General features: G+C 72.5%; 46 protein-coding genes and 3 tRNA genes (2 of these 49 cut by a window edge). 18 read left to right on the top strand and 31 right to left on the bottom strand.

The genetic code is table 11. The annotated features are described in order from the left end of the window. Positions 1-558: the final stretch of a glycosyltransferase family 4 protein gene (locus H6X67_RS02435; protein WP_249375262.1), read on the top strand. Its footprint begins 585 nt before the window's first position; only the last 558 of its 1,143 coding nucleotides appear in the window; its start codon lies off the left edge, out of view; its stop codon occupies positions 556-558. Next, on the top strand, positions 555-1,541 hold the full coding sequence (locus H6X67_RS02430) for a glycosyltransferase family 2 protein (protein WP_249367566.1): 987 nt from the start codon (positions 555-557) through the stop codon (positions 1,539-1,541). The genes H6X67_RS02435 and H6X67_RS02430 overlap by 4 nt, the downstream gene beginning before the upstream one ends. Positions 1,542-1,608: 67 nt before the next feature. On the opposite strand, the gene H6X67_RS02425 is transcribed toward H6X67_RS02430, so the two are convergent. Further along, a complete protein-coding gene (locus tag H6X67_RS02425) occupies positions 1,609-4,143 on the bottom strand; it encodes a glycosyltransferase (protein ID WP_249367567.1) in 2,535 nt (844 codons plus the stop codon). A 1-nt stretch (position 4,144) separates the two neighbouring features. Then, positions 4,145-5,440, bottom strand: coding sequence for a hypothetical protein (locus tag H6X67_RS02420; protein WP_249367568.1), 1,296 nt, complete (start codon positions 5,438-5,440; stop codon positions 4,145-4,147). 486 nt (positions 5,441-5,926) lie between these two features. Between H6X67_RS02420 and H6X67_RS02415 the strand changes: the two genes are divergently transcribed. Further along, positions 5,927-6,706: an ABC transporter permease gene (locus H6X67_RS02415; RefSeq protein WP_249367569.1), complete on the top strand. Its 780-nt coding sequence runs from the start codon at positions 5,927-5,929 to the stop codon at positions 6,704-6,706. Positions 6,707-6,708: 2 nt separating this feature from the next. Then, positions 6,709-7,917: an ABC transporter ATP-binding protein gene (locus tag H6X67_RS02410; RefSeq protein WP_249367570.1), complete on the top strand. Its 1,209-nt coding sequence runs from the start codon at positions 6,709-6,711 to the stop codon at positions 7,915-7,917. Positions 7,918-8,009: 92 nt separating this feature from the next. Here H6X67_RS02410 and H6X67_RS11750 read toward each other — a convergent pair whose 3' ends face one another. After that, on the bottom strand, positions 8,010-10,835 hold the full coding sequence (locus tag H6X67_RS11750) for an N-acetylmuramoyl-L-alanine amidase (protein ID WP_283251282.1): 2,826 nt from the start codon (positions 10,833-10,835) through the stop codon (positions 8,010-8,012). Between the two features lie 289 nt (positions 10,836-11,124). On the opposite strand from H6X67_RS11750, the gene rfbB reads away from it, so the two are divergent. Then, positions 11,125-12,120 (top strand): dTDP-glucose 4,6-dehydratase, encoded by a 996-nt coding sequence (gene rfbB / locus H6X67_RS02400; protein WP_249367571.1) that lies wholly within the window; start codon positions 11,125-11,127, stop codon positions 12,118-12,120. 111 nt (positions 12,121-12,231) lie between these two features. Here rfbB and glf read toward each other — a convergent pair whose 3' ends face one another. The 4 genes from glf to H6X67_RS02380 all read right to left on the bottom strand — a co-directional run bounded on the left by glf (position 12,232) and on the right by H6X67_RS02380 (position 18,879). After that, positions 12,232-13,413: a UDP-galactopyranose mutase gene (glf, locus tag H6X67_RS02395; protein ID WP_249367572.1), complete on the bottom strand. Its 1,182-nt coding sequence runs from the start codon at positions 13,411-13,413 to the stop codon at positions 12,232-12,234. Between the two features lie 103 nt (positions 13,414-13,516). Further along, positions 13,517-15,394, bottom strand: a complete 1,878-nt coding sequence (locus tag H6X67_RS02390; RefSeq protein ID WP_249367573.1) for a DUF6541 family protein — start codon at positions 15,392-15,394, stop codon at positions 13,517-13,519. An 83-nt stretch (positions 15,395-15,477) separates the two neighbouring features. After that, complete coding sequence (locus H6X67_RS02385; protein ID WP_249367574.1) at positions 15,478-17,514, bottom strand: DUF6541 family protein; 2,037 nt, start codon at positions 17,512-17,514, stop codon at positions 15,478-15,480. A 69-nt stretch (positions 17,515-17,583) separates the two neighbouring features. After that, positions 17,584-18,879 carry a nucleotide sugar dehydrogenase gene (locus H6X67_RS02380; RefSeq protein WP_249367575.1) on the bottom strand — a complete coding sequence of 432 codons (1,296 nt, stop codon included), beginning with the start codon at positions 18,877-18,879 and terminating at the stop codon, positions 17,584-17,586. Positions 18,880-19,009: 130 nt separating this feature from the next. Here H6X67_RS02380 and H6X67_RS02375 point away from each other — a divergent pair, with 130 nt between their 5' ends. Continuing rightward, positions 19,010-20,170 (top strand): glycosyltransferase family protein, encoded by a 1,161-nt coding sequence (locus H6X67_RS02375; RefSeq protein ID WP_249367576.1) that lies wholly within the window; start codon positions 19,010-19,012, stop codon positions 20,168-20,170. A gap of 34 nt (positions 20,171-20,204) precedes the next feature. After that, positions 20,205-21,284 carry a non-hydrolyzing UDP-N-acetylglucosamine 2-epimerase gene (gene wecB, locus H6X67_RS02370; RefSeq protein ID WP_249367577.1) on the top strand — a complete coding sequence of 360 codons (1,080 nt, stop codon included), beginning with the start codon at positions 20,205-20,207 and terminating at the stop codon, positions 21,282-21,284. A gap of 28 nt (positions 21,285-21,312) precedes the next feature. Here wecB and H6X67_RS02365 read toward each other — a convergent pair whose 3' ends face one another. The 4 genes from H6X67_RS02365 to H6X67_RS02350 all read right to left on the bottom strand — a co-directional run bounded on the left by H6X67_RS02365 (position 21,313) and on the right by H6X67_RS02350 (position 27,241). Then, the gene (locus H6X67_RS02365; protein WP_249367578.1) at positions 21,313-23,412 is read right to left on the bottom strand and encodes a DUF6541 family protein; all 2,100 of its coding nucleotides are present in this window, start codon (positions 23,410-23,412) and stop codon (positions 21,313-21,315) included. Continuing rightward, positions 23,409-24,515, bottom strand: a complete 1,107-nt coding sequence (locus tag H6X67_RS02360; RefSeq protein ID WP_249367579.1) for a glycosyltransferase — start codon at positions 24,513-24,515, stop codon at positions 23,409-23,411. The genes H6X67_RS02365 and H6X67_RS02360 overlap by 4 nt, the downstream gene beginning before the upstream one ends. After that, positions 24,512-25,843, bottom strand: a complete 1,332-nt coding sequence (locus tag H6X67_RS11970) for a glycosyltransferase (RefSeq protein WP_249375260.1) — start codon at positions 25,841-25,843, stop codon at positions 24,512-24,514. Before H6X67_RS11970 ends, H6X67_RS02360 begins: the two co-directional genes overlap by 4 nt. Positions 25,844-25,948: 105 nt before the next feature. Further along, entirely contained in the window at positions 25,949-27,241 is a 1,293-nt protein-coding gene (locus H6X67_RS02350) for a lipopolysaccharide biosynthesis protein (RefSeq protein WP_249367581.1), read from the bottom strand. Between the two features lie 85 nt (positions 27,242-27,326). Here H6X67_RS02350 and H6X67_RS02345 point away from each other — a divergent pair, with 85 nt between their 5' ends. Next, positions 27,327-28,907 (top strand): asparagine synthase-related protein, encoded by a 1,581-nt coding sequence (locus H6X67_RS02345; protein ID WP_249367582.1) that lies wholly within the window; start codon positions 27,327-27,329, stop codon positions 28,905-28,907. Positions 28,908-28,910: 3 nt separating this feature from the next. On the opposite strand, the gene H6X67_RS02340 is transcribed toward H6X67_RS02345, so the two are convergent. From H6X67_RS02340 to H6X67_RS02315, 6 genes are read right to left on the bottom strand one after another with little or no spacing between them, the layout of a single operon-like run. Continuing rightward, on the bottom strand, positions 28,911-29,906 hold the full coding sequence (locus tag H6X67_RS02340) for a glycosyltransferase family protein (RefSeq protein ID WP_249367583.1): 996 nt from the start codon (positions 29,904-29,906) through the stop codon (positions 28,911-28,913). A 38-nt stretch (positions 29,907-29,944) separates the two neighbouring features. Beyond that, positions 29,945-31,039 carry an acyltransferase family protein gene (locus tag H6X67_RS02335; RefSeq protein ID WP_249367584.1) on the bottom strand — a complete coding sequence of 365 codons (1,095 nt, stop codon included), beginning with the start codon at positions 31,037-31,039 and terminating at the stop codon, positions 29,945-29,947. Further along, a complete protein-coding gene (locus H6X67_RS02330) occupies positions 31,032-32,282 on the bottom strand; it encodes a glycosyltransferase family 4 protein (RefSeq protein ID WP_249367585.1) in 1,251 nt (416 codons plus the stop codon). The genes H6X67_RS02335 and H6X67_RS02330 overlap by 8 nt, the downstream gene beginning before the upstream one ends. Beyond that, a complete protein-coding gene (locus tag H6X67_RS02325) occupies positions 32,279-33,277 on the bottom strand; it encodes a Gfo/Idh/MocA family protein (protein ID WP_249367586.1) in 999 nt (332 codons plus the stop codon). Before H6X67_RS02325 ends, H6X67_RS02330 begins: the two co-directional genes overlap by 4 nt. Positions 33,278-33,279: 2 nt before the next feature. Continuing rightward, positions 33,280-34,419, bottom strand: a complete 1,140-nt coding sequence (locus tag H6X67_RS02320; protein WP_249367587.1) for a DegT/DnrJ/EryC1/StrS family aminotransferase — start codon at positions 34,417-34,419, stop codon at positions 33,280-33,282. Next, a complete protein-coding gene (locus tag H6X67_RS02315; protein WP_249367588.1) occupies positions 34,419-35,042 on the bottom strand; it encodes an acyltransferase in 624 nt (207 codons plus the stop codon). The genes H6X67_RS02320 and H6X67_RS02315 overlap by 1 nt, the downstream gene beginning before the upstream one ends. Before the next feature lie 92 nt (positions 35,043-35,134). Between H6X67_RS02315 and H6X67_RS02310 the strand changes: the two genes are divergently transcribed. Next, on the top strand, positions 35,135-35,830 hold the full coding sequence (locus H6X67_RS02310; protein WP_249367589.1) for a glycosyltransferase family 2 protein: 696 nt from the start codon (positions 35,135-35,137) through the stop codon (positions 35,828-35,830). Between the two features lie 22 nt (positions 35,831-35,852). After that, entirely contained in the window at positions 35,853-36,254 is a 402-nt protein-coding gene (locus tag H6X67_RS02305; RefSeq protein ID WP_249367590.1) for a DUF2304 domain-containing protein, read from the top strand. 50 nt (positions 36,255-36,304) lie between these two features. Here the strand turns inward: H6X67_RS02305 and H6X67_RS02300 are convergent, their stop codons facing one another. Continuing rightward, positions 36,305-37,177 carry a glycosyltransferase gene (locus tag H6X67_RS02300; protein WP_249367591.1) on the bottom strand — a complete coding sequence of 291 codons (873 nt, stop codon included), beginning with the start codon at positions 37,175-37,177 and terminating at the stop codon, positions 36,305-36,307. A 171-nt stretch (positions 37,178-37,348) separates the two neighbouring features. On the opposite strand from H6X67_RS02300, the gene H6X67_RS02295 reads away from it, so the two are divergent. Continuing rightward, on the top strand, positions 37,349-38,638 hold the full coding sequence (locus H6X67_RS02295) for an LCP family protein (protein ID WP_249367592.1): 1,290 nt from the start codon (positions 37,349-37,351) through the stop codon (positions 38,636-38,638). 49 nt (positions 38,639-38,687) lie between these two features. After that, positions 38,688-40,208, top strand: coding sequence for an LCP family protein (locus H6X67_RS02290; RefSeq protein ID WP_249377021.1), 1,521 nt, complete (start codon positions 38,688-38,690; stop codon positions 40,206-40,208). Between the two features lie 70 nt (positions 40,209-40,278). On the opposite strand, the gene galE is transcribed toward H6X67_RS02290, so the two are convergent. The 3 genes from galE to H6X67_RS02275 all read right to left on the bottom strand — a co-directional run bounded on the left by galE (position 40,279) and on the right by H6X67_RS02275 (position 43,274). After that, a complete protein-coding gene (gene galE, locus H6X67_RS02285) occupies positions 40,279-41,277 on the bottom strand; it encodes a UDP-glucose 4-epimerase GalE (RefSeq protein WP_249369139.1) in 999 nt (332 codons plus the stop codon). A 153-nt stretch (positions 41,278-41,430) separates the two neighbouring features. Continuing rightward, positions 41,431-41,958 carry a 5-(carboxyamino)imidazole ribonucleotide mutase gene (gene purE / locus H6X67_RS02280; RefSeq protein WP_249369140.1) on the bottom strand — a complete coding sequence of 176 codons (528 nt, stop codon included), beginning with the start codon at positions 41,956-41,958 and terminating at the stop codon, positions 41,431-41,433. Positions 41,959-41,990: 32 nt separating this feature from the next. Then, complete coding sequence (locus H6X67_RS02275; RefSeq protein WP_249369147.1) at positions 41,991-43,274, bottom strand: 5-(carboxyamino)imidazole ribonucleotide synthase; 1,284 nt, start codon at positions 43,272-43,274, stop codon at positions 41,991-41,993. Between the two features lie 113 nt (positions 43,275-43,387). Here H6X67_RS02275 and H6X67_RS02270 point away from each other — a divergent pair, with 113 nt between their 5' ends. The 3 genes from H6X67_RS02270 (at position 43,388) to H6X67_RS02260 (ending at position 46,082) form a co-directional block, all read left to right on the top strand. Beyond that, positions 43,388-44,641: a putative hexosyltransferase gene (locus tag H6X67_RS02270; protein WP_249369141.1), complete on the top strand. Its 1,254-nt coding sequence runs from the start codon at positions 43,388-43,390 to the stop codon at positions 44,639-44,641. A 77-nt stretch (positions 44,642-44,718) separates the two neighbouring features. Further along, the gene (locus H6X67_RS02265; RefSeq protein WP_249369148.1) at positions 44,719-45,282 is read left to right on the top strand and encodes a GtrA family protein; all 564 of its coding nucleotides are present in this window, start codon (positions 44,719-44,721) and stop codon (positions 45,280-45,282) included. Positions 45,283-45,434: 152 nt separating this feature from the next. After that, positions 45,435-46,082, top strand: coding sequence for a DedA family protein (locus H6X67_RS02260; protein WP_249375445.1), 648 nt, complete (start codon positions 45,435-45,437; stop codon positions 46,080-46,082). A gap of 7 nt (positions 46,083-46,089) precedes the next feature. Here H6X67_RS02260 and H6X67_RS02255 read toward each other — a convergent pair whose 3' ends face one another. From H6X67_RS02255 to H6X67_RS02240, 4 genes are all read right to left on the bottom strand, one after another. Continuing rightward, a complete protein-coding gene (locus tag H6X67_RS02255) occupies positions 46,090-47,169 on the bottom strand; it encodes a sensor histidine kinase (protein WP_249369142.1) in 1,080 nt (359 codons plus the stop codon). A gap of 99 nt (positions 47,170-47,268) precedes the next feature. Continuing rightward, positions 47,269-47,937: a response regulator transcription factor gene (locus H6X67_RS02250; RefSeq protein ID WP_249369143.1), complete on the bottom strand. Its 669-nt coding sequence runs from the start codon at positions 47,935-47,937 to the stop codon at positions 47,269-47,271. A gap of 107 nt (positions 47,938-48,044) precedes the next feature. Next, positions 48,045-49,133, bottom strand: a complete 1,089-nt coding sequence (locus H6X67_RS02245; RefSeq protein ID WP_249369144.1) for an adenylate/guanylate cyclase domain-containing protein — start codon at positions 49,131-49,133, stop codon at positions 48,045-48,047. Positions 49,134-49,179: 46 nt separating this feature from the next. Further along, entirely contained in the window at positions 49,180-50,097 is a 918-nt protein-coding gene (locus H6X67_RS02240) for a biotin--[acetyl-CoA-carboxylase] ligase (RefSeq protein ID WP_249369145.1), read from the bottom strand. 187 nt (positions 50,098-50,284) lie between these two features. On the opposite strand from H6X67_RS02240, the gene H6X67_RS02235 reads away from it, so the two are divergent. Both H6X67_RS02235 and H6X67_RS02230 read left to right on the top strand, forming a co-directional pair. Beyond that, on the top strand, positions 50,285-50,995 hold the full coding sequence (locus H6X67_RS02235) for a Maf family protein (RefSeq protein ID WP_249375441.1): 711 nt from the start codon (positions 50,285-50,287) through the stop codon (positions 50,993-50,995). Then, positions 50,992-54,723, top strand: a complete 3,732-nt coding sequence (locus H6X67_RS02230) for a carboxyl transferase domain-containing protein (protein ID WP_249369826.1) — start codon at positions 50,992-50,994, stop codon at positions 54,721-54,723. Before H6X67_RS02235 ends, H6X67_RS02230 begins: the two co-directional genes overlap by 4 nt. A 61-nt stretch (positions 54,724-54,784) precedes the next feature. Here the strand turns inward: H6X67_RS02230 and H6X67_RS02225 are convergent, their stop codons facing one another. The 6 genes from H6X67_RS02225 to H6X67_RS02200 all read right to left on the bottom strand — a co-directional run bounded on the left by H6X67_RS02225 (position 54,785) and on the right by H6X67_RS02200 (position 57,014). Next, complete coding sequence (locus H6X67_RS02225) at positions 54,785-55,354, bottom strand: MarR family winged helix-turn-helix transcriptional regulator (RefSeq protein ID WP_249369824.1); 570 nt, start codon at positions 55,352-55,354, stop codon at positions 54,785-54,787. A 93-nt stretch (positions 55,355-55,447) separates the two neighbouring features. After that, positions 55,448-56,374, bottom strand: a complete 927-nt coding sequence (locus H6X67_RS02220; RefSeq protein WP_249377019.1) for a MaoC/PaaZ C-terminal domain-containing protein — start codon at positions 56,372-56,374, stop codon at positions 55,448-55,450. A gap of 28 nt (positions 56,375-56,402) precedes the next feature. Beyond that, positions 56,403-56,573 carry a 50S ribosomal protein L33 gene (gene rpmG, locus H6X67_RS02215; RefSeq protein WP_249368247.1) on the bottom strand — a complete coding sequence of 57 codons (171 nt, stop codon included), beginning with the start codon at positions 56,571-56,573 and terminating at the stop codon, positions 56,403-56,405. 50 nt (positions 56,574-56,623) lie between these two features. Further along, positions 56,624-56,697: transfer RNA gene (locus H6X67_RS02210), tRNA-Met, on the bottom strand. A gap of 41 nt (positions 56,698-56,738) precedes the next feature. Then, a tRNA-Thr gene (locus tag H6X67_RS02205) sits at positions 56,739-56,810 on the bottom strand. A 119-nt stretch (positions 56,811-56,929) separates the two neighbouring features. Then, positions 56,930-57,014 (bottom strand) — tRNA-Tyr (locus H6X67_RS02200). A 201-nt stretch (positions 57,015-57,215) separates the two neighbouring features. Between H6X67_RS02200 and H6X67_RS02195 the strand changes: the two genes are divergently transcribed. Then, on the top strand, positions 57,216-57,671 hold the 5' portion of the coding sequence (locus tag H6X67_RS02195; RefSeq protein WP_249368249.1) for a YajQ family cyclic di-GMP-binding protein. The gene runs 42 nt beyond the window's last position; 456 of the gene's 498 nt are visible here — the first part of the coding sequence; its start codon is at positions 57,216-57,218; its stop codon lies beyond the right edge, outside the window.

Raw genomic sequence — 57,671 nt, 5'->3', positions numbered from 1 at the left:
CGCACCGAGCACGGTCTGAACGGCGAGTACGTGCTGTGGACGGGGACGCACGAGCCGCGCAAGAACCTCCTGGCGCTGCTGCGAGCCTTCTCCCTCCTCGCCACCGACTACCCGGGGCTGCACCTCGTGTTGGTCGGGCCGGAGGGCTGGGGGGACGACGCCGAGGAGCGCCGTCTCGTGGAGGGGCTGGGCGGGCGCGTGCACGTCACCGGCCGACTGTCCGACGCCGACCTGGCCGCCGCCTACACGGGAGCCCGGGCCTTCTGCTTCCCCTCGCACTGGGAGGGCTTCGGCCTGCCGGTGCTCGAGGCGATGGCCTACGGCGCCCCGGTGGTCACGAGCCGGGGCACGTGCATGGAGGAGGTCTGCGGCGACGCGGGCCTGCTGGCCCACTCGACCTCCCCCGAGGAGATCGCCCGCCAGCTGGCACGCGCCATCGGCCCCGCGCACGACGAGCTGCGCGCCGCGGGGCTGGAGCGGGCGGCCTCCTTCACGTGGCAGGCCTCGGCGGCGGCCCACGAGGCGGTCTACAGGGCCCTGGCCGAGGGCCTGCGGTGAGCCGGCCGACGGCGCGGGTCGTCCTGGTCAACTGGCGTCGGGCGGACCTGACCCTGAGGGCGGCCGAGTCCGTCCTGCCCCAGCTGCGGGACGGCGACCGGCTCGTCGTCGTCGACAACGCCTCCGGTGACGGCTCGGCCGGGGTCCTGAGGCAGGCGGGGCTCGAGGTCGTCGAGACGGCTGAGAACCTCGGGTTCGGGGCGGGCGCCAACGCCGGTGCCGCGGGTTTGAGCGAGGACGTCCTCGTCCTGCTCAACAACGACGCCGTCGCCGAGGACGGGTTCCTCGACGCCCTCACCGGCCCCTTGGACGGCTCCCGCCCGCGGCTCGGGGCGACGACGGCCCTCATGCTGCTCGCGGGCAGGTGGCGCCCGGCCTCCGCGCAGGAGAAGGCTCTGACCCGTGCCGACGGCACCCGCTGGGCACGGGTGGGGCAGGACGCCGCTGCGGCCGGCGAGGGGGTCGTGCTCGTCAACTCCACGGGTAACGTCGTCGACGGCTCCGGCAACGGGCAGGACCGGGACTGGCTCACGCCCCTGGACGAGCTCGACGCCCCGGAGGAGGTCTTCGGGGTGTGCGGGGGCGCCTGCGCGGTGCGCGCCGAGGTGTGGCGGCGTCTGGGCGGGCTGCGCGAGGACCTGTTCATGTACTACGAGGACACGGACCTGTCCTGGCGTCTGCGCGAGGCCGGCTACCAGGTGGTCTTCGTGCGCGGTGCCGTCGTCCGTCACGAGCACGCGGCCTCCTCGGGTGCCGGCTCAGACATGTTCGTGCGCGTCAACACGCGCAACCGGGTGCTTGTGGCCGTCGAGCACGCACCCGCGCACGTGGCCCTCATCGGGCTGTGCCGGACCGTGGCTCGCGCCGTCCGATCCGGTCTGCGGGGCGGCCCGGTCGCCTCAGGTGCCGCTGAGGCGCTACGAGGTGTCCCGGCGGCGCTGGCACTCAGGGCGCGACGACGACCCGCCTGCTCGGAGGACTGAGCACTCCCCGGGCGCCGATGGGCTATGCCCTGCAGTGCTCTCCCAGGCCCCGCGCGGGCTTAGTGCGTCAACGCTGAAGACCCAGCTGGCGCCGGATGCGTCCTCTGGCACGGCGCAGGACCTCCTTGGGGCCACCGGCCCTCATGTAGTCCGCGACAAGTTGGAGGTCCCCCTTGAGGCTCGGCCTCCTGCGCGGGAACTCGTGCGCGCGGATAGCGTCGCCGGTCCCGGAGGACAGGACGAGGTCGCGTGCACGGTGCGGATCGGCACAGAAGTCGATGAGAGGACGCAGCACTGTCGCCCAACGGAACTGCTCGGCGTAGGCGAGCACCCTCTCGCGGGCGGCAGCGGCCGCCCGGTCGTCGTAGAGCAACTCCTCGAGGGCGGCCTCAAGAGCTGCAACGTCCTCCGGGGGCACGCCACGACCAATTCCCTCGGCATCCAGGACGTTACCGAAGGAGTCCCCGGTGGTGGCGACGACCGGTAGCCCCGTCCACAGGTAGTCGAGGATTCGCGTGCGGAAGGAGAAGGCCGTCTCGATGTGCTCGAAGTGGGTGGAGACCCCGACATCGGCGTCCATGAGGACGTTCTGCCGCTCGTGGTACGGCACCCAGTCCGAGTTGAAGAAGACGTGCGTGCCCGTCAGGCCCAGTCGCGAGGACAGCTCCTTCGTCTCCCAGGCGATGCGCATGTCGGGCACGCCCGGGTTGGGGTGCCTCATGCCCATGAAGTAGAGGCGGACGTCATCGTGACGCTCGGCGAGGCCGGCGACGGCGCGCACGAGGGTGAGCGGGTCGAACCAGTTGTAGACACCGCCGCCCCAGACGATGACCTTGTCATCCATGCCGATGCCAGGAATGACTCCGCGGATCCCGTGCTCCGTCTGGACCGGGTCGTCGTCCTGGATGCCAAAGGGCACAACGGACACGAGGGAGGCGGCACTGTCCTCCGCGGTGACGGAGAGTGGACCAATGCGACCGACACCTGCGAGCTGACCAATCCAGAAGGCCCGCTGCTTCTGCGAAGCGCACAGGAAGTGGTCGGCACGCACCAGCTGCTTGTTGAGCACGTCAGTGGCGCTGGTGATCGCCTCACGTCGTCTCTCCGGCCCCAGGTCCCGGGCCTGCTCGAGCTGCTCGAGGTGGATGGGGTCGTAGATGTCGGCGACAAGGATCTTGTCGGAGTCCTTGAGCCACGGCGCCCCCTCGAGGAGGAATCCCTGGAAGATGACGACGTCGGCCCAGTCCGTCTGCGCACGCAGGCTCTCAGCCTGGGCGAAGATGATGTCGAAGCGGTCGTCGGAGACCTTCTTGACACCGGCTGTGGACACGAGACGCACACTGTGGGTGCGGGAGAGTGCCGCGGCCATCTCCCAGGCGCGGATCGCGGGCCCGGCGAGCCTGGTGGAGAGCGGTTCCCCCGTCACCACAAGCACGTTCGGTGAGGCGGCGAAGACCGTGTCGATGCCGTAGGAGGTGACGAGGTCCCGGTGCCCCTTGAGGTAGTGCTCCACCGGGTAAGCGGGCTCAATCGCATGGCGGAACAGGGGGAAGAGCTCCTTGTCGGTGAGAGCGCGCTCGGTCTGGAGCCACTGGCGCGTGGCGTGCAGCGAGTCGATCTGCTCGCGCAGGTAGTCGACGGCGTAGACACCCGTCAGCCCCATCTTGGGCACGCCGACAGCGGTGTCCTCCGGCACTGTGGTGGTGACGACGTCCGCGCGGGCAGTTCCCCGGCGCACGGCCAGGGCGATGGCGGCGGGCAACGCGGCCGCAAGAGTGGAGTCCTCGTAGTTCTTGTACAGCGACAGAAGGGCGTTGCGCTCCAGGAGGTAGGACTCCCGGTAGTTGCCGAACTTCTTCATCGTCACGTGGTGCTTGTGGTAGGCCACAGATCCGGGGACGTAACGCACCTTGCGACCCAGCAGGTTGATACGCCAACCGAGGTCGACGTCCTCGTAGAACATGAAGAAGCGTTCGTCGAAGCCGCCGATGGCCCGGTAGTACTCCGCATCGACGAACATCGCGGCACCGGTACCGAAGAGCACGTCCTTGGCGGTCTCGTAGGCTCCGTCGTCCACCCACTCGGCCTCGCGCTTGTAGCCCATGCCGTACCAGGTCAGTGACCCGTCAACATAGTCGATGAGCGTGCCATCCCAGTTGAGGACCTTGGAGGCGACCGCGGCAACGGCAGGATCGCGCTCCATCTCCTCGACCGCGGCCCGGACCCAGCCGGTGCCGGGGCGGGCGTCGTTGTTGATGAAGGCGACGTACCGCCCGGTGGCGTTCTCGACGCCGAAATTGCAACCGCCGGCGAATCCGAGGTTGCCGCCGGATGGCAGGACGCGGACATGAGGACACGCTTCGGCGATGGTCTGGGCGGAGCCGTCCTGCGAGTCATTGTCAACGACGATGAGCTCGAGACGGTCCTTCGGCCAGTCGATGCTGTCGAAGGCCCTCAGACAGGTGATGGTGTCCTCGGCGCCCTTGTAGTTGACGAGGATGACGGAGACGAGCCCGGGACGGACCTCGTGCTCGCGATCGATGAGGTGGGCGCGTGCGGGGTCGGGGTTGAGTGTCTCGGGGACGCGCTGCTCGACGGCCATGTCAGCTGCTCCTCTCGGCGGCGAGTCTGCGGATCCGGCCGGAAGCCTTGGAGAGGACCTGTTTGACGCCGCCCTCCCGGAGGTACCTGAGTGTCAGCGCGATGTCGTTGGGGCGGGAGGGCTCGAGCGGTTCGTCCCAGGAGACGCCGGCGTCCGCCGAGCGCACCGGGACACGGCAGAAGTCCTCGAGCACCGCACCGGTGGGGTCGACGGTGACGAGCCCGGTCAGCGAAGGGTCGTCGTCATAGACGACGTCGTTGACGCGTCCAGCTGCGGCGAGCGCGCCCAGGATGAGGTCACGATGCCCTTCGTCCTGGACGAGGACGCGGTCAGCCCGTCTGAGTAGCCGGCTGAGGGAGAGCGCCCGGCTGTCTGAGCGCGGTCCGCTCTCGAGCCATTTCAAGATGTCCATGGTGCTGAGGTCGACGAGGAGTGGGGTCCTGATGGAGGCAGCACCGGGGGCGTCATCGAGGACACATCCTATGAGGACGATGACATCGGCCCAAGCCGTGTGGTCGGGGACGGTCCCGTCAAGGGCGTCGCCGCCATGACGGACGATCCCGGTGGTGGCGTCGGCCCGGCGCACATCGGCGTCGGCCCCGAGGGCGGCGAGCAGGTGGTCGGCCCTCTCGGCTGCAGCGCCCTCGGCGGGGGCGACCACCAGCACGTGCAGAGGCTCCCAGATCACGCGGTCGAGGCCGAACAGGGGCGCGAGGTGGTCGAACTGCTCCGCCTGCGCGCGAGTCTCGATCCCCATGATGACGTCCATCGCCTGGCCGATGAGGTGGGCGAGGGCGGCGTCGGGCACCCGCCGCAGGCGCTGGACCTCCTCACGCACGCACGCCAGGTCCTCCAGAGAACTGAGGGCACCGTCGATGGCGTAGGCGCCGAGGAGACCGTCAACGGGCACCGCCAGGGTCCCGATGTCGTCCCCCCCGGGCGAACGCTGCAGGTCCAGGACGGTCGTGTCGACGCCGGCCGCCGCTAGGTCGCCGCTGAGGGCGAGAACCTGGGCGACGGGAAGCATCGCCCCGCGCAGCTCGTCCCCGAGGACGACGTCGAGCAGGCTGAGCACACCGCGGCGGCGCAGCAGGCGCGCCTGCCGGGCCGTCGGCGCGGCGGGCGCGGGACCGGGCAGGATGACGACTCGTTGGCCGAGGAGGTTGAGTGACCACTGGAGCCAGAAGAGGGCGGTCTCGGGATCCGCGAAGCGACCCTTGCCGCCGACATCGAGGAGGACCTCAGCCGGTACGCGCTTGAGGAGCCCGTCACGCAGCAGGACGGTGCTTGTCAGCACACCGATGGTCCGACGACCTGGCTCCCCGTCCGCGTAAGCGGCCGCCCCCGCGCTCGTGGCCAGGAGTCCGGCGGCGTCCCGCCTCAGTCGACTCAGAGGTACGCAGGCTTCCTCTCCGCGCACGGTGAGGGCGCTGATTCCGGGAATCACGCTGTGCGCCACAGCGGGTCCCTCAATGCGTGTCATAGACGTCGAGTACCTTTCCGAGAGCGACCCGCCTATGGTAACCACACCCTGTGGAGCCCCAGTGGGAGCACGTTGGCGCAACCGCCCCCAGCGTCGTCGGCCTCCTCTTGGGTACAGTGGCCGGGTTGCGATGGCCCTGCTCGCACCGCCTCCCCCGCGTCCGGAAGGAACCACGTGTCCGCTGCTCTCGATCGCGAGTCACGCCTCGCGCAGGAGCCGTTTCGTCCTGCGGCGCCGCGAGTCGGTCTACTCACAGGTACAAGGGCCTCCCTGCTCGACATCTGGGGACGACGCGACCTGTTGTCCCGGCTCACGCGCCGAGAGATCCGCGCCCGTTACAAGGACTCGGCCCTCGGCATCGTCTGGAGCCTCATCAAGCCGCTTGTGAGCCTGCTGATCTACGTGCTCGTCATCGGCAAGGTGATGGGTGCCGAGAGGGCGATCCCCAGCTTCGCGATCTATGTGTTCACGGGCCTGACCGCCTGGCAGCTCTTCAGCGACATCCTGTCGACGTCGACGGGCTCGGTGGTCGGCAACTCGGGCATCATCAAGAAGATCCAGCTGCCGCGTGAGATATTCCCCCTGTCGTCAGTCGGAGCAGCCCTGTTCAACTTCTCGACGCAGTTCCTCGTGCTGCTCGCGGCCACGCTCCTGATCGACCCGCCGGCAGTGGGCGTCTCCCTGCTGTACCTTCCGCTGGGGCTGCTCGTCCTGGTCACGTGGGGCACGGCCATCGGCCTGGTGCTCGCAGCGACCAACGTGTACCTGCGTGACATCCAGTACCTCATCGAGGTGGTGCTGCTGGTGGGTATGTGGGCCTCACCGATCGTGTACTCGTGGACCATGGTCACGTCCATCACGTCCCGCCTGCCCCTGGTGCAGGAGCTCTACCTCGCCAACCCGGTCACCCTGGCGATCATGGGTTTCCAACGCACGATGTGGGCGGCGGGAGCGGGGCTTGAGACAGCGCCCCACCTGGGTGCGCGCCTGCTGGTGTCCCTCGCCGTCGGCCTGGTCCTGCTGGCCCTGGCTCAACGGGTCTTCGCCGTCCTTCAGCGCAACTTCGCCCAGGAGCTGTGAGCATGACCGATGTCATCCAGATCCGTGACGTGTCCAAGCGCTTCGTCGTCCACAAGGACAAGTCGCTCAAGGAGCGTCTCGTCAACGCCCGGGCCTCCCGCGCTCACCGGGAGGACTTCTGGGCACTGCGCGATGTCAGTCTCAGCATCCGCGCGGGCGAGACGATCGGTCTCGTGGGGGCCAACGGCTCCGGCAAATCGACCCTGCTCAAGGTCATCGGGGGCATTCTCGCGGCGGACCGGGGCGAGGTGCTGCTGCGAGGCAGGCTAGCCGCGCTCCTGGAGCTCGGCGCAGGCTTCCACCCGGACCTGACGGGCCGGGAGAACGTCTACCTTAACGCGGCGATCCTCGGGCTGTCAGACCTGGAGACGCAGCACCACTTCGATGAGATCGTCGCCTTCTCCGGCATCGAGGACTTCATCGACACGCAGGTGAAGTTCTACTCCTCGGGAATGTACGTACGTCTGGCCTTCGCCGTGGCGGTGCACGTGGACCCGGACATCCTCCTGGTCGATGAGGTCATGGCGGTCGGGGACGAGCCTTTTCAGCGCAAGTGCATGGACAAGATCCACGAGTTCCAGGCGGAGGGGCGCACGATCGTTCTCGTCTCGCACTCGGCGGCCCAGGTCAATGAGGTGTGTGACCGGGCGGTCATGCTCGACCGTGGTCGCGTCGTCGCTGACGGCTCGACGAGCGACGTACTGGGGCGCTTGCGGCACAACTACGAGATCGTCATGGAGGCGGAAGAGGCCGCGCAGGCGGAGCGTCGGGGCGAGCCCGTCATCCTCAAGCCCGCGGAGCAGCTCATCACCTCGGTCCTCGTCAACGGTGTCGAGGCGGGAGGCGGGCAGCCGGTTCTGAGACCGGGTGACGACCTCATCGTGGCCGGCACGATCTCTGCGGACCCGCCGCTGGCGGGCTGGGGCATGTCCCTGACAATCTCGACGCCGCTGGGAGGGGCAGTGCTGGGCACCGACACGACGATGATGCAGCAGGAACCCCCTGTGCTCGGCGGGACGGGGGCCTTCGAGTTCCGTCTGCCCGACCTGCGTCTGGGGGCGGGCGAGTACCGGGTGTCAGTGGCGATTCTGGACGGCAACCTTGCAGAGATCCACCGTGTGCGTGAGGCAGGTGCCTTCGAGGTGCAGGCCTCGCACCGGTCGGTGGGGGCGGTCCATGTTGACCCGGTCCTGGAGTTCCCCGGACTCTGACAAGGCGCTCCCTGCCGGGAATCGGTGCGTGGGACGGAGACCACCGCGGCACAACCGGGCCTGCGGCGCACGGCCTCCTCGACCGAGCTGGGTCAGAAGTAGCGCCTCATGATGGACACGAGCGTGCTGCCGTAGCCCGCAGCGGACGCCCACCCAGTCCTCAGCGGGTTCTCCTGGATGCCGAGGTGCTCGACATAGACCGCTGAGCCCTTGCGGACGTAGGCGAAGCGGGGGTCGACGAGGGCGTGAGTAAGGCTCGAGGCGGTCACGGAGGCGTCCGCGTAGGCCCGCAGGTGCTGGACCTGGGCCCGCAGGCCGGTTCGCACGTCCGTGAAGCTCAGTCCCGGGTTTCCGTTGCCGGTGGCGCCGAGGCCTCCGAAGTTGTACTGGGTGATCGTGACGTCGCCGCCGAACTGGAGCCAGCCGGTCTCAGTCATGACCTGAGCGAACAAGAGCTCGGGGCTGACTCCCTCAGCGGTCGCCTCGTCGTAGAGGAGGGTGCAGAAGGACCACAGGGATGACGCACCACCACGGGCGAGTGCCGCTGTGGGATAGGCCGAACCGGTGCCCTGGTAGGCGGTCACCATAGTGTTGATGACCGTGCTGCGGGCGGTCGTCGGGGCGGCGAGGACCGGTGTGAGACGCGAAGCGGAGGTCGTGGTCGGGGCACTGGTGTAGCCCTGCCATGCGCCGGAGGCGCTGAAGGCACTCCATGACCCTCCCGTGTTGACGGTTCCCGTAACCATGGCGCCGTCAGCACCCAGGTAGTACCAGGCGCCGCCGTCCTGGAGCCAGCCGGTCGCCATCGCCCCGGAAGGACGCAGGTAGTACCAGGAGGCACCAACCTTCTGCCAGCCCGTGGTCATGGCGCCAGAGGGGGTGAGGTAGTACCAGGTCCCAGAGACCTTCACCCAGCCGGTGCTCATGGCGCCGTTGGTGCCGAGGTAGTACCAGGTGCTCCCTTGCTGGAGCCAGCCGGTGGCCATCGCCCCGGAAGGACGCAGGTAGTACCAGGCACTACTGACGCGGACCCAGCCGGTGGCCATCGCCCCCGAGGGGCGCAGGTAATAGCGTGTGCCACCGGTGCTCACCCAGCCCGTGGCCATGGCGCCGTTGGTGCCGAGGTAGTACCAGGTGCTCCCTTGCTGGAGCCAGCCGGTGGCCATCGCCCCCGAGGGGCGCAGGTAGTACCAGGTGGCGCCGTCCTGGACCCAGCCGGTGCGCATGAGGCCGTCGGTCCCGAGGTAGTACCAGGCCCCATCCACCACCTGCCAGCCGGTGAGCATTGCGCCCCCCGCACCCCGGAGCGTCCAACCGGAGCCGGAGCGCTGCCAGGTTGTCGTAGGAGTGGGGACAGGCTCAGCTGGGGCAGGGTCGGGCGCGGCACCGATCTGGGTCTGGGCGATGGTGCGGATCGTGCCCATGAGGGAGTAGCCGACGTTGCCGGGGCAGGCGGTGTGGCCGACGTCGCGGTGGGCGAGGACGCGCGGCAGGGTGACGACCTGCCCGGCCTGGTACTTCTCGGTCGACCTGATGGTGAAGGGCGCGGTGTCCGTGGCGCTGGTGACGCCGGCGCGGGCGAGGAACCAGCCGGAGATCTTGCCGACAGACTGCAGCTGGGCGGTGGAGGGGCTCACCGAGGTGTAGGTGCCCATCATGGAGATGCCCATGGTGCCGGTGTTGGCACCGTAGGCGTGCCCGCCGACGACCATCTTGCCCGCGGCGGAGCTGAGCGTGCCGTAGCGGCCCTCGTAGACGTTGCCGTACTTGTCGACGAGGAAGTTGTAGCCGATGTCCCCCCAGTCCAGGGTCTTGGCGTGGTAGTAGTAGATGCCCCGCACGATGCCGGGCGCCTGGGCCTCGGTGTAGTCGTTGGTCCCGGCGGTGTGGTGGACGACGACGTGGCCGGCGCTGGCGTAGGTGGGGTCCCAGTCGAGGTAGGCGGTGTTGGCGCCCCACTCGGCGCGGGTGGTGACGGGCACGGGCAGGCCGCTGGCGGTGGTGGCCGCGGCCAGGAGCGCGGGCAGCGCGGGGCTCACACCTGCGCCCGAGGAGGTTCCAGCCGGGGACGCCGTGGGGGTCCCGCTCCGTGTGGAAGCCGCCTCGGAGGGAGATGCGGGCACTGGCGCCTCATGCTCCGGCTGAGCGGGCTCGGTGGACGGCGAGGGTGTGCCTGAGAGGGCCGGGTCCTCCTCCTCGGCGACACCGGTCCTCTCAGCCTCGACGACCGTCATGTCACCGGGCTCGAGGACCTCCTCGCCGACGGGCTCGCCCGGTACCAGGGACAGGGCGAGGTCCGCGGGCAGGCCGGAGGGGCCGGCGATGACGGCCGCCTGGATGGCGTCGGCGCCGCCGGTGACGAACTCGTCGGTGCCGGAGGTGGCGGTCGTGGGGTCGAGGTCGTCGCGGCCGGCGTCGGAGGGCTCGTTGAGGTACCAGTCGGTCCACGCGCCGTTCTCCCTCACGCGCAGGTAGATCTGCGTGCCCTCAGGCAGAGCCGCTGCACCGGTCCAGGTGAAGCCGGCGACGAGGAATCCGGCGACCTCGAGGGGCTCGGTGAGCAGGGTGGCGTCGGCCTCGGGGTCGATGGCGCCGGTGAGTGCGGCGAGGGCGTCGGCCAGGGCGACGTCGAGGCCGGGGACGACGCCGGTTCCACCACTCGTGCCTGCGGGCACCCGCGAGTCCTGCTGCGCCTGCTCGTCAAGGCCGGCCTCGGCGACCTCGGTGGCCTGGCCGGCGGCCGTCGTGAGCTCGATGACCTGGACGGGGCCGGCGGAGGCGGCCTCGGCCTGGACGGTCGTCATCCTGTTCGCGGCGCTTGCCGCCAGGGCTGGACCGCTGGCGAGTGAGGCGGGCACGAGTCCCGCGAGCACGAGGGAGGCTGCCGCGGTGAGGCGGACGAGTCGGGATGCCGGCATGGGGTTCCTTCCAGCGGGGCCTGGCGGACGTCACCCGCGACAACTGGTGCCTGTGTGACGAATGGGGTCTGAGGGACAGGATAGACCCGTGTTACCGCCGTCGGGAACCCTGGTGGCAGAACATGACGCGCAGCACTGCGCCGCACCGCCTTCCCCGACGGACGCCACCCGGGCACCGGCCACGCCTGCGCCGCTCCCACCCCGCTCCGGCAGACACCCCTGTGGCATCATGGCGAGCGAGACCAGTGGCGCTCCGGCGCGCCCACCCCCGACTCACGGAGCCTGATCCATGCACGTCCTCATCACCGGCGGCGCCGGCTTCATCGGCGCCAACTTCGTCCACCAGACCCTCAACCGCTACCCGGACGCCCGGGTGACCGTGCTCGACAAGCTCACCTACGCCGGCAACCGGGCCTCCCTGGCAGACGTCGCCGACCGCGTCGCGCTCGTCGTCGGGGACGTCGCCGACGCCGACACCGTGGACCCGCTCGTCCAGGACGCCGACGTCGTCGTCCACTTCGCCGCCGAGTCCCACAACGACAACTCCCTGCTGGACCCCTCCCCCTTCATCCAGACCAACCTCGTGGGCACCTTCACCCTCCTCGAGGCCGTGCGCCGCCACAAGGTCCGTTACCACCACATCTCCACCGACGAGGTCTACGGGGACCTCGAGCTCGACGACCCGGCCAAGTTCACGCCGGCGACGCCCTACAACCCGTCCTCCCCGTACTCCGCGTCCAAGGCCGGCTCCGACCTGCTCGTGCGCGCCTGGGTGCGCTCCTTCGGCGTCGAGGCGACGATCTCGAACTGCTCGAACAACTACGGCTCCTACCAGCACATCGAGAAGTTCATCCCCCGTCAGATCACCAACCTCATCGACGGCGTCAAGCCGCGCCTGTACGGCGCCGGTGAGAACGTGCGCGACTGGATCCACGTCCTGGACCACAACGACGCTGTGTGGGACATCATCGAGAAGGGGCGGATCGGCGAGACCTACCTCATCGGTGCCGACGGCGAGAAGACCAACAAAGAGGTCGTCGAGCTCATCCTCGAGCTCATGGGCCACGACGCCGACGACTACGTCCACGTCAACGACCGCCCCGGACACGACATGCGCTACGCCATCGACAACACCAGGCTCGTCGAGGAGCTCGGCTGGAGTCCGAGGTTCACTGACTTCCACTCCGGCCTGCAGGCCACCATCGACTGGTACCGCGAGAACGAGGCCTGGTGGCGCCCCCTCAAGGCCGAGGTCGAGGCGAAGTACGCCGCCCAGGGACAGTGAGACGGTATCTACCTCTGCTCGCGAGCTGAGGCCTGGCACACCCAAGAATTACCTGGGGTGCCAGGCCTCAGCTGCCCCCACGACAAGGAGGGGACAGCCCGTCCCCACGAGTCACTTGATACCTGGGCTGCGGTCCACGACGTTTCGGAAGTACGGGGCGATCCTGTTGTCGAAGACGTTGAGCGCGGAGGCGATGGCCATGTGCATGTCGAGGTACTGGTAGGTGCCCAGGCGGCCGCCGAAGACGACGTCGGGCTCCTTGGCGGCCAGGGCGCGGTAGATCAGCAGCCTCTCACGGTCCTCGGGGGTGTTGACCGGGTAGTAGGGCTCGTCGCCCTCCTCGGCGAAGCGGGAGTACTCCTTCATGATGACCGTCTTGTTCGAGGGGTAGTCGCGCTCGGGGTGGAAGTGGCGCGGCTCGATGATGCGCGTGTAGTCCTGGTCGAGGTCGGGGTAGTTCATCACCGAGGTGCCCTGGAAGTCACCCGTCTCGGGGTACTCGGTGGTGAAGTCGATGGTGCGCCAGGCCAGGGCCCCCGCGCTGCAGCCGAAGTAGCGGTCCACGGGGCCGGTGTAGACGACCGGGACCTTCCCGACGAGGGCCGCCTTGTGGTATGGCTGCGACTCGTCGAAGAAGTCCGTCGACAGGAGCACGTCGATGTTCGGGCTGTCCACCATCCTCTCCAGCCAGGCGGTGTAGCCATGGGCGGGCAGGCCCTCGTAGGTGTCGTTGAAGTAGCGGTTGTCGTAGGTGTAGCGCACGGGCAGGCGGGAGATGATCGAGGCGGGAAGGTCCTTGGGATCCGTCTGCCACTGCTTGCCGGTGTAGTCCTTGATGAAGGCCTCGTACAGGGGACGGCCGATGAGACTGATGCCCTTGTCGTTGAGGTTCTGCGGGTCCTGGCCGGCGAGCTCGCCGGCCTGCTCGGCGATGAGCGCCCGGGCCTCGTCGGGCGTGTAGGAGGCGTGGAAGAACTGGTTGATGGTGCCCAGGTTGATGGGCATGGGGTACACGACGCCGTCGTGGGTGGTGTAGACGCGGTGCACGTAGGGCGTGAAGCTGGTGAAGCGGTTGACGTACTGCCACACGCGCTCGTTGGAGGTGTGGAACAGGTGCGCCCCGTACGTGTGGACCTCGATGCCCGTGAGCGGGTCCGCCTCGGAGTAGGCGTTGCCACCGATGTGGTCGCGTTTGTCGATGACGAGGACCGTGAGCCCCAGCTCGTTGGCGCAGCGCTCGGCCATGGTCAGGCCGAACAGGCCCGAGCCGACGATGACGAGGTCGTGGTCCATGGGTGCTCCTGGGTGTCGTGGCGCACGGCGGGGACCTACGCGCTCAGCGCGAGCCTAACGCGGTGTCTCGCGCTCTGTGTCCAGAGCATCCGGGCCAACGCGCTCAGTCACAGGCCGTGATGCGGAAGACGGAAGTGGTCCCGAGCTCCGCCAACAGCTCGAAGCCTGTGGAGGTGTCGATGCCGACGTAGCCCGGGTAGAAGACCTCGAGGTCCTCATCGTTGTCACTGCTGTCGGCGTACAGCACTGGGACTCCGCCCTTGGTGCGGATGATCTCGCACACGCGGGGATCGGTGTCGAGCTCGTTGAAGTGGTAGGCGATGTACCAATCGTCCGAAGCCGACTCGATGCTGGCGTGCCGGTGGACGGCGTCGCCCTGGGTCAGAACCGGGATGAGGCCAGCACCGCTCTCCGGGGCCCCATAGACCACCGTGCCGCCGAAGAGATCGGTATGAGTCTCGAGAGCCAGCTGCTCTTCGGGGTTGAGCCACGCGTGGTGGAGGAGGGAGTAGTAGTCGTAGCCGTGCATGACCCAGATCCGGTTCCAGCCGCCAAGGTACGCGTTCCACCACACGGCCGCGACGACGACGAGCACTCCCACCACGGCACGCCATCGGCGTCCTGCCAGCAGGGTCTCCACAACAGTCTGGATGGAGAGAGCCGCGAGGGCCGCTGCGAGCACGGCGAGGACGGCGAGGTAGCGGCCGTAGTCGCCCCACCATGCTCCGGTGAGGGCTCCCCAGGACGTCCCCTTGACCAGGGTGAGCATGACGAGCGAGGCCCCGGTCGCCCACAGGATGGGGAGCTCGGGCCTCCCCTGGCGCAGCAGGAGCACGAGGCCGGCGAGGGCCAGGAGAGCAAGGGGCAGGTAGAGCCAGGTACCGCCCTCCCTCGGGGCGAGGAGGAGAACCTGCTCCAGGCGTGTGCGCAGACCGTGCTTCTCCCCCGTGTACGCCGACATGAGCCGAAGCAGCGGCGTAGTGGTCTGTGCGACGAGCACGGCGAGGCAGCCGGCGAGGAGCAGCATGCGGGCCGGCCAGTGCGCACCGCGTGCGATCCCACGCGCCCCGGCGGTGGCCAGGAGCAGGCAGGAGGCGTTGAGGACCCACTGGCCGCCTCCGGGGTGGGCGCACCCGACGGCCGCGGCGGTGATCACGGCCCATGCCAGCGCCGCCCACAGGCGGTTCTCGGACAAACGGTGCACCAGTGGGACGAGGGCTCCGGGGATGAGCGCGATGGCGAGCCCCGCCGGCACCTGGGCGTGGAAGAACATGAGGTAGTAGGGGAACCACATGGTGCAGCAGGCCAGAGCGGCACCAACACCCGCCGTCCAGAGGCGCCCTCCGCACACGCGCACGAGGGCAGCCACGCCGACGGGGGCGAGGACAGCGACGACGCAGGCGGACACGGCGTTGAAGGCGGTGGGAACGGACACGACAGGGGTGAGGAGCACCGCGACAGCGTGGAAAGTCGACGGGTAGAAGGCGCCGTCGTTGATGGGGGTGGAGGCTCCCAGCAGGGAGCCGTTGCCGGACTCGGCGATCTCGCTGATGAGGTTGAGGTGGAGCAGCGCGTCGTGGTTCTGCAGGATGGAACCGAATCTCCCCATGCCACTGGCCATGATCCCGATGACGACGACGGTCGCTGGCGCTGACACGAGAGCGGTCCCAAGAACCTCGGGCAGCAGACCCGCCCCTGGGGCGTGAGGCGGCGACTGGTGCCTGCGACGCAGAAGACCGACGGCGGCACCAAGCGCCGTTGCCACCACGAGGACCACGGTGCCCGTCACGGGTGTCCACCTGAGCCCGGTGAGCGGGCCGAGGGTGGTGGCCGCTGTGACGAGAGCCACGCTCACAGCGGGAGCGGCTGCGATGACGACGACGGGGGCGAGTCTGAGCGCCCACAGGATGGCCATGCCCGGCGCGTAGAGCACCAGGGCGATCGCGAGCGCGAGAGCCAGCAGCACGAGCAGAGTGTGCATCTCGTCCTTCCTGTCCCCAGTGCGAGCCGACGTCCGGGGCCGTGGTCACACTGTACGCAGGATGTAGTACGTCAAGACCCCGGTCAGGGGGCATCACCGCAGGCTGTGCAGCGCCACATCGACACCGAGCCCGTAGGCGTCTCGACATGACCGAGGAGAGCCATGCCGCCCGTGGGCCAGACCGCCAGTCCCGCGTCCCAGCGCGGAGGCGCGCTGCCGTGCTCGAGCCCGGAGGGGTCCCGGTCAACGGACATGTAGTACGAGGCGCCGAGGCGGGTGAGCAGGGCGCAGGCCTCACTGCCCGGCTCGAGGACGGTGGGAGCGTCGGCGAGCCCGCGCTCGGGGCTGCCCGCGGCGGGCTGGACCCGGGTCGGGTAGACGACGGCGACCCCGTGCTCGGTCCACAGGTACGTGCCCCCGAGGGAGGGCGCGGCGACGACGACGGCCCCGGGCGGCAGGAGCCCGGCGAGCTCGCCCTGGGCGGTGAGCTCGGCCTCGGTGACGAGGGTGCCGTAGGCGATGCGCTCGGCGTCGTGGGTGCTGGCGGCCAGCCGGGCGTGCAGGGGCACGGCCAGCAGGGCCATGACGGCCGCCGCCCCGACGAGAGCCGTGGCACGACGGCGGCCACGCGGGCCGTCCTGGGAGCACCGGCTCGCCAGCAGCAGGTGCAGGCCGTGGCCGGCGAGGACGAGCAGGGCGATGACGGCCAGGGGCTGCACCCGGGCCTTCTGCAGGTACCACAGGGCGCCCAGCGCTCTTCCGGGCCACTGGGGCCCGCCGGTGAGCACCACGAGCCCCAGCGTGAGGGCCCAGGTGACCAGGTGCAGGCGCATGTCCCGCCCCCCGTGCCGCACCGCGACGGCGGCCAGGGCGAGCAGGCCGATCCCGACGGGCAGGCCGTGCCAGGTGAGGGGCCCGTACTGGGGCGTGTCCATGAGCGACTGGGCGAGGGCCGCCAGCGCGCTGCCGTCGTCGCGCTCGTAGCCGAGGACGGAGGCGAGGGCCGCGCGCATCACCCAGGCGCCGGCACCCCCGGCCACGAGCACGAGGAGGAGAGCGACCAGGACCCGCCGTCGTCGCCTGCCGCCGGCGCGCAGGGCCCGGGCCAGCACGGAGAGCCCGAGAGGGGCCAGGAGCACGAGGAGGTTGAAGACGGCGCCGCCGTGCGCGAGGACCGCTCCACCGGCGGCGGCGAGGGCGAGCAGGGCGGTGAGCAGCCGGGGGCGCCACCGCCGGGTGCGGGTGAGCGTGTGGGCGAGGGCGAGGACGCCCGGCAGGCAGACGAGGGACAGGGCGTAGGGCCACACGGCGAGCGTCGTGAGCGTGACGGCGAGGGCGCTCGTCGCAGCGGCGGCCAGGGCTCCGGCCACCAGGGTGAGGGCGCTCACCCGTCCGGCGCGCCCGTCCCCGGGCATTCCCGGGGCCTCCGGGTCCCGGCCGGCCTGCGCCGCCCCGACCGGGGCGACGCAGGCGGTGGCGTCGATGAGCCCCATGACCCCCAGCGGCCAGCAGAGGGCGCCGATGACGATGACGAGCACGTTGCAGGCCAGTGAGGCGGTGCCCGGCAGCAGCGCGGCGACGCCGTGGACAACCGTCGGGTAGTAGACGCGGCGCCCCTGGTAGAGGTCGGCGAGGCCACCGAGGCTCGAGGCGTCACCGCCCTCACGGACCGTCTGGACGGCGGCGAGGTGGAAGACGGCGTCGAAGGCCTGGGGCGGGGTGCCGAGCCTCCCGGTGCCCCACCACAGCCCGGCCGCGCCGAGGACGACGGCGAGCGCCAGGCCGGCCAGCAGCACCGCCCGGTCCGGGGCGGAGCGGACCGGGCCCCCGGCCGGGTCGGTCCCAGCCCGGTGCGGACCCAGCAGGCGCCTGGCCCCGAGGAGTGTCCCGGCCACGAGGGCGGTGAGGGCGGCGACGACCACCCATCCGGCCCTCCCCCAGGCCAGGCCCGCCGCGGAGGCCAGGACCTCGGCCACGCCGACGACCGCGCAGGACAGGCCCGTCGCCACCGAGGCGGCGAGCACGCCGCGCAGCCCGCCGGCGCGGGCGATGAGCCAGCCGGGGGCGAGCAGCAGGAGCAGGCCCCCCACGAGGGCGCCGAGCACCGGCAGCGCCGTCATGGCGTCCGGCCCCTCGGACCCGGTGGCCTCACACGCGCGCCGCTCAGGACGGGGACCGGTCGGCTCGGCTCACTCACCGCCGCCGATGACCAGGCGCGGGGTGCCGGCCCACAGGGCGGGGTCGGTGGCGCGCCGGCCGTCGAGCAGCAGGCGCACGCCCGGCAGGTCCGCGGGGGTGAGCGTGCGGTACTCGGGGTGGTCGGCCTGGACGATGGCGACGTCGACCTCCTCACCCAGGTGGTAGGGCTCCCAGCCGAGGGCGGCGAGCTCGTCGTCGTGGTACATGGGGTCCTGGACGAGGACGGTGGCGCCCTTGTCGCGCAGGGCCTCGACGGTGGGGAAGACGCCGGAGAAGGCCGTCTCCTTGACCCGGCCGCGGTAGGAGGCGCCGAGGACGACGACGCGCAGGCTGTCCAGGCCGCCCAGGACCTCCTCGGCGCGGGCCACGACGTAGGAGGGCATGGTGGCGTTGAACTGACGGGCGGTGCGCACCACCGTCGCGTCGGGGTCCGTGGACAGGTACAGGCGCGGGTAGACGGGGATGCAGTGCCCGCCCACCGCGATGCCGGGGCGGTGGATGTGCGAGTAGGGCTGGGAGTTGCAGGCGTCGATGACCTTCTCGATGTCGAAGCCGGCCTTGTCCGCGTAGACGGCGAACTGGTTGGCCAGGCCGATGTTGACATCGCGGTAGGTGGTCTCGGCGAGCTTGGCCATCTCGGCGGCCTCGGCGGTGCCCATGTCCCACACGCCGTTGGGGCGCGGCAGGTCCGTGCGCTCGTCGAAGTCGAGGACCTTCTCGTAGAAGCCGACGCCCTGGGCGGTGCCCTCCTCGCTCAGGCCGCCGACGAGCTTGGGGTAGCGGCGCAGGTCCTCGAAGACCCGGCCGGTGAGCACCCGCTCGGGGGAGAAGACGAGGTGGAAGTCGCGTCCCTCGACCAGGCCGCTGACCTCCTCGATGAGGGGCTTCCAGCGTCCGCGGGTGGTGCCCACGGGCAGGGTGGTCTCGTAGGAGACGAGGGTGCCGGGCCTCAGGTGGGCGGCCAGGGCGCGGGTGGCGTCGTCCATCCAGGTGAAGTCCGGCTCCCAGGTCTCGTCGTTGACGAAGAGGGGCACGACGAGGACGACGGCGTCGGCCCCGGGGACCGCCTCGGCGTAGTCGGTGGTGGCGCGCAGGGCCCCGGCGGGCACGAGCCGGGCGAGCTTCTCGGCCAGGTGGGCCTCGCCGGGGAAGGGCTCCTGGCCGCGGTTGACCGTCTCGACGGTGGTGGCGTTGACGTCGACGCCGATGACCTCGTGCCCCTTCTCGGCGTACTGGACGGCCAGCGGCAGCCCGATCTTTCCCAGGGCGACGACGGCGATGCGCATACGGGTTCTCCTTGATGGTAGGCGGCGCTGCGCCGATTCTAGTTCGTCGCTCGCCAGCCACGAGGCGCAGCACGGCACAACCGGGGTTCCGGACAACGTCTTCAGACTCAGGGAGGTTCCTGCCTCTAGGATGCCTGGCGTGAGCAGACGTCCCTCGTTCCTCGTCCTTTCCTTCTCCCCGATCCACCGCGACGCCCGTGTCCTCCGGGAGATCGGAGCCCTTGCAGAGGTGGGTGACGTCACCAGCGTCGGCTACGGCCCCACCCCCTCCGGGGTGGTCGAGCACCTGCGGGTCCCGGACTCGGCCCCCTCGCTGCCGCAGACGCCGACGGGCGTCGCCCGGCTGGCGCTGCGCCTGCTGAGGTCGGCGGAGATGGCGGCTCCCGCGGCCCGCGAGGCGATCCGGATGGTCGGTGACCGTCGCTTCAACATGGTGGTTGCCAACGACGCACGCTCGATCCCCACCGCCTTCGCTGTCGCCCACGGGGCACCGGTGTGGGCGGACATGCACGAGTGGGCTCCGGAGGAGCGCACGCACGTGCTGTCCTGGCGTCTGCTCGTGTCCCCGCTCATGGACCATGTCTGCCGCGAGTACCTGCCCCGCTGCGCCGCGGTGACGACGGTGGGCCGCCAGATCGCGGGGCTCTACCAGGAGCGTTACGGGGTCACCCCCCGACTGGTGTGCAACACCGCGCCTTACGCCGACCTGCGTCCCTCGCACCCGGCCCAGGACGGCACGATCCGTCTCGTGCACTCGGGCGGGGCCGTCGTCGGGCGCAATATCGAGGCGATGATCGACGCCGTCAAGGCGCTCGATGAGCGTTTCACCCTGGCCTTGTACCTCGTCACGGGCGGTGGGAACGACGGCGAGTACCTGACCAGCCTCAAGGCCCGGGCCTCCAGCTGTGAGCGGATCAGCTTCCCAGCACCTGTCCGCCCCGAGGACCTGCCCACCACCCTCAACCAGTATGACGTCGGTATCTTCTGGATCCCCCCATTCAACACGAACGCGCGCCTGACCCTGCCGAACAAGATCTTCGACTACGTCCAGGCCCGCCTGGCGGTCGCCGTCGGCCCGACGGCCGAGATGGTCGACGTCGTCAATGAGCACGGCCTGGGACTCTGCTCAGCCACGAACGAGGTGGAGGACATCGTCGCCACCCTGTCCTCGCTCACGCCCGAGTCGGTTGCCGCTTTCAAGGAGGCCGCTGACTCCGCCGCCCGGGAGCTGAGCTTCGAGCACGAGAAGCAGACGATCCACACCATCGTCCGCGACCTCACCGGCGCCTGAGGGCGCACCGACCCGACAGAAAGCGAGACCAGTCGTGCACGTTCTCTCCGTGGTGGGCGCACGCCCCCAGTTCGTCAAGCTCGCCCCCATCGACGCCGCCTTCCGAGCCGCCGGGGTCGAGCACGTCATCGTCCACACCGGCCAGCACTACGACCCGATGCTCTCCGACGTCTTCTTCCGGGACCTGGGGATCTCGGCCCCCGACGTGCACCTGGGCGTGGGCTCGGGCTCCCACGGGGTCCAGACCGGGGCCATGCTCGCGGCCATGGACTCGGTGCTCGCCGAGCACCGCCCCGACTGGGTGCTCGTCTACGGGGACACGAACTCGACGCTGGCCGGTGCGCTGTCCGCCGTCAAGCTCCACGTGCCGGTCGCCCACCTCGAGGCCGGCCTGCGCTCCTTCAACCGTGAGATGCCGGAGGAGGTCAACCGGGTCCTCACCGACCACGCCGCCGACCTCCTCCTTGCGCCGACCGCGGTCGGTGCCGCCCACCTCGCGGACGAGGGGCTGGCTGAGCGCACCGTCGTCGTCGGCGACGTCATGACGGACGTCCTGCTGCAGGTCCGTGACCAGGTCGCGGGATCGCCGTCGCCCGTCATGACCGAGCTCGGGCTGGCCGAGGGCTCCTACTCGCTGGCGACCATCCACCGCGCGGAGAACACCGATGACACCGAGCGGCTGCGCCGTGTGCTGGGCTCTCTCGCGGCCGTCGACCATCCCGTCGTGCTCCTCGCCCACCCCAGGCTCGTCGCCACGTGCGCCGAGCACGGCATCGCCCTGGAGGACACCGGGAACCTGGTCGTCCACCCGCCGCTGGCCTACCCCGATCTCATCGCCTCGGCCCTGCACGCCCGCGGCGTCGTGACGGACTCGGGGGGCCTGCAGAAGGAGGCCTTCCTGCTGCGGGTGCCCTGCACGACGGTGCGCCCGCAGACGGAGTGGGTCGAGACCGTCGAGCTGGGGTGGAACGTCCTCGTGGAGCCGGGTGCGGGCCTTGTTGCCGCCGCCTCCCGTCCCCGTCCCGAGGAGCCGGCTGCGCAGGTCGCCCACCCCTACGGGGACGGGCGCGCCGCCCGGAGGGTTGTCGCCGAGCTGGAGCGGGCGCTGCGGTAGCGCAGCGGGGGCGGCACAGGGACCGCCCCTAGTCCTGGACGACGCGCCCCTCAGGAGTGAAGGTGTTCAGAGCTCCATCGGAGCCCAGGAGCGGCTCGAAAGGCCGGTTGACGACCCACGGGAACCGCTGCGGGGCAGCAACGGTCCCGCAGGCGGTGATCCGGTAGACCGTTGCGGTACCACCGCTGGCAACCGGCTCGAAGCCCTCGGAGGTGTCCACCCCGTACAGGCCCGGGGCGCGCCCGACGACGTCGATGCCCGGCACCTGCCCCGGCTCGTCCTCGTAGAAGTAGCCGATCCCGTAGTGGTGCACGAGCCAGCAGATCCTCGGGTCCACAGCGATGTCATCGAAGTGCTCGGCCAGGTAGAGGGCATCGGTGTCCGCCGCTCTGAAGGTCAGGTGGGGGAAGACCGACAAGTTCCCCGCGATGGCCTGGACGTAGCCCGCGCCCGCAGCCGGGTCCCCCAGGACCATGAGCGAGGGGTCGAGCCTGCCCCGCAGCGACTCGATCATGCGGACCTCCTCCGCGCTCAGGGTCCGCACGAGGACCGTCGAGGTGGTGTCATAGGCTGAACGGGCCACCCTGGCGGCCGCGGGCTGCGCAGCGAGCGCGGGAACGAGCACGAGGGCTATCACGGCCACGGTGGACCGGAACTGGGACCACGCGGGTGCCCTGCGCATGAGCAGCCAGCGGGCAGCCACCGCGAGGAGCACGCTCGAGACCAGCGCGACCAACGGCATGATCCGGTAGGGATCGTTGTACCACAGGCCGGTGAGAGCACTCACCGGCCCCAGAGGGAAGTAGGTGCCGGCCAGGACCACCATCGGCAGGACCCAGGCCCACACGAGCCAGCGCGTGCGCCTGTTGCGCCAGGCGATCACGAGGGACGCCGCCACGAGAGGCAGTTGGCAGGCGAACCGAAGGGTGTCCGCCGCCCCGGTGCGCCCCCGGGGCCAGAGCGTCGCCATGGCGAACAGACGCATGGGCAGGCTGGAGGCACTGGGGCCGGTCTCACGCACCAGCCGAGCCAGGATCAGGGTCGCGCCACCGGAGACCAGGAAGGCGACGAGTAGGGCGGGCACGGTGGCGGACATGACCAGGAGCGCCCTCACAGCGGCGTGCCGACGGTGGGCCCAGACGAAGCGGCACACGAGCACGATCACGGCAATCAGCAACGGGGTCCCCGTCAGCAGGATCGAGAAGACGGCGGCCGGGTAGGTCGCGGCTGCGCCGGAGGCCGCCGTGGCCACCGCCACCAGGACGAGCAGGGCCCGGCGTCGTCCCAGCTCCGCAGGCCCCGTGATGAGACGCACGGCGTGGAGCAGCAGGGCCAGAACGGCCGGGAAGACCGCGTAGCCGAGGGCGTTCGGCCACAGCTGGCGTGTGTAGAGCATGTAGGCCGGGTAGACGGGGAACATGAGCGCTGCCGCGACGGCCACGACCGGGGCCAGCCGGAATCGCGGCAGGGCCTGCGCCGCGCAGGCCGCCACCCCGAGGCACCAGATGAGCGGCACGAGGACGACGAGCGCATTCGTGGCCTCCACGAGCTCAGTCCCGCCCTCGGAGGCGAGCGCGACCATCGCGTGCCAGACCAGGGGGTAGTAGGCGCGTGTCGAGTACAGGAGGCTGGCGGACCACGAGGCGCCGGTGAGCAGTGAGGCGTTACCCGTCTGGGTGATGGTCCACGCGAGGTTGTGGTGGAAGACCGGGTCGATCTGCTGGCCCGGCAGGGACGGGTCCCAACCAGTCAGGACGGGCCGGACGAGGACGAGCCAGGCCAGAAGGACGGCGGCCAGGGGCAGCAGGGTGTCCCGCCCCCTCGCGACCTCGGGATCGGGCAGGGCAGCCGGGACACTGCCACGCGCCAGCCTGCCGCCCGTCCAAGCGAGCAGGACGATCACGGTGAGACCGATGACCACGGGCACGGGCTCGAAGCGGATGCCGACCACCTCGTAGACGAGCCCCAGCAGGGCAATGGCCGCCATGCTCGTCGGTGCCGCACAGGCCGCGAGGAGCAGGCCCCGGTAGCCCAGGGAGCGCAGCACGAGCCCGCCCGGGACCAGGAGCAGACCAAGAAGCACCAGAGCCTGGGGCAGGAGGGCGGCCCAGGTGCCGAGGTTGTTCACGCCCGTCCTTCGGTGAGACGGCAAGCGGCCGTGCGCGCGCGCTCGGCCCACGTGTTGTCCGCTGCCGCAGCCCGCGCGAGCCTCGCACGCTCGCGGACCTCCTCGGGACAGGCTCTCAGGTGCTCCAGCAGCACACGCATCTCGTCCGCGTCGTAGGGCACGACCCACCCGGCGCCGTTGGCGGCGATGACGCGCCCGGCTTCCGTGCCCGCCGTCGCGATGACCGGGCGTCCGTAGGACAGGTACTCGAAGAGCTTGACGGGAACGGCGATGTCCCGGTACGCGGAAGGCTCCACGGTCAGCAGACCGATGTGCGCACGCTCGTAGACGGGCAGCAGCTCCTTCGAGCCCAGGTGAAGGGGGGTGATGCGGGGGTCCGCCAGACGCGGGTCCTGCCGCACGGCCGAGGCCCACTGGACCTCACGGGTCACCAGGTCCATGCTCACCCCGTCGGTGGCGGTCAGCGCCGTGACGAAGTCGGTGAGGACGTAGTGCTGGCCGAGCCCGCCGACGTACACCAGTCGCAGGCCCTCACCGCTGGACGGCAGGTCGAGGACGTGCCCCTCCTCACCCGCAGGAGGCAGGGCGGAGTAGGAGTCGCCCTCCCCCAGGCCGATGAGCGCGTGCATCGGCTCCGAGGGCAGGAAGAAGTGCACTCCGTTGCGGCGGTAGCCCATGAGGTCGAGCCTCTGGAGGGCGTTGGCAACCCGGTGGTAGACACCGAGGTCCTGGCCGGGGACCGTCCAGTAAGCGTCGCGGTAGAACACGCCCACCGGGATCCTGTGGCGGCGCATGAGGGCCATGACGCGGTAGTCGAGCGCCGGGGCGCGCAGGCCCTCACGCGTGCCGGTCGCCAGGAGGTTCGGCTGGGTGGAGTTCTCGCAGTAGAGGAAGTCAGGACGCTCACCGGCGTTGAGCCGCTCCCTCAGGGCGGCGAGGCGGGCGCGTCGCTCACGTACCGTCCCGGTGAGGTCGAGCACGCGGTAGCCGATCTGCTCGAAGGCCTGGCGCATGCGCAGTGGCCGCAGGCGCGAGGCCGCCGTCGGGTTCTCCTCAAGGGGGTAGGGGGCGTGGAAGACCGTCCACGGCTGGTGCGCGCTCACGACCGGCTCCCCTCGACCACGCGCCGGGCGAGCCCCGCCAGGTGCTCGGCCAGCGCCGTGTACTGGCGCGGCGCGTTGAACTCCTCGTCCCAGGTGCGTCGGGCGGCCGCCCGGGTACGGGCCATGGCCCGCTCTTCCTGGTCGGCGACCTCCGCAACTGCCCGGGCGATGTCCTCGCCAGTGGCCTGGGCCGGCACGAGGCGGCCGTTGACACCGTCGTGCACGATCTCCCGCGTGCCGCCGACGTCCGTGGCGACGACGGGCAGTCCCGCGGCCATCGCCTCCATGATGGACACGGGCACGCCTTCCCCGGAGGAGGTGTTGGTCAGCAGCGTGTAGCCCCCGGTGGCGAGGAGCTCGCGGGTGCGGGCGTTGGGCACGTAGCCGAGGAGCTCGACCTGCGCACCAGGGGCGACCGCGTCGGCGTAGCCGCGCATCTGAGCCAGGCGCTGCTCGTCTCTCTCCCCGATATGGGTCCACCTCACGGGCCGCCCCTGACGGGCCAGCACACCGACGGCATCGGCGAGCCGGTCCACACGCTTGTAGGGCGCCAGGTGGGAGCAGGAGACGATGTGGACGGGTACAGGCCGCCCGGTTGGCTCGGCGTCCCCCGGGACCGGGGCACCGGGGGCGTCCGGGGGCAGTGGCATCGCCCCGGCGGGGGCCGGGACCCCCAGGTGACGGATCTCGATGGCGGCGCCGTCGGCCTTCCTGTAGGGCAGCAGGAAGGACTGCGCGTAATGGGAGATCGGATAGATCTCGTCCAGGCCGGACACGAGACGACGCCGGGCGGGCAGGTGGCCCCCGGGGGAATCGGCCTCGTCGACGTCGTAAGCGTGGGCGCGGGAGACGGCGACGACCTCGGCGTCGTGGACGGCCTTGAGCATCCGGGCGACGCCGGCACCGTGATACAGCCAGTAGCCGTAGGCGACGAAGGGCCTGCCGGCCAGGTGCTCGCGGTAGAGGCGGGTGGTCAGGAAGAGGTCGAGGCGGTGCAGGACGTCGACGGCGTAGTGGAGCTCGCGCACGAGCGGTTTCGCTCCGGCGCTGCTGAGCTCGACCCTGCCAGGGCCCGCGAGCAGCCGCGGCGCGAGGTGCACCAGACGCTGCTTCCAGATGCGTCCATCCTCCAGGGGCAGCAGGACCGCGGTAACGTTCGGCGGCAGGGTGCGGGTCTTGGCGGCCCCGACGGACACGCGCAGGGGCACGACCCACACCTGCGCGAAGCGCTCGGCGAGGTAGCTGATCTCCTGCTCGAAGAACTCCTCCCCCACATCGAAGGGGTAGGTGTCGGTGAAGACCACCAGGGGGACGCTCACGGGCTCCACGCCGTTCCTTCCTTCCATGGACGCCCGGTCACGCGGCACGCGCCAGGCGTGGGCATTGTCGCACGCGGCTGCGCAGTGAGCCGGGACCGCACGGCTCCTGGACGGTCAGCCCCGCGCCCCCGGCTCACGGTCGTAGGAACGTGCGGTGAGCACCGCCATGACGAGCATGCCGCCGAGCATGAGCGCCATGAGGACGCCCAGCACGGTGATCGTGGGCATGATCTCCAGGGGGCTGAGCCACAGCCACGTCAGGGGCACCACGCAGTAGACGACGGCAAAGGCCAGCAGTCGGCTCTGCTGCTCGGTGACGACGAAGATGTTCGAGACCGGGGAGGTGAGCACGTTCATGAACAGCCAGGGTGTCAGCGCCCGCGCGTAGTAGCCGGCCTCGTCCCAGGTGGTGCCGAAGACCAGCGGGAAGAGCCAGGGGGCCACGACGTAGAGCAGGGCGAAGGGCACAATCGACACAAGCACCGCTCTCCACAGCACGGCCCGCACCAGGGGGAGCATGGTGCCCCTCGGCGCGTCGGAGAGCTTCTTGAGGAACACCTGGGCGACGGAGCCGGCAATGAGCGCGACCGGCACCTGCATGATGTTCCAAGCGAGCTGGAACTGGCCGAGGGCCGCCACGGAGACCGCTCCGATGACGAGGTTGATGCCGTTGTTGCGCACCGCGTCCACCAGGACGTTGGGACCGTTGAGCAGCGGCATGCGATAGTAGCGGACCGCCATCTCGCGCATCGTGGGCGCCTCGGGTCCCAGGGGGGCGCGCAGCTCGGGTACCCGGCGCTCAAGGGAGATGAGGGTGACCGCCTGGCCGAGGATAGTGCCCAAGACGATGGCCGGCAGCCCTCCGTGCATCACCAGACCGACCAGGAGCTGGCTTCCGGCGACCGCCGTCGACTGCAGGACGCGGTTGCGCGCGATGTCGCCGAAGCGTCCCTTACGGGTGAGCCAGTACTGGACGTTGGCGATCTGTGCGACGAGGAAGACGGTCAAGCCCGAGCCCATGAGCCACCACATGAGGGTGTCGGAGTGGTGGTAGTGGTCGCGCAGCAACGTCGCCCCGAGGACGCAGACGAAGGAGGTGAGCAGGGCGGAGACGAGGATGCACCGCCATGACAGGCGGGCGAGGACCCGGGCCGAGAGGTCGTCCTTGGGCAGGATGACCGTGAGGTCGAAGCGCAGGGCGGCGAAGGTGATGACGAAGCCGGTGATCGACCCGTAGATCCCGAACAGCCCCTTGTCGACGTCCGAGTAGACTCGCGCGATGAGGACCTGGAGCGCGAAGGTGATGACCTGCCCCGCTGCGGTGCCCGAGACCAACGTGAGGATCGCCCCGACCACGGGGCTGCGCTCCTTGAGCGACTCCCATCGCTGGCGGAGCGGCTGTGTCATGCGGGTATTGAACCACGCGGACCACTCATGACACCCCGCGTCGCCTCCCATCCCGCTGACCGCACTCCCCGACGAACGGACCACGATGGACACCCTCCGCCTCCGGCTCACCTCCCCGACCTGGTCCGATGCCTCCCCCGCGGGAGCGCGGTTGTGGAGCCCGCTGCGCCCCGGCCCTGAGGAGGCCGACTCCGTGGCGGCCACGCCCGCCGAGCAGCGCGCCGGCCACTGGACACTGCTCGAGGAGGGACCGACGACGCTGCGGATCACGACCGACCTGCTGCGTTCGCACCACCTCCTGCTCACCTTCGACGACGGTGCGTGGGTCGTGACGGACGACCCCCAGATCCTCAGGGACTGTGTCACCGACTGGCGGCTCGACGTCGAGCAGGCGGAGGTCTTCCGGCACTCGGGATTCACCGTCGGCGCGGGCTCCCTCATCGCCGGGGTCCACTCGACCCCGGTGGCCAGCGTCGTCACACTCCACCAGGACGGAACCTGGACCGTCGAGCCGTGGACCTCGTACCGCTACCGGGTGGAGCCGGTGACGGACCCGGTGGACTTCGGCAGGGCACTCGCCGACGTGCTCGACACGACCGTCACCAGGATGCTCCGGCAGGCCGGGTCCCGCCAGCTCGTCCTGCCCCTGTCCGGAGGGATCGACTCCCGGCTCCTGGCCGTGTGGCTCCGCAGGCACGACGCCGACCGCGTGAGCGCCTTCACCTACGGCAAGCCGGGTAGTGCTGAGGTCGAGGTCTCGAGGCGAGTGGCCCAGGAGCTCGGGATCGACTGGTTCGGCGTGGACCTGGACCCCAGGCGAATGGCTCAGGCCTGGTTCTCCGGTGAGGCCGAGGACTTCCAGCGGCTGACCTGGGGCGGGACCTCACTGCCTCACGTCCAGGACTGGTGGGCGCTGCGCGAGATGAGCCGCAGGGGTCTGGTCGATGCCAACGCCGTGTTCCTGCCGGGTCACACCGTCGTCGGCAACATGCACGATGACGACCTGCTCACACGCCCGGTGGGACGAGCCGAGGTTCTGTCCACCATCGCCCGTCACCACACCTGCCTGCAGGGCAACAAGGAGGTGTTCCGCTCCTCGGACCTCCTGGGGCACGAGATCGTGCGCGCCGCCGCGGAGGTGGATTTCGACCCGGCCCGCGAGCGCAGCGTCCAGGAGGTCGTCGAGTGGTTCAACCTCCGTGAGCGCCAGGCGAAGTACATCAACAACTCGGTGAAGCCCTACGAGGCCTTCGGCTACAGCTGGGCGCTGCCCATGCTGGAGCCGCAGATGTGGTCCTGGCTGCTGTCCGGCTCGCAGTCGCTGACGGCCACACGGGACTGGTACGCCAGCTTCACCTCGGAGGTCTACGCGCAGGCCACGGGCGCGGATCCCGGCTACTACGTCCGCCCGGTTGCGAGGATCCCGGCTCTGCCCAAGCGGGTGCTCCGGGTGGGGATGGAAGCGACCGGCACGAGCCGTCTGCTGAGCAGGTACCGGTCGCTGCGGGTCATGCTCGACCACCCGATGGCCTTCGAGGCCTTCAGCGCGGTGGTGCCGCGCAACGAGCAGGTGCGGCGCTTCGCTGCCGGTGCGAGCTCGGTAGGGCTGTGGTCCTCCCTGTTCCTCGACGGGCGTTGGGGCTCGCGTCTCGTCCCCGGGTCCTGAGGATCAGGTCAGCGCGTTGTAGCGCTCCACGAGGCGCACCACCGCGCGCTCCGGGCTGTGGTGGTGCTGGACCCAGGCGCGGGCACCGACGGGGACATGCCCGTCGAGGCCGTCGACGACGCCCTGCAGGGCGGTTTCGACAAGGTCGGCGGGGTCGGCCGGGCCTCCGAGGACGGGGACATCGGCGGTGGTGTCGTGGGCGCCGTCGTACCAGTGGCGGTTCAGTGGCATGACGAGTGGGACCCCTGTGGCGACGGCCTCGAGCTCGGAGACGCCCATGGTGCCGGTGAGCTGCCCGACGGCGAGGGTTCCTGAGGCGAGCCAGGTGGCGTAGGCCTCGTGGCTCATCCGTGGCAGGAGCCGCACGCCGTGCTCCCGGGCCGCAAGGTGGGCGTGAGCACCCCAGTCGATACCCTCGAGGACGACATCGTCCCCGAGCCTGCCCCGCAGGGCCCGGAGGAGCTCGAGCTGGTTCTCACCGCCCTTGGCCGGGTCCCAGCGCGACGGGAAGAGGATCCGGGGCGGCGCCGGGCGGCCGGGCACGGCCTCGGGCACCTCACGAACGTCAACGATGACGGGCTGGAGAGTGGCGTCGTCCCTGAGATCAAGCACGTGCTCGGCCAGGTCGGGGGTCGTGTAGTAGACGTCCAGCGCCCCCCGGACGGCGTCAGTGACGAGAGAGGTGTAGCGCTCCTCGTAGCGCCGGGTGCGGATGTCGGTGCCGTGCAGGTGCAGGGTGTAGGGGCGTCGCAACCACCGGGTGTGGGCGGTGACAGTGGCGCCGTGGACACTCAGCAGGTCGGTGGCAAGCGCCCGCTGGAGGAGGCCCGCCTCCCAGGCGGCGCCTCGCAGCGCACGGCGCAGGGCGCGCGTGCGCGGGGACCAGGAGGGGTCCACGCGGGCGGTGTCGTACAGGGACCAGCTCAGGCCTTGGCGAGCGGCCTCGGCGACGAGGGCGGAGCCGATGCGCGCGACGTCATTGACGTGGAGGACCCTCACGGGCTCATCCTCCCACACCGCGGGCAACACCCCGGGTGTCACGCGAGCATCGCCGTTGCCCTACCCCAGCGCCGGTCTCCCCATGCCCGCAGGCGCTTCTCACAGGGGCGTTCGACGAGCCGGTGCAGCACCCAGGACACGGCCAGCGCACCAAGGAAGACACCCGCCCACACCACCAGGCTGAGGACGGGACGACCCCAGGAGACCACGCCGGTGCGGGCCTTGACCTCGTAGAGGACGGTGGCGTGCACGAGGTAGAAGCAGAAGGAGACCTCACCCGCCCTCACGAGAAGCCTCTGGCGCATTCCCGAGGCAGTGCCGGTGAGGTCCTGTTGGGCACCGATCCAGATAGCGGCACCGTAGATCACCGCGAGGCCCAGCGGCACCAGGGCGGAAGGGCCGACGTCCCGAGTCACGGTGATGTAGTAGTAGATGGGCGCAAGCAGGAGCACCGGGTAGGCGAGCCAGGGGGTCACCGGGGTGCGCAGGCCTGCACGCGCCAGGTGGGCGAGTCCCATCCCAAGGAGGAACTCCCAGGAACGGGCAACCGGGGAGGGGACCCCCGCGTGCGGCACGAGGCAGAACCAGAGACCACTCAGGAGGGAGGCCCCCAGCAGGAGGACAGCCACTCGCTTGGAGCCTCGCCGGGCGTTGATGAAAGGGTGCAGGAGGTAGAAGAAGACCTCGCAGGACAGGGTCCACGCAGCCGGGTTGCCGGAGAAGGAGATGACGTCGTCCGTGCTGAAGCCCTGCAGCAGGGGGACGGACCACAGCACCACGGGGCCGAGAGGTTTAACCCAGCTCTGCGCGGGGTCCGGTGTCCCGAGCGTGTAGAAGACGGGGAGGGCCAGGGCCAGGGCCACGAGGTGCGCGGGCCAGATGCGGGCGACCCGACGGCACCAGAACTGGCGTGCGGTGACCTCCGGCCGGGCGGACCAGGTGAGGACGAAGCCGGAGAGGATGAAGAAGAAGGAGACGCCCGAGTAGCCGAAGCGCAGGAGGTCCTGGGAGGGCAGGGGCGCCAGGTTGGTCATGTGGTAGGCGAAGACGCCGAAGGCCGCCCACCAACGCATGCCTGTGAGGGAGTCGAGGCGCACCGACTGCGTGCCCCGCTCTCCCGTGGCGTCAAGCAATGGAGGTGCTCTCGCTGAGCAGGACCCGTGCCGCCCTGGCCAGCTCGGTCTGCATGGAGCGGTGCTCGAGCGCCCAGCGGCGGCAGGCGGCCGCGCGCTCGTCCTGCCGGCTCGTGCCGGCCTCCTCGAGAGCGGCCCGCATGGAGACGGCGACGGCCTCGACGTCGTAGCCGGTGGCCCAGCCGAGCCCGTGGGCGGGCAGGTCCTCGCGGGCGGGGCCCGGCCCGGCGTAGACGACGGGGGTGCCGCAGGCCAGGGCGGCGAAGATCTTCGTCGGGTAGGCGAAGTCGTAGCCGAGGCCCGGACGGATGGAGACGACGCTGGCGAGGGCGCCGCGCTGCCAGGCGGCGGCCGCCTCAGCGGGGACGAGGTCGTGCAGCACGACCCGCTCGTCACCGGCGGCGAGCTCGCGCAGGTGCTCCCAGTCGGAGCCCTGGCCCAGCAGCACGAGCCGGGCCTGCGGGTGGGTCTCGTGCACGAGGCGCAGGGCCTCGATGAAGATCCCGGCGCCCTGCCACTCCGAGGCGGTGCCCGCGTACAGGAGGTAGGGGGCGTCGGGGGCCTCCTCGGCAACTGGCCCCTCGGGGGTGAAGACCTCGGTGTCGATGCCGTTGGGCACGACGTCCACGTGCCGGGCCCCCAGCTGTCCCACCCGCTCGGCGACGCCGTCGCTGACGGCCAGGACCGTCGCCGCCCCGGACAGGGCGAAGCGCTCGGTCAGGCGCAGCGCGCCCACCACCCAGCCGGGCGCGCCGGTCGAGGCGGCGGCGTCCGACCACACGTCGGCGGCGTAGTAGGCGTAGGGCACGCCGCGCAGGGCCGCGGCCGCCCGGACGACCGCGCCGGTCGTCGGCGGGGGCTCGGCGACGACGAGGTCCGGGCGTGGTCCGACCAGGAGCCGCAGGGCGAGTGGCAGGTCGAAGCTGAGGTACTGGGCGTAGCCGCGGATGTAGCCGTTCTCGTCGCGCAGCGCGGGGGCGGAGAGGACCTCCACGCCCGGGTCGGTGGGAGCCTGCGTCCCGGGCGGGGTGGAGGTGAGCACCCGCACCCGCGCGCCGGCCCGGGACAGGGCGCGGGCCAGGCCGTGCAGGCGCAGGGCGGCTGCCGCCGGCTCGGGGGCGTACAGGCGCGAGGCGATGGCGACGCGCAGGTCGCCGTCCTTCGCAGGGCGCCGCAGCGCGGTGAGTGCGGCCCCGGCCCCCGCCGCTGCGGCGAGGGCCAGCAGGCGCTTTCGCGTGCTCACAGCGTGACGGTGCGGTTCTCAGCCGCCGCGGCGAGCACCGCCTCGACGACGCGCAGCGTGTGCACGCCCTCGTCCATGGTGACGACCTCGGTGGCGCCGCCAGGGCCGGCGAGCACGGCGTCGCGGAAGCGCTCGGCCTCCAGGGCCAGGGGCTCGCGCTTGGCGATGGCGTAGCGGATGACGTCGCCCTCGCTCACACCGCGGAAGTTGGCGACCTGCTCCCAGGTGGACTCCACGGTGCCGTTGGCGTGGAGGGTGAGGTCCCCGGTGAGGGTGTCCGCGACGAAGGAGCCCTTCTCGCCGGTGACGACCGTGACGCGCTCCTTGAAGGGGGTGAGCCAGTTGACGACGTGGGAGACGATGACGCCGTTGGCCAGGACGCCGCTGGCGACGACCATGTCCTCGTGCTGCCTGCCGGAGCGGTGGGAGACCTGCGCGCTGACCGCGGCGTAGGGGGAGCCGGCGACCCAGGCGGTGAGGTCGACGTCGTGGGTGGCGAGGTCCTTGACGACGCCGACGTCGCTGATGCGGGCCGGGAAGGGGCCCTGGCGGCGGGTGAGGACCTGGTGGACCTGCCCGAGCTCGCCGGCGTCGAGCCGTTCACGCAGCGCGCGCAGGGCGGGGTTGCAGCGCTCGACGTAGCCGACGGCGCCGACGAGGCCGCGTTCGGCGAAGGCGTCACGCACCCGCTCACCCGCCTCGACGCTGTGGGCGATGGGCTTCTCCACCATGGTGTGCACGCCGGCCTCGGCCAGGGCCAGGGCGACGTCCTCGTGGTAGACGGTCGGGACGGCGACCATGGCGGCGTCGATCCCAGCGTCAATGAGGGCGGCGACGTCGTCCAGGACCGGCAGGGGGCCGGCGACGCCGAAGCGGTCACCACCCGGGTCGGCGACGGCGACAAGCTCCATGCCCTCAGTGGCGCGGATGACGCGGGCGTGGTGGCGGCCCATCGAGCCCAGTCCGATGAGCCCGACGCGCAGGTTCTCACTCATGCTCACGCACCCGCCTTCGCGACGGCGGTGACGGCCTCGACCACGCGCTCGAGGTCGGCCCGGCTCAGCGAGGGGTGGACCGGCAGGGACAGGCACTCGCGCGCCGCCTTCTCCGTGCCGGGCAGCTCCAGGTCCGGGGCGTAGGGGGCCAGGGAGGCCAGGCGGTGGTTGGGGATGGGGTAGTAGACGCCGGAGCCGACGCCCCACTCCTCCTTGAGGGCCGTCTGGGCGGCGGTGCGCTCGTCGGCGGTGGCCCCCTCGAAGCGGATCGTGTACTGGTGGTAGACGTGGCGGTAGCCCTCGGGGACCGCGGGGGTGACGACGCCGGCCACACCGGCGAGACCGGCGTCCAGGACGGCGGCGTTGGCCTGGCGCTGGGCGGTCCAACCGTCGAGCTTGGTGAGCTGGACGCGGCCGACGGCGGCGCCCACGTCCGTCATGCGGTTGTTGAAGCCGACGAGCTCGTTGGCGTACTGGCGCTCCATGCCCTGGTTGCGCAGGAGCCGCACTCGGCGGGCCAGCCCGGCGTCGGAGGTGGAGACCATGCCGCCCTCGAGGGAGGTCATGTTCTTCGTCGGGTAGAAGGAGAAGGAGCCCCACTCGCCGAAGGTGCCCACGGGCGTGCCGTCGATGGCGGCGGCGTGCGCCTGGGCGCAGTCCTCCCAGACCTTGAGGCCGTGGCGCTCGGCGATGGCCAGGATCTCGGGCATGTTGGCGGGCAGGCCGTAGAGGTGGACGACCTCGATGGCGACGGTCCGCTCGGTGACGGCGGCCTCGACGCTGGCGGGGTCGAGGGTGAAGGTCACGGGGTCGATGTCGGCGAAGACGGGGCGGGCGCCCGTGGCGGCCACGGAGTTGCCGGTCGCCGCGAAGGTGAAGGAGGGGACGATGACCTCGGCCTCGGCCAGGGCGGCTGGGCTCGTCCCGCCCAGGGAGGCCAGGGCGGCCAGGTGCTGGGCGGAGGTGCCGGAGTTGACGGCGACGGCGTGGGCGCCGGCGACCACCTGGGCGCTGAACTCCTCCTCGAAGGCGGCCACCTGCGGGCCCTGGACGACCATGCCGGAGGCGATGACGGCGTCGACGGCGGCGCGCTCCTCGTCCCCGATGATCGGCTTGGCGGGCGGGATGAAGTCGAATGCCATCAGATGGACACCTCTCGGATCGTGTTCTCGAGCTCTTCGAAGACGGTGGACGTGACCGGGCAGCGCCAGCGCGCCGTGCCCTCACGGTAGGCGGCCTCGCCGTCGGTGACGGCGACGAGGGGCTCGCCGGCCCGCCCCACCCAGCCGATGCGGCGGGCGGGGACCCCGGCGACGAGGGCGTGGGCGGGCACGTCCCTGGTGACGACGGCGCCGGCGGCGACGGTGGCCCAGGCACCGATGGTGACGGGGGCGACGCAGACGGCTCGCGCGCCGACCGAGGCGCCCTCCTCGATGGTGACGCCGACCGGCTCCCAGTCGGAGGCGGACTTGAGGGTGCCGTCGGGGTTGACCGCGCGGGGGAAGTGGTCGTTGGTGAGGGTGACGGCCGGGCCGATGAAGACGCCGTCGGCCAGGCGGGCGGGCTCGTAGACGAGGGCGTAGTTCTGCACCTTGCAGCTGTCCCCCATGACGACGCCCTCGCCGATGTAGGCACCGCGCCCGATGACGCAGCCCCGGCCGAGGACCGCGTGCTCGCGCACCTGGGCGAGGTGCCAGACGCTGGTGCCGTCGCCGATGACGGCCTCCTCCGACACATCGGCGGAATCGGCGATGCGAACAGCCACAGGCTCTCCTCGGACACGACGGGGCAAAGAATCGTCTCCCATCCTAGGCCCACCGCGCCGCCTTCCGTGACCCTTGTGCGACAATGCCGCTGATGAACGACCACACGGACCCCGTTTCCCCCCTGACCGACGTCTGGCTCGTCATCCCCCTCTACAACGAGGCCCCGGTGGTGCGCGGCGTCATCGAGGGGGCGCGCCGCGTCTTCCCCCATGTCGTCGTCGTGGACGACGGCTCGACGGACTCCTCGGCCGCCGAGGCTGCTGCGGCGGGCGCCGTCGTTGTCCGCCACCCGGTCAACCTCGGGCAGGGGGCCGCCCTGCAGACGGGCTTCACCTACGTCCTGGAGCGCACCAGCGCCCGCTGGGCGGTCACCTTCGACGCCGACGGCCAGCACTCCGTGGACGACGCGGCCACCATGGTGGAGCACTCGAGGAAGGAGGACCTGGGATTCGTCCTGGGCTCGCGCTTCCTCGACGGCTCCACGCAGGTCGGCTGGGCCAAGCGCCTGGTCCTGCGCACCGCTGCGGCTGTGTCCTCACACAGCTCGGGCATGCGCCTGACCGACGCCCACAACGGGTTGCGCGTCATCCGCCGCGACGCCCTCGAACGGGTCCAGCTGCGCCAGAACCGCATGGCGCACGCCTCGGAGATCGTGCGCCAGCTGGGGGCGACGGGCCTGGCCTGGGCCGAGCACCCGGTGAGGATCGCCTACACCGAGTACTCCCGGGCCAAGGGGCAGTCCCTGTGGAACTCCGTCAACATCCTCGTCGACCTGGTCTTCTCCTGAGGAGCCGGGCAGGAGCACCGTCATGAGCTCAAAGATCGTCATCCAGGTCGTCCTCATCGTCGCCGTCGCCGTCATCGGCTGGCTCATCTACCGTGTCCCGGGGGGCTCGCGCCACCAGGCCGCCCGGCGGCTGGTGACGCTCGGCTTCGTCGCCTTCGCCGTCGTGTCCATCGCCACCCCGAGCCTCATGACGCACCTGGCGCACCTGGTGGGGGTCGGCCGCGGGACGGATCTGCTGCTGTACGCCCTGGCGGTGGCCTTCCTCGCCCAGATGCTGTCCTCCTTCCGTCGCAACGCGGCCCTCGAGCGTCAGGTGACGCGGCTCGCGCGCCGGATCGCCCTCATGGAGGCGGCCGACGACGACGCCCGGCGCGGTGAGGACGCTCCGCCCGGTGCGGTGGCGGTGCAGCCGGAACGGGACTGAGCCCCGGACCAGGCCCTGTCTGAGAGCCGGCCCGGACCGTCCGGGACCGGTCAGCGCGTGCGACCGGCCCTGCGGGCGGCGCGCACCTCGACCTCCTCGCGCAGCCACAGGCCCCCGGTGACCGCCCAGCGCACGGGCGCCTGCCACGGGGCGTCGTACACCCCGCGCATGTAGCGCCGGGCCGAGGCGTGGTGCGCCCGGATCATCCTCTCGGGGCGGGCCTTCCAGGAGGCGCCCTGCTCGTGGACGACGACCGCCTCGGGCACCTGGATGTTGCGCCAGCCGGCCCGGCTCACACGGGCCCCCAGGTCGACGTCCTCGAAGAACATGAAGTAGCCGTCGTCAAAGCCCCCCAGGGCCTGCCACACGTGCCGGGGCAGGAGGAGGCAGGCGCCCGAGAGCCAGCCGACCTGGCGGACCGCGTCGTTGCCGTCCTGCGCGTGGTAGGCGGTGGAGAAGGGGTTGGAGGGCCAGAGCCGGGTCAGCAGCGCGTGCCCGGCCCCGCCCACGAGGGTCGGCAGGGCGCGCCCGGACGGGTAGACGGTGCCATCGGGGTTGAGCAGGCGCGGACCCAGGCAGCCGGCCGTCGGGTCCGCCTCGCCGGCCTCCACGAGCCGGTCCAGGCTGCCCGGGCGCCAGACGGTGTCCGGGTTGGCGACGACGAGCCAGTCCTCCGTCAGCCCCGCGGCGGCCAGGTTGGCGCCGCCGCCGTAGCCCAGGTTGTCCCCGCCGCGCACGACCCGGGCCCCGTGGCGTGCGGCGAGCTCGTCAACGAGGTGGCGCTCGGTGCCGTTGTCGGCGATGACGAGCGTGACCTTCCTCGCAGTCGCCGCGGGCACGGAGGCGAGGAAGCGGTCGAGCTCGTCGCCGGGGTTGTAGGCGACGGTCACGACCCGGATCGTCCCGGTGGGTTCTGCGCTCACAGGCGGAGCCTAGCCGAAGCGGCCACCGCGGACAGGGCCGGACCGGGCTGTCGGAACCGGGCCGCGACAGGCCCGCGCACCGTCCCGCGCACCTGACCGAGCCTCCGCCCGGTGCGGGGACGGGGAACGATATCCACGGATTTCCCAGCGGCGTTCCCTATGATCTCGCTCGTGCCCTCTTCGCTCCGGCCGCTCGCACGGCATGCCGCGCAGGACCTCGCCCGCCGTACCGGGCGCAGGATCCTCCTCGTCCTGCTGTCCGTCGTGCTCTTCGCGACCTCCTTCGCGGCGATCAGCTACCACGACCTGCAGAGCCAGGTGAACCGCATCGACGTCAACGACCTCCTCGGATCGGACCGGCCCACGCGCGCCGACGCCACCGAGGAGGCGGTGGAGGACAGCTACGCCGGCCGGGCCGTCAACATCCTCGTCATGGGATCGGACACGCGCTCGGGGGCCAACAACATCGACGGCGCCGACGGCACTGACGACGTCGCCGTCGCCCGCTCGGACACGGCGATGATCCTCCACGTCTCCGCGGACCGCTCCCGGATCGAGGTCGTCTCCATCCCCCGCGACACGCTCCTCGACATCCCCTCGTGCACGCAGGCGGACGGCACCGAGACCTACGCCCAGTACGACACCATGTTCAACTCGGCCTTCTCCAACGGTGCGGGCGAAAGCTCCTCGCCCGAGGCCGTCGCGGCAGGGGCCGCCTGCACGATCAAGACCGTCGAGCAGCTGACGGGCCTCTACATCGACGAGTACATGGTCGTGGACTTCTCGGGCCTGTCCACCATGGTCGACGCCCTGGGGGGCGTGCAGGTCTACGTCGACGAGGACATCGACGACCCCGACCACACGGGGCTCGTGCTCGACGCCGGCTGCTACCACATGGACGGGATGACGGCGGTGCAGTACGCGCGCGTGCGCTACGGCGTCGGCTACGACGGCTCGGACCTCAACCGCATCGGCCGCCAGCAGAACCTCATGGCGGCGATGCTGCGCACGGCCCAGCAGAAGAACCTGCTGACCTCGGCCACGGACCTGTACTCCTTCGCCCGCAGCGCGCTGGCGACGCTCACCACCTCGCCGGGCATCGGCTCGCTGCCGACGCTGGCGGGTCTCGCCCAGTCCATCGCCTCCATCGGCATGGGCAACGTGCGGTTCGTGACGATGCCCTTCGCGCCGGCCCCCTCGGACCCCCAGAACCGCGTCGTGCCCTCCTGGCAGGCCGAGGCCGTGTGGGAGGCGCTCATCAACGACACCCCCGTGCCCGACGAGTCCGTCTCCGTCCAGGGTGACGGGAGCGTTCCGTCCGGGGGCACCGGAGCGGACTCGGACGACGGCTCCGGCGACGGGGCCGCCTCCGGTGACACCCTCGAGGAGGCCGTCCCCTCCGGGGAGGGCGAGGCCCCCGCCGAGGACCCCGCCACCGCCTGCTACAACCTCCAGCAGTAGGCCCTGCACCGCCCGTCATGCCCCCGATCCCCCGTGAGGTCCTCCTGTCATGAGCTCGACTGACTCGGGCGACCTGCCCCCCTCCTTCGCGCCCGGCTCCGGCGCCCCGGGCTGGCGCCGTGTGCGCCGCGAACCACCCGCGACACCGCCCCGGGCCCGGGGCGCAGGTGGTGCGGCCGCCCCGGCCCCCGCTCCCCGACGCCGCCAGGGCCCTCCCCCTGCCGCTGCCCAGAGCCGCCAGCCCCTGCCCTCCTCGCTGCCGCCGCGGGACTCCGGCACGCCTCGGCGCCCCCACGCCTCCCGCGCACGCGCGGGCTCCTCCGTCGTCCCTCTCGCGCCTCGCGGGCAGGACGGCGTCGAGCGGACCCGGGCGCTGCCGGCGGCCGGCGCCACGCGCTCCGGCGCGCTGTCCCCTCCCCCGCGGGCAGCCTCCTCCGGCGGGCCGACCGCCTACCCGGTGCGCCGCTCCGTCCACCAGCCCGGTGCCCCCCACCCACAGCGGGTCCCGGCAGCGCCCCCGCCCACCCGGGCCGCCCAGGGCGACCCCTGGGCGCAGGCCCCGCTCCACCCGGCCGGCCCACCCGTACCGCGGACCGACACGGCCCGGCCGCGCCGACGCCGTCGGGTGCGCCCGCTTCGCTGGCTCGCAGCCGTCCTCGTCCTCGTGCTGGCCCTCGTCGGGGGGCGCGTGCTGTGGCTCGCGCACCGCGTCGAGGAGTCGATCGGGCGCGTGGACGCGCTCTCCGGGGCCGCGGACACGAGCGGGGAGACGTGGCTCATCGTCGGCTCGGACTCGCGAGCCGACGGCGCTGTCCAGGACGAGGCCGAGGGCGCGCGGGCCGACTCGATCATGCTCCTGCACCGCGCCCAGGACGGCACCGCGGCGCTCGTCTCGCTGCCGCGCGACACCTACGTCGAGGTCCCCGGCTACGGCGGGGACAAGATCAACGCCTCCTACGCCTACGGCGAGGCCCCGCTCCTGGTCGAGACGGTCGAGGACCTCACCGGGCTGACCGTGGACCACTACGTCGAGGTCGGCATGGGGGGCGTCACCTCACTCGTCGACGCCGTCGGCGGTGTCGAGGTGTGCCTGGACTACGACGTCGAGGACCCCGACTCCGGGCTCGTGTGGCACACGGCCGACGGCGAGTGCCAGAGGGTGGACGGCACGCGGGCCCTGGCCTACTCGCGCATGCGCAAGTCCGACCCCCTGGGGGACATCGGCCGGGCGCTGCGCCAGCGCGCCGTCGTCTCCGCCGTCGTCTCCGAGGCGATGAGCACCCGGACACTCCTGTCCCTCACGCGCCAGGACGCTCTCGTCGAGGCCGGCGCCTCCACGCTCACGGTGGACGAGGACATGCGCACGCTCGACCTGGCGAGGATGCTCCTGGCCTTCCGCAGCGCCTCGGGCAGCGGCCTGACGGGCGCACCCCCGATCGAGTCCCTCGACTACGAGCCCGGGGGGATCGGCTCGGCCGTGCTCCTCGAGGGCACGACGGCCCCGGGCTTCTTCGAGTCCCTGCGGGACGGGACGCTCACCCCGGAGGACTTCAACCGGCTCTCCGGCTGAGAGGACCGGCGCCCCGGCACGACGGCGGCCGGCCACCCCGTCATGGGTGGCCGGCCGCCGTCGTGATGCGTCAGTCGCGCGGGCCGAAGTGCGGGCGGTTCGGGTCCGCCTGCCAGGCGCTGAAGCTGGAGGTGACGATGTCGTCGAGGTCGTGCTCGGCGTGCCAGCCCAGGACCCGGGTGATGCGCGAGGCGTCGCCGATGAGCTGCGGGGGGTCGCCCGCACGGCGGTCGAGCTCCTCGGGGACGAGGTCCAGGCCGGTGACGGCGACGCACTTGTCGACCACCTCGCGCACGCTCGCGCCCTGGCCGGTGCCGACGTTGAAGACGTGCTCCTCCATGGGCCGGCCGGAGGCCAGGTAGTCCAGGGCGGCGATGTGGGCGGTGGCGAGGTCGCGCACGTGGATGTAGTCGCGGATGCAGGTGCCGTCCGGCGTCGGGTAGTCGGTGCCGAAGATCTTCGGGGTCTCGCCCCGCACGAGGCGGTCGAGGACCATGGGGATGAGGTTGAGGGTCGCCATGTCCCCCAGGTCGTCCCAGCCGGCGCCGGCGACGTTGAAGTAGCGCAGGCCCGCCCACCGCAGCCCCCAGGCGCGCTCGGCGTCGGCCATCATCCACTCGCCGATGAGCTTGGTCTCCCCGTAGGGGTTGATGGGGTGGCAGTCGATGTCCTCGCGGACCGTCTCCACGGGCGGCATGCCGTAGACGGCGGCGGAGGAGGAGAAGATCATCCGGTCCACGCGGGCCTGCTCCATGGCGAGCAGCATGTGGGCCAGGCCGCCGACGTTCTGCTGGTAGTACCAGGCGGGCCGGGCGACGGACTCGCCGACCTGCTTGCGTGCGGCGAAGTGGATGACGGCGGTGACGCCGCGGCGCTCCATGAGGTCGGTGAGGACGGTCGGGGCCTCACCGGAGGCGACGTCGAGCTCGACGACGGTGGCGCCCTCGACGCGCTCGGGGCTGCCGTAGGACAGGTCGTCGACGACGATCACCTCCTCGCCGCGCTCGAGCAGGAGACGGACGACGTGGGCGCCGATGTAGCCGGCGCCACCGGCAACGAGGATGCTCATGGCCCTAGCCTAGACGGGCGGCCGGGGGCGGGTGTCACGGATCCCTGGTCAGAGATCGCCGCCGACGATCGGTTCCGCGGAATTCCGCGGTTTCCGTGTAGCCCTGAGGGCCCGGCGGGGGTTCTGACCAGGGCTGAGTGACAGCCCCCGCCCTCAGCCCTGAGCGCAGCGCTCGCGCAGGGCCGCCCCCTTGGCGTGGGCGACGCGGCCGAGCTCGGCCTGGAAGTCGCGCATGGCCGCGCGCAGGCGCTGCGCCTCCTCCCCCTCCCCGGCGCCGAGGACGCGCGCGGCCAGCAGGCCGGCGTTGCGGGCCCCGCCGATGGAGACCGTGGCGACGGGCACGCCGGCGGGCATCTGGACGATGGAGAGCAGGGAGTCCATGCCGTCGAGGTGGCGCAGCGGCACGGGCACGCCGATGACGGGCAGCTCGGTGACGGCGGCGAGCATCCCGGGCAGGTGGGCGGCGCCGCCGGCCCCCGCGATGATGACGCGCAGGCCGCGCGCGCTGGCGCTGCGCCCGTAGTCGATCATCTCGGTGGGCATGCGGTGGGCGGAGACGACGTCGGCCTCGTAGGCGATGCCGAGCTCGTCGAGGGCGCCGGCGGCAGCCTGCATGGTGGGCCAGTCGGAGTCGGAGCCCATGACGATGCCGACGACGGGGCTGGCGGCGGGAGTGCTCATGAGGGTCCTTCCAGGGTGCTCAGGGGTGGTGGTCAGGCCTCGCCGCGCAGGACGGCGACGACGGCGCGGGCGCGGCGGCGGGCCTCGGCGACGGGCTCGGGCGGGGCCGGTGAGGCCGGGTCGCCGGGGACGGTGACGTTGACGTGCCCGAGCTTGCGCCCGGGCCGCCACTGCTTGCCGTAGAGGTGGATCCTGGCGCCGGGGTCGGCCGCGAGCGCCCGCGCGCAGGCGCCGTCGTCGGGCTCCTGCTCCCCACCGAGGAGGTTGACCATGACGGTGGCGGCCGCCGTCGGCTCGGTGGAGCCCAGGGGCAGGTCGAGCACGGCCCGCAGGTGCTGGGCGAACTGGCTGGTGGCGGCGCCGTCCTGGGTCCAGTGGCCCGAGTTGTGGGGGCGCATGGCGAGCTCGTTGACGAGCAGGCGGGTGGGCTCACCGTGGGCCTCGACGGCGAAGAGCTCGACGGCGAGGACGCCCGTGACGCCAGAGTGCTCGGCGATGGCGAGGGCGGTGGCCCGGGCGAGCTCGGTGGCGGCGTCGTCGAGCCCGGGGGCGGGGGCGATGACCTCGGCGCAGATCCCGTCGGCCTGGACGGACTCGACGACGGGCCACACGGCGGTCTCGCCGCTGGGGCTGCGGGCCAGGAGCACGGCGAGCTCGCGGGTGAAGGGCACGGCCTGCTCGATGAGCAGGCTGGTGACCGCGCCACCGCCGAGGCTGCCACCGCCGGTGCCGACGGGCCCAGGGGCGCCACCGCCCGTGGCCGCCGCGGCGGTGGCGGTGACCCAGGTGGCGGCCTCGCCGTCGTGCAGCTCATCGGTGCTGCGCACGAGGAGGACGCCGTGTCCGTCGTAGCCGCCGCGGGGGGTCTTGAGGACGACGGGCCAGCCGTGGCGCGAGGCGAAGGACTCGATGCCGTCGCGGATCTGCTCGGCGGTGCCGGTGACCTCGGCCCAGGCGGGCTGGGGGGCGCCGACCTCGGTCATGGCACGGCGCATGGCGATCTTGTCGCGGGCGAGCAGGAGCGCGTCGGGGCCCGGCTGGACGGAGACGCCCTCGGCGACGAGGGCCGCCAGCAGGTCGGAGTCCTGGTGCTCGTGCTCGAAGGTGAGGACGTCGGCGGGCACGGCCGCCTGCAGCCGCGGGGCGCTGGACGGGTCGGCCCGGGTGCCGGTTCCTGCCACGAGGGCGCGCACGGCCCCGGCGTCCCCGGCCCCGCCGACGGGGGCGTCGACGACGACCTGGGCGGTGGAGCCGTCGGCCGCCTCGACGAGCGCGCGCAGGTGGATGCCGAGGGCGCTGGCCTCCTCCTGCATCATGCGGGCCAGCTGGCCGCCGCCGATGACGGCGACGACGGGGGCGGGACGACGGGCGGCGGCAGCCGTGGGAGCGCTCACGCGGGCCAGGCTACCCGGCCGCATAGGCTGGGGCGGTGCCCGACCACATGCCCCCGCCGCCGCGCACGGCGCCGCACCGGCCCCTCGTGCGGCTGCCCCGCCCCCTGCAGGTGCTCCTCGTGTGGGCGGCCTGCACCGCCCTCACGCTCCTGCTGGCGCGCCTGGGCGCCCAGGACACGCCCGCCACCCCGTGGGCGGGGCCCCGGCCCTCCTGGGGCGAGCACACGTCCTTCTGGGACGCGGGCTGGTACGCCCGCATCGAGTCCGAGGGATACCCGGCCGAGCTGCCCCTGGACGCCTCCGGCCGGGTGACGCAGAGCACCTGGGCCTTCATGCCGCTGCTGGCGACGCTCGCCGGGCTGCTGTCGTGGACCGGTGCTTCCTTCTACACGCGTGCGGCCCTGGTGTCCCTCACCTCCTCGGCCCTCGCGGCGGTGCTCGCCGACCGCTGGCTGTCCCCCCGCACGGGCGCCTCCACCTCCCTGTGGGCGGTGGCCCTCGTGTGGTCCGGGCCCTGCGCCCTCGTCCTGCAGGGCGCCTACGCCGAGCCGCTGGCCCTGGCCCTCGTGGCCTCGGTGCTGCTGCTGGCGGACCGGCGCCGCTTCCTGGCCGCCGTGCCGCTTGTGCCGCTGGCGGCCCTGTCCCGGCCGGTGGGACTGCCGCTGGCGGCCGGCCTGGGGCTGTGGTGGCTGGCGGACCTGCTGCGCTCGCGCGGCGCTCCGCCCGCGGTGGTGCGCGGACCGCTCGCCGCCGCCCTGGGGGCCGGCCTGTCGGCGGCTCAGCGCGCGCGCCTGCTCGTCCTGACGGCGGTGGCCCTCGCCTCGGCGCTGCTGTGGCCGGCGCTGGCCTGGGCCGTGACGGGACGGGCGGACGCCTACACGGCGACGGAGACCGCGTGGCGGGGCTCGCACCTGCTGCCCTTCACGCCCTGGGTGCTGCGCTCGGGCTGGTGGGCGGGTGAGCACCTGGGGCCGGTGCTCCTGGCCGGCGTCCTCGTGCTGGTGGGGGCGGTCCTGGGCTCGCGGGCCCTGCGCTCGACCGGGGCGGCCGCGTGGACCTGGTGCGCGGGCTACGTCCTCTACCTGCTCGTCTTCTTCGACCCGACGACCTCCCTGCTGCGGCTCCTGCTGCCCCTGCTGCCGGTGGGCTGGGCGCTGGCGGACGCGCTGGGTCGCCACCACGGGCGGCGCGGCCTGGCGCTGGCCCTCGTGTGCTGCGTCCTGGGGCAGGTGCTGTGGATCAGCTGGGTGTGGGACCTGGCGAGCGTGTCGGTGCAGTGGGTGCCCTGACGGGTCGTGACGCCCTGTCGCAGCCGGGCCGGCGCTCACCCTCTAGGATCGCCTCCGTGCCGCACCCGCCCGCCTCGATGTCCCCCTCCTCCACGAGCCTGCGCGGGCGCCTGGTGGCCTGGGTGCGCGAGTTCGTCCAGTTCGGCCTCGTGGGCGCCCTCGCCTTCGGCATCGACGCGGGGCTGTTCAACCTCTTCCAGCACGGGCCCCTCGGCTTCCTGTCCGGTCACCCGAACACGGCGAACGTGCTGAGCGCGACGATCGCGACCGTCTTCTCCTGGGTCACCAACCGCCTGTGGACCTACCGGGGCCGTACTCAGGACAACGCCGCCCGGGAGGCGCTGCTCTTCGCCTTCGCGAACGTCGGGGGCGTGCTCATCACGCAGTTCTGCCTCTTCTTCACCCATGAGGTGCTGGAGATGACGTCCCCGCTGGCGGACAACGTCGCCGCCTACGTCGTCGGCTTCGCCCTGGGCACCGCCTTCCGCTTCGTCTTCTACCACTACATCGTCTTCACGGGCACGGCCGAGCAGCCGGAGTCCCCCGGCTCGGTGACGGTCGCCGTCGTCGGTGGCGCCCCCGCGACCCGGCCGTCCTCACGTCAGGGCCAGGAGGGGCCGACGCCGGCACCGCGCCCCTGAGCACCGCCCACCCGGGCCGTGTCCGCGTGCGCGAGCCCACACCGTCCACGTGCCCTCCGGCCCTGCTGCCGGCCACCGCCACTGCCTAGCCTGGGGCCGTGCCCGCACTGCCCGCCGCTGCCCTGTCCCACGTCGCCGCCACGGCGCTGCCCATGCTGGGCCCCGACTGGCTCGACCCCGCCTCGATGATCACGACCTTCGTCCAGTGGGTGGGGCCGTGGGCGGTCCTGGGCGTCATGCTCGTGATCTTCGCGGAGACCGGGCTGCTCGTCGGCTTCTTCCTGCCGGGCGACTCCCTGCTGTTCACCCTGGGCCTGTTCGTCCACACGGGCCAGGTGCCGGTGAGCATCTGGGTGGTGTCCTCACTCATGTGGCTCGCCGCCGCCGTCGGGGACCAGACGGGCTTCGTCATCGGCCGCAAGGCGGGGCCCGCGGTCTTCAACAGGCCGGACTCCCGGCTGTTCAAGCAGGAGCACGTGACGCGCACCCGCGCCTTCTTCGACCGCCACGGTGGCAAGGCCGTCACGCTCGCGCGCTTCGTGCCGATCGTGCGCACCTTCACGCCCGTGATGGCGGGGGTCGGGCAGATGCGCTACAGCCACTTCGTCGGCTTCAACGTCCTGGGGGCGACGGTGTGGGCCTTCGCCCTCGTGTGGCTCGGCTACTTCCTGGGCGGGCACGACTGGATCCGCGAGAACATCGACGTCGTCATCCTCGCCATCGTGCTCGTCTCGGTGCTGCCGATGCTCGTCTCCTGGCTGTCGGCGCGCCTGCGCCGCGCTGCGGGCACCGGCGCCTGAGCCGCCCTCAGAAGCGACGACGGCGCCCCACGCTCACGAGCGCCCCCTGCGGCAGGACCTTGTCCGGGTCCAGCGTCTTGGGCACCGAGCTGAGCAGGACGGAGAAGACCGGGGGGCGCCGCTGCGACAGCTCGATGCGCCCGCCGTCGGCCTCGACGAGGTTGCGGGCGAGTGCCAGGCCCACGCCCGTGGAGCCGTGGCCGGAGACCGCGCGCTCGAAGATCGTCGGCGCCAGCTCGTCGTCCACGCCCGGGCCCTCGTCCGCGATGTCGATGAAGACGCTGTGCCCGCCGTTGGCGCTGCGCACGCTCACCGTCGTCGTTCCCGCCCCGTAGCGCAGGGAGTTCTCCAGGCAGGTGGCGAGCACCTGGGTGAGTGAGCCGGGTGTCGCCAGGACGGGCACGCCCACCTCGTCGCTCATGACGAGGCTTCGTCCCGCCGCCCTGAAGGCCGGCTCCCACTCCTCGCGCTGCTGCTCCAGGACGTCCACGAGGCGCAGGGCCTCCGTCGAGCCCCCGCCCTTGCGGCGGGAGACCTTGAGCAGGTCCTCGACGACGCCGGTGAGCCGGTCCACCTGCTCGATGCAGGCGCGGGCCTCCTCGCGCACCTCCTCCTGCTCGGCGATCATCTCGATCTCCTCCAGGCGCAGCTCCAGGGAGGTCAGGGGGGTGCGCAGCTGGTGGGAGGCGTCGGAGGCGAACTGCCTCTCGGCGGCCAGGCGCCCGGCCATCCGCTCGGCCGAGCGCACGAGCTCGGCCTGGACGAGGTCGATCTCCTCGATGCCCGAGGTGCGCAGGCGCGGGCGCACCTGGCCGGAGCCGAGCTGCTCCGCCTCCGCCGCCAGGTAGATGAGCGGCGCCTGGATGCGGCGCGAGCCCCTGGCGGCGACGACGTAGGCGGTGACGACGGCCAGCAGCGCCAGGCCGAGGACCGCCAGCACCACGGTGACGATGATCTGCACCCGGTCCTCGGAGTCGCGCGTGAGGCGCAGGGCCAGCAGGACCCAGGCGGAGCCCAGCGGGAGGCCCAGCAGGACGACGGCGACCATGACCGCACCCATCGTCATGAGCATGACCCGGCGTCGCACGTCGTCCTCCTCCCCCCGGGCCCGGCCCGGTACGTGTGGGCCCGGTGCGAGCGGGCCGTGCGGCTCAGGCGGGGCCCGGTTGCGGGGCCCCGCCGGGGCTCAGACCGTCAGGCGGTAGCCCGCGCCCTCGGCGAGGAGGAGCGCGGGGGCGGCCTCGTCGTCGTCCAGCTTGCGGCGCAGCCAGGTGACGTGCATGGCCAGGGCCTGCTCGGAGCCGGTCGGGTCCTCGCCCCAGACCTCCTTGCGGATGTCCTCGGAGCCGACGACGCTGCCGGCGCCGCGCACGAGCACGCGCAGGAGCTCGAACTCGCGGGTGGACAGCTGCAGCTCGCGCGAGCCCACGAAGGCGCGGTGGGCGGCGACGTCGACCCGGATCTCGCCGGCGACGAGCTCGTCCTCGGTGACCTCGCCCGAGGCGCGGCGCACCTGGGCGCGCACGCGGGCCAGCAGCTCGGCCAGGCGGAAGGGCTTGGTGACGTAGTCGTCCGCGCCCGCGTCGAGGCCGACGACGAGGTCCGTCTCCTCCGAGCGAGCGGTGAGCATGAGGATCGGGGTCGTCAGGCCCTGGGCGCGGACCTGGCGGGCGACGTCGAGCCCGTCGATGTCCGGCAGGCCGAGGTCGAGCACGATGATGTCGGCGTCCGCGACCTCCTCCAGGGCTCTGGCACCGGTGCCGTAGGCGCGCACGGTGTAGCCCTCGCGGCCGAAGGCGCGGGCCAGGGGCTCCGAGATGGCGGGATCGTCCTCGACGAGCAGCACTGTGGTCATGTCCGGATCGTATGGGACGGTGCTCGCTCGCGCCACGCCCCTGTGAGGAGCTCGTGCGCCGGCCCCGCCGCCGGCGCAGCCGTGCCGGCGGCGGCCGGGACCGGCGCTCAGGCCTCCTCGAGCGCCCAGGGGACGATGTTGCCCAGCCCCTTGGCGACGACCTCCTTGCACTCGCTCACCCGGTAGCGGACGGCGTCGGGCCCGTTCATGATGGCGCGGGCGGTGGCCTCGTCCATGCGGATCCCACCGGGCTCGGCGGTGTCCACCAGGCGTGAGGCCAGGTTGACGGTGGGGCCGAAGACGTCGCCCGAGCGTGAGACGACTCGCCCCTGGACGAGGCTCGCGCGCACGTGCATGGGCACGGGCCCGCTCTGCAGCTCGCGCACGAGCGCGGTGACGACGTCCGCGGCGGTGACGACGTCGTCGGCGATGTACATGACGGCGTCGCCGATGGTCTTGACGACGCGGGCACCGCGGGAGGTGACGACGTTGCGGGCCGTGGTCTCGAAGTCGTTGAGCATCGACTCGAGCTGGAGGCGGCCCATGGTCTGCGCCCGTTGGGTGAAGGCGACGATGTCGACGAAGCCGAGCGAGCGGGTCAGCGGGTAGAGGTCGGGGCCGGCGTCCTCCCGGCCGCGCCCGGCGACCTCGGCGTCGGTGCGGCTGAGCAGGGCGGCCAGGTGGCGGCTCCACACGTAGTCGAGCTGGGAGCGCAGGGCCGTGGCCATCTCGTCGACGTGGTCGAGGACGACGAGCCGGGCGGCGGTGTCGTCCAGGTGCAGGCGCTGGGCGACGTCGGCGACGAAGGTCTCGAGCTGCCAGAGCACGAGGCGGTCCATCGTGTAGGACTGGGCACGCAGCATCTCGAAGACGCTGGAGGCGGCCAGTCCCCCGCCCGGGGCGGAGGGGGAGGGAAGCCCGTCGTCGTGCTCGTCGATGAGGTCGGCGACGCCGCGCAGGGCCTCGACGTCCCGGTCGGTGAAGCGCACGTCGTCGGGGTCGACGTCGGCGAAGCCCATGGCGCGCCAGAAGCGGCGGGCGATGTCCACACTGGTGCCGGCGCCCGCGGCGACCTGGCGCAGCGTGAGCGTGGGGCCGCCGCCGAGCAGGAGGCGCTCGTGCCGCCCGAGGGTGGAGGCTGTGCGCCCGGCACCGTCCTCCCCGGCCCGGTCCTCGGGCCCCCTCTGCGCACTCACCGTCGCAGAGTAGCCCAGGTCACAGGCTTGTGCTCAATCGAGCGGGTCACCGGGTGCGCAGGTGGCTCACGTCCCCGGCGGCGACGACCCTCCTGCCCCCGTCGGCCTCCACCACGAGGCCGGGCTCGAGGTCGAGGGCCCGGCCCTCGATGGCACCGCCGCCGGGCAGCTCGACGCGCACCGTCCGCCCCAGCGTGAGGCAGGCCGCGCGCAGGGCGCCCAGCAGCGCAGCCCCGGGGTCGCCGCCGTCGTGCTCCCACTGCGCGGTCCTGGCCGCCAGGGCGCTGCCGAGCGGCACGAGCAGGTCCTGCGGGCTCAGGTGGGCGCCGGCGAGGCGGAGCGAGCCCGCCCAGGGCACCGGCAGGTCAGCGCGCTCCTGGCCCACGTTGAGGCCGATGCCCAGGACGACGACGGCGGCCTCGTCGCGGCCCTCCGGTGCCACCGCGGGGGCGCAGCGCGCCGGGTGGGCCACCTCGGCGAGCAGACCGCCGACCTTGCGGCCCCGCCCCCATCCCGCGACCTCCTCGACGGGGGCCCGGTCCGGGGGCAGGAGGAGGACGTCGTTGGGCCACTTGGTCCTGGCGGTCCAGGCCGAGCCCTCGGCCGCCAGGACCCGGCTCAGGGCGTCATGGACGGCGAGGCCCGCCACGAGCGGCAGCCAGGGCAGGCGGTCGGTGGGCACGAGGGGGCGCAGGACGACGGAGAGGGTGAGGGCCCCCCGGCCGGGGGTGACCCAGCTGCGGCCGGCGCGCCCGCGCCCGGCGCTCTGGTGCACGGCCCGCAGGGCCGACAGGTGGGGCCAACGGCGCTGTGCGGCGCGGGGGTCGCGGGTGAGGGCGTCGATGAGGTCGCTGTTGGTCGATCCGGTCCGCGCGACGGTGGTGAGGGGGGCCAGGCCCGGTGCGGGGGCGGCCGGGCCCGGGCCGCTGCGGGTGGGCGCGTCAGGCGCGGTGGTCTCGCTCACGGGCACGACGCTAGCCCGGCACCGCACCGTCCACCCACGTGTCACTCCTCCCTGGTCGGAATCCGTCCGGGGCTCTCCGGGCAGCACGTGAGCCGCAGAAACCCGCGGAGCTGTCGAGCTGAAGGACTCTCTGACCAGGGATGCGTGACATCCGCCCCACGGAACCACCCCCTTTAGGGTTGGGGGCGTGAGCCCAGCCGCCCTCATCCTCGCCTCCCAGTCCCCCGGCCGCCTCGCGACGCTGCGCGCCGCCGGCGTCACCCCGCTCGTGCGCGTCTCTCAGGTCGACGAGCCCGCCGTGCTCGCCGCGCTCGCCCGGGAGCACACCGGCAGCGGGCTCCCCCGGCCCACGCCCACCGAGCAGGTCCAGGCCCTGGCGAGGGCCAAGGCCCTCGCCGTCGCCCGCCGCTCGACGCCCCTCGAGGGGGCCGTCACCGTCGTCGTCGGCTGCGACTCGATGCTGGAGATCGACGGGCAGGTCGTCGGCAAGCCGCGCACGGACACCGCCGTCCGCGAGCGCTGGGCCGCCCTGGCCGGCGCCACCGGGGTGCTGCACTCCGGGCACGCCCTCGTGCGCCTGGGCGACGGCGACGCCGATCAGGCCATGGCGGAGGGCGTGTCCTCCACGGTCGTGCGCTTCGGCTCACCCACGCCCGAGGAGGTCGAGGCCTATGTCGCCACGGGGGAGCCGCAGTGGTGCGCGGGGGCCTTCACCATCGACGGCTACGGCGGTGCCTTCATCGAGGGGGTCGAGGGCGACCCCCACGGCGTCGTCGGCCTGTCGCTGCCCTTGCTGCGTCGTCTCCTCGCGGGCCTGGGGGTGACGTGGACCGACCTGTGGGACCTGGCGGCCGGGGCCCCGGGGCGGGCCGGGGCGGCGGGTCGCGGGGCCGCATGAGGCGCCTGCTGGTCGCCGCCCGCTCGGGCACTGCCCTGCGCCTGGCCCGCGGCGCCCGGGCGCTGGGGGTCAGCCCCGTCGGCGTCCTCACGGCCGCGGACCGCGACAGCCTGTGGCTGCGGGCCCTGGACGACGCCGTCGAGGTCGGGGCCTACGACGACGTCGAGGCGCTGGTCGCGGCGGCGGCAAGCCTGGGAGCCGACGCCCTGCACCCCGGGGTCGGCTTCGCCGCCGAGTCCGCGCACCTGGCCCGAGCCGTGGGTGCGGCGGGCCTGACCTGGGTGGGGCCCTCGGCAGAGGCGCTGGACCTGCTGTCCGACAAGCTCGCCCTGGCGGGCCTGGCCCGCCGCCTGGGCGTGCCCGCACCCCTGTCCCTGCCGGTGGGTGCCGAGAACCTTGACGACGCCCTGGACCGGGTGCCGGGCCCGGCGGTGCTCAAGACGGTGCACGGCGGGGGCGGGCGCGGCGTCGTCGTCCTGCCCGGGGCCGAGGACCCCGGCCGTGGGCGCCGCGCCCGCCAGGCGCTGGCCTCGCTGGCCGGCCTCGGCCCCCTCATGCTGCAGGAGGCGGTCGGCGGGGCGCGCCACGTCGAGGTGCAGGCCCTGGCGGACACCTCCGGCCGCCTGGTCACCCTGGGCACGCGCGAGTGCTCGGTGCAGCGCCGCTCCCAGAAGCTCCTGGAGGAGGCCCCGGCCCCCCACCTGCCCGCGAGCGTCGTGGGAGCGCTGGAGGAGCGCACGCGCACCCTCCTGGGTGCGGCCGGCCTCACGGGGGCGGCGACCTGCGAGTTCCTCGTTCCGGCCGAGGGCGAGCCCCTGCTGCTGGAGGTCAACGCGCGCCTGCAGGTGGAGCACGCGGTGACGGAGGAGGTCACGGGCGCGGACCTCGTGCGCGCCCAGCTGCTCCTGGCGCAGGGAGCGGACCTGGGGCGGGCGCTGGCCGGCCTGACGCACGAGGGCGGGCGGGTGCCCGTGCGCGGTCACGCGGTCGAGGCGCGCCTGTACGCCGAGGACCCGGGCACGCTCCTGCCCGAGTCCGGCGACGTGCTCGGCCTCGACGTGCCCCTGAGCCTGCCGGCCGAGCGCCGGCGCGCGGCGGCGGGGCTGGCGGCCGGCCTGCCGCGCCTTCGCACGGAGCGCTCGGTCTTCGCCGGGGACGCGCTCGTGCCCGGGGTCTCGGACCCGCTGGCGCTGCTGGTCGCCGTCGACGAGGAGCGGGACGGGGCGCTGGACGCGCTGGACGAGGCCCTCGCCGCCGTCTCGGTCAGGGGGGTGCGCACGCTCGCCCCGCTGCTGCGCGAGGCCCTGGCCCACCCGGGCCTGCGCGCCGAGGACGGCTACACCGTGACCACCCGCTGGCTCGAGGAGGTGCTGCGCCTGGGCCCCGGGAGCGCGGCGGAGGAGGGCGCCGGCGCCCCGGAAGCCGGTCGTGCCAGGCCCCGGGCCGGTGGCACCGGCCCGAGTGGGCCGCTCGTCCTGCGCGCGCCGATGGCGGGCACGGTCGTCGCCGTCGAGCAGGGCCACGTGGACGCGGGCCGGCCCGTCGTCGTCCTCGAGGCGATGAAGATGCGGGTGCCCGTCCCGGCCCCCACCGAGGGGGAGGCGGTCGCCGAGCCCGGCACCGTCGTCGGCGCCCTCGTGCGGGCGGGCGAGCGGCTGGCGGTCCTCGTCCCATCGGGCCGGGACGACGAGCCCGCCGTGCGCGTGGAGGCCCCGGCCCCGCGCGACGCCGCCTCACGTGTGGCCGCGCTGGCGGACCCCGGCTCCCTGCGCGCGGTCGTCGACGGCGACGCGGTGCTCACCGCCCGTGCGCGCCTGGACGGGCGTGAGGCCCTGGTGTGGGCGCAAGACCCGACCGTCAGGGGCGGCACCATCGGCCTGGCCGGGGCCGGGCGCGTCGCCGCCCTCATCGACCGGGCCGCCGACGAGGCCCTGCCCGTCATCTGCCTGCTCGACGGCGGCGGGGCGCGCGTGCAGGAGGGCGTGGACGCGCTCGGGGGCGTGGGCCTCGTCCTGGCCGCGCAGACCCGTGCGCGCGGGCGCACCCTGCAGGTGGGGCTCGTCCTCGGGGCCGCCGCCGGGGGCGCCGCCTACTCCCCCGCGCTGACCGACGTGCTCGTCATGGTCGAGGGCCGGGGCCGGGTCTTCCTCACCGGGCCCGCCGTGCTCGCCTCCTCCACGGGCGAGCAGGCGGACGCCGAGGCGCTGGGCGGCTACCGCGTGCACGCCGAGCAGGCGGGCACCGCGCACCTGACGGTCCCCGACGAGGCCGGGGCCTGGCGGGCGGTGCGCAGGCTGCTGGCCTACGCCCCTGTCCACACCCCCGAGGGACCGGCGCTGCCGCTGCGTCCCGGTGGGGCGGGGACCGCCGTCGCCCCCTGCGACGCGGGCACCGGCCTGCTCGTGCCCGAGCGCGCCGAGGCCTATGACGTGCGCGCGCTCCTGGCCCGGCTCGTCGACCGCGGCGACCTGCTCGAGCTGCGGGGCTCGTGGGCCACGAGCGCGGTCACGGCCCTGGCGCGCGTCGAGGGCGTGCCCGTGGGGGTCGTGGCGACGCAGCCGCTGTCCCTCGCCGGGGCGCTGACCCCTGAGGCCTCGCAGAAGGTGACCGAGCACCTGGCGCTGTGCCGCCGGCTCGGGCTCGCGGTCCTCACCGTCGTCGACACCCCCGGCTTCCTGCCCGGTCCCGAGGCCGAGGCCGCCGGGACGGTGCGGCACGGGGCCGCTCTCGTGGCGGCCTACGCCTCCTTCGGCTCCGACGGCGGCCAGCTCGTCACGCTGGTGACGCGCCGCGCCTACGGGGGCGCCCAGGTGGCGCTCGGCTCGAAGGCCCTGTCCGGCGCGCTCACGCTGGCCTGGCCGGAGGCCCGCCTGGGGGTCATGGACGCGGACAGCGCCGTGAGCCTGACCTCCCGGCGGATCCTGGCGCGGGCCGCTGAGGAGGGCGACGACGTCGGCGCCCTGCGTCGGCGGCTCGTGGCCGAGCAGGAGGGGCGGGAGACGGCCGTGGTGGCCCGTGAGGCCGGCTGGGTCGACGAGATCGTCCGGCCCGAGGCGACGCGCGCCCGGCTCGTTGCCGCCCTCACCCACGGGGGTGCGCCTGGGCGGCCGGTGAGGCTCGCCCCCTCCGGCTCGCGGCACCACCCCGGTGACGGCTGGGTGGACTGCGCCTGCGGGAGGCGCCACTGGGGTCTGGGCGGTGCGGCCGGTCTGCTCGTGTGGCGGCAGGCGCCGTCGGGGGCTCCCGGCGGCGCAGGGGGCAGCGGGGCTGCGGGCAGCGGCTCCGCGGGCAGTGGTCCGCAGCTGGAGGTCCTGCTCCAGCTGCGCGCCGGGTGGACGCACCGGGGCGGCACGTGGGGCCTGCCCGGAGGGGCGGTCGCCGACGGCGAGGGGCCCGCCGAGGCGGCCCTGCGCGAGGTGGAGGAGGAGACGGGTCTGCCGGCCCGCCTGCTCGTGCTGGGAGGATCCCAGGTCCAGGAGCACGGGACGTGGCGCTACACGACGCTCACGGCCCGGGCGCCGTCGGAGGCCGCCTGGGACCGGCTGCTCCCGGTGGACCGCGAGTCCTCGGCGCTGGCGTGGGTGGCGTTGACCGTGGACACGGGTGAGGACGGGGTCGGGCGCTGGGCCCCGCCGCACCCGCCCCAGGAGGGGGGTGCGCGGCGCCCGCTGCTGCCTGCGCTGGCGGCCGTCTGGGAGGAGCTGGCGGCGCTGCTGCCCCGCCCCTGAGCCGACGGCGCCGGGCGGCCCCGGCCGTGGCGTCGAGCGGCGCGGCCCGGTGGCCCGCGCCTCAGAGGCCCTCGCCCTCGTCCACGAGGGCGCTCATGAGCGCGGTGAAGGCCGCGCGCTGCGCGGGCGGCACCCGGTCGATGACGTGGCGGCGCACGCCCGCGAGGTGGAGGGGGGCGGTGCGGCGCAGGAAGGCGAGGCCGTCCTCGGTGAGCTCGGCGACGACACCGCGCCGGTCGGAGGGGCAGGAGCCCCGGCGCACGTAGCCCTCCTTCTCCAGGCGCCCCACGGTGTGGGTCAGTCGCGAGCGCGAGTGGCTCACGCGGTCGGCGAGGGCGGACATGCGCATGCTCATGCCCTCGGCCTCGGACAGGCGCACGAGGATCTCGTACTCGTGCAGGGAGATGCCGGCGCTGGCCTCGAGCTCGTGGTTGAGCCTGGCGGTCACGCCGAGGGAGGCGGAGAGGAAGGCGCGCCAGGCGGCCATCTCCTCGGTGTCGAGGACGCTGGTGTCCTCGAGGGTGGCCAGGCCCCGCGTCAGGTGGTCCCGGCCGCGGTCCGGTGCGGAGGGGGGCTGCTGGCCGCAGCCGTCTGCGGGGGCCTGCGCGCTCGGGGGCGTCTGCGTGCTCATGGTGCGTCCTGGTCCTCTCCCCACCGACAATGTCGTTCAGAATTGAACGACCTGTGGGACAGGTATACCACGCCCGCCCCGGCCGCGCCCCGCTCAGCGCCTGCGCAGCAGGACGTCACCCTCACTCAGGACGTCGCCGTCCGGCGCCAGGCGCAGGCGCAGCCCCTCGGGAGGGACGACGGCCGGGGCGACGAGGCGCAGGTCCGCGCGCCGCGCCGGAGCCACCGCGAGGCTGAGGGCGGCCAGCAGCGTGCCGTGCGCGACGATCTCAGTCTCCCCCGCCCCCAGGCCCGCGCGCGCGGCGGCACCGGGGAGAAGGTGCAGGGCGTTGCGGTCGCCCGTGGCCCGGGCCCAGGCGGCCACGTCGGCGGGGGTGAGCAGCAGGGCCGGCCCCTCACGGCCGGCCCCGGGCGGGGGCGCGGCTCCCGGTGGGGCTGTGCCAGTGTCCGCCCCGGGGCCCCGGCGGGGCGCCCCCGGGCCCGGGACCCGCGTGCCGGGCGGCGTGGGCGCCACCGCCGTCGGGGCCCCCGCCCGCGGGCCCGTGCCGGCCAGTCCCGCCGCCTTCGGGTCCCCGCCGTCGTGGCGCGCGAGCCAGTGGGTGACCTCGGTGGCGCCGTCCAGCAGGCTCACGGTGAGGGTGCGCCAGCCGCGCGCGGCAGCGGACCAGGAGGGCGCCCCTCCGGCAGGAGGGCCTGCGGCGCCGTCGCACCCCCGCCCGCCCCGGGTCCCCTCCGCCCCGACGGAGCGGGCTGCCCCCTCCGGGCCCCCCAGGGGCACCAGCCGGCAGCGCCGGTGGACGATACCGTCCCAGGGGCCCAGGAGCGGGCGCAGGGCCGCCAGGGTGGTGAGTGCCGGCAGGACGAGTCGGGTCGCACGCGCAGCGACCTCGGGGACGCCGTCGGACCCCCACCGGAGGCGGGCCAGGACGGCGCTGAGGCAGTCGGCGACCGCTGCGGGGTCAACGTCGGGCCCCGGGCACGACGAAGCCCCGCCGGTCGGGTGACTGGCGGGGCTGCTCATGCCCGGAGGCTACCGGGAGGATGAGGAGTCAGCGGGTCTCGCGGTGCTCGGTGTGCTTGCCGCAGCGGCCGCAGAACTTGCTGATCGCGAGACGGTCGGGGGTGTTCCGACGGTTCTTCTTCGTGATGTAGTTGCGCTCCTTGCACTCCGAGCAAGCCAGAGTGATCTTGGGGCGGACGTCAGTGGACTTGCTGGCCACGTGTCTCTCCTCTGTCTGATCCTCGAGCCGGGGTGTGCTCGAACCTTGCGTAGCGGGGGAGGGACTCGAACCCTCGACCTCACGATTATGAGTCGTGCGCTCTAACCAGCTGAGCTACCTCGCCTTGTCAATGCATGAGGGGCCTGAACGGCCCCCTTGCATCAGAGCCTCGAACGAGGATTGAACTCGTGACCTCTTCCTTACCAAGGAAGTGCTCTACCACTGAGCTATCGAGGCAACGAGCGGAATCGTAAGCAGAACCGCCTTGCCTGGGCAAACCGGATCCGCGTGGACTCGCTCACTGCGGACCGCCCCGTCAGGGGCGCTGACCCTCGGGTCCGAGGACCCTCCGATCATGGTGGCGGGTGAGGGATTCGAACCCCCGTAGCATTCCGCGGCTGATTTACAGTCAGCTCCCATTGGCCGCTCGGGCAACCCGCCGTGCTCCGTACTCGCGCTCCGAGGAGCGATCGCTTGGCGCCGTGGAAGAATAGCAAGCCGATGAGCCACGGCGCCAATCCCGGCTGTAGGACCCTGCTCACAGGGCTCATGGGACTCACAGCTCCGCACAGCACGACCGCACCGCCCGCCCCTCATCGGCACCACCACCCCGCGCCGCACCGGCCCGACGAAAGGACGCCCATGGCCTCCGAGTCCTCATTCGACGTCGTCTCCAAGCTCGACCGCCAGGAGGTCGACAACGCCGTCAACCAGACGGCCAAGGAGATCTCCCAGCGCTACGACTTCCGCGGGGTCGACGCCGCCGTCGAGCTCAGCGGGGACACCATCACGATGCAGGCGAGCTCCGCCGAGCGCGTCCTCGCCGTCCTCGACGTGCTGCAGTCCAGGCTCTTCCGCCGCGGGGTCTCCCTCAAGGCCCTCGACCTGGGTGACAAGGAGCCCCGTCTGTCCGGCAAGGTCTACAAGATGGTCTGCCCGCTCAAGGAGGGGCTGAGCCAGGAGGTCGCCAAGAAGATCACCAAGGCGATCCGCGACGAGGGCCCCAAGGGCGTCAAGGCCACGATCCAGGGCGATGAGGTGCGCGTGTCCTCCAAGTCGCGCGACGACCTCCAGGCGGTCATCGCCCTGCTCAAGGGT

Origin of the sequence: Actinomyces sp. AC-20-1 (assembly GCF_023369555.1) — a bacterium.
In the GTDB taxonomy this organism is placed as follows: Bacteria; Actinomycetota; Actinomycetes; order Actinomycetales; family Actinomycetaceae; genus Actinomyces.
The sequence above is the reverse complement of the archived record's forward strand: the minus strand, read 5'-3'. Positions and strand labels throughout refer to the sequence as shown.

Coding starts and splice junctions, on each gene's coding strand:
- H6X67_RS02250 (WP_249369143.1), bottom strand. CDS start 47,937: ATGACCACAGTGCTGCTCGTCGAGGACGATCCCGCCATCTCGGAGCCC.
- H6X67_RS02290 (WP_249377021.1), top strand. CDS start 38,688: ATGAGCTCGACTGACTCGGGCGACCTGCCCCCCTCCTTCGCGCCCGGC.
- H6X67_RS02350 (WP_249367581.1), bottom strand. CDS start 27,241: ATGACACAGCCGCTCCGCCAGCGATGGGAGTCGCTCAAGGAGCGCAGC.
- H6X67_RS02310 (WP_249367589.1), top strand. CDS start 35,135: ATGAACGACCACACGGACCCCGTTTCCCCCCTGACCGACGTCTGGCTC.
- H6X67_RS02385 (WP_249367574.1), bottom strand. CDS start 17,514: ATGACGGCGCTGCCGGTGCTCGGCGCCCTCGTGGGGGGCCTGCTCCTG.
- H6X67_RS02375 (WP_249367576.1), top strand. CDS start 19,010: ATGCCTGGCGTGAGCAGACGTCCCTCGTTCCTCGTCCTTTCCTTCTCC.
- H6X67_RS02380 (WP_249367575.1), bottom strand. CDS start 18,879: ATGCGCATCGCCGTCGTCGCCCTGGGAAAGATCGGGCTGCCGCTGGCC.
- H6X67_RS02220 (WP_249377019.1), bottom strand. CDS start 56,374: ATGAGCAGCCCCGCCAGTCACCCGACCGGCGGGGCTTCGTCGTGCCCG.
- H6X67_RS02305 (WP_249367590.1), top strand. CDS start 35,853: ATGAGCTCAAAGATCGTCATCCAGGTCGTCCTCATCGTCGCCGTCGCC.
- H6X67_RS02425 (WP_249367567.1), bottom strand. CDS start 4,143: ATGGCCGTCGAGCAGCGCGTCCCCGAGACACTCAACCCCGACCCCGCA.
- galE (WP_249369139.1), bottom strand. CDS start 41,277: ATGAGCATCCTCGTTGCCGGTGGCGCCGGCTACATCGGCGCCCACGTC.
- H6X67_RS02320 (WP_249367587.1), bottom strand. CDS start 34,419: ATGGCATTCGACTTCATCCCGCCCGCCAAGCCGATCATCGGGGACGAG.
- H6X67_RS02345 (WP_249367582.1), top strand. CDS start 27,327: ATGGACACCCTCCGCCTCCGGCTCACCTCCCCGACCTGGTCCGATGCC.
- H6X67_RS02390 (WP_249367573.1), bottom strand. CDS start 15,394: ATGCACACTCTGCTCGTGCTGCTGGCTCTCGCGCTCGCGATCGCCCTG.
- H6X67_RS02265 (WP_249369148.1), top strand. CDS start 44,719: ATGTCCCCCTCCTCCACGAGCCTGCGCGGGCGCCTGGTGGCCTGGGTG.
- H6X67_RS02260 (WP_249375445.1), top strand. CDS start 45,435: ATGCTGGGCCCCGACTGGCTCGACCCCGCCTCGATGATCACGACCTTC.
- glf (WP_249367572.1), bottom strand. CDS start 13,413: ATGGACCACGACCTCGTCATCGTCGGCTCGGGCCTGTTCGGCCTGACC.
- rfbB (WP_249367571.1), top strand. CDS start 11,125: ATGCACGTCCTCATCACCGGCGGCGCCGGCTTCATCGGCGCCAACTTC.
- H6X67_RS02230 (WP_249369826.1), top strand. CDS start 50,992: ATGAGGCGCCTGCTGGTCGCCGCCCGCTCGGGCACTGCCCTGCGCCTG.
- H6X67_RS02275 (WP_249369147.1), bottom strand. CDS start 43,274: ATGATGCAGGAGGAGGCCAGCGCCCTCGGCATCCACCTGCGCGCGCTC.
- H6X67_RS02325 (WP_249367586.1), bottom strand. CDS start 33,277: ATGAGTGAGAACCTGCGCGTCGGGCTCATCGGACTGGGCTCGATGGGC.
- H6X67_RS02225 (WP_249369824.1), bottom strand. CDS start 55,354: ATGAGCACGCAGACGCCCCCGAGCGCGCAGGCCCCCGCAGACGGCTGC.
- H6X67_RS11750 (WP_283251282.1), bottom strand. CDS start 10,835: ATGCCGGCATCCCGACTCGTCCGCCTCACCGCGGCAGCCTCCCTCGTG.
- purE (WP_249369140.1), bottom strand. CDS start 41,958: ATGAGCACTCCCGCCGCCAGCCCCGTCGTCGGCATCGTCATGGGCTCC.
- H6X67_RS02410 (WP_249367570.1), top strand. CDS start 6,709: ATGACCGATGTCATCCAGATCCGTGACGTGTCCAAGCGCTTCGTCGTC.